This is a genomic window from Psychrobacter okhotskensis (assembly GCF_013248965.1).
Taxonomy (GTDB): Bacteria; Pseudomonadota; Gammaproteobacteria; order Pseudomonadales; family Moraxellaceae; genus Psychrobacter; species Psychrobacter okhotskensis.
Window position 1 is genome coordinate 57,672 of the sequence record NZ_JABRVQ010000003.1, and the last position, 57,671, is coordinate 115,342.

Here is a 57,671-nt window from a genome sequence, read left to right on the forward strand (position 1 = left end):
TATTAAAAGTTTGCGCTATTTATGGAGATGCCAAGATGATTTATCAAGCGCTTAGATGCTGAAATTCTGACTTATGAAGTTTTAAGCCCGCTAAAAAAGGTTTTATTAAGAATTGAGCAAAGGTTTTTATACCTTTATCAAGGCTGGCCATGCTAATATTTAGCGCCATATTAATGGGGTTTTAAATCCTATTTTTGAGATTTACCGCCATTCCGTTTGCGCTAAGGTAGCAATTTTTATGAAGAAGCTGATTGTTTTATTGATTGTCATTGCAGTCGCGGTCTATGGCGGCTCGCCTTATTACAGCGCTTATCAGCTCAAAAACGCTTATGATGCCAAAGACGGTGCTGCTATCGCTGCCGCCATTGATTACGAACAGCTGCGTCCAAGTATCCAAACGCAATTGACCGATCAATTTGCCAATACCATGACCCATTATCCATTGGTTGCTGAGTTGGGTGGTGCGCCTTTGACTGAGGCGGCAAATGGCTTCATCACACAGGCAGTCGCTGGTGCAATCACCCCACAAAATATCGAAAAACTGATTAATACTCAAGGGCAAGCCAATAGCGCGACCAAGGAGCTGGCCGCTGCATGGGCAATCGCTAGCAACCAAGTCGATCTTAAAAATCTGATTCAAAACTTAATCATCCAGCGCGGCGATGTCAATGCGGTGGTTCAAAATCAGATGCAGCAAATCATGAAAAAACAAGCGGCGGAACTTGAGCAGCAGGCCGCCCAAGGGTCAGACAGTGATAAGCCAACATTGAGCTATTGCGGTATCAATTGCTTCACTATCAGCGGTCAAGTTAAAGGCTACCCGCTCACTGTAGAGATGCAGCGCGACGGTCTGATTGATTGGAAAATCGTTGATATCGTCTTGCCATAACATAATGTGAATGGCTATTGGGGAATTTTTCTATAGAGCGTTTTGACTTATTCTACTTCTGAAACCTCTAAATATAGTCAATTTGAAATAAAATCGACACGCTAATATTGCCAGTGCTACTGGGATAAATTTTACCTGCTTGCTGTGTCTACGCTGACAGAGGCTGCGCAAAATTCATCCCAGTAGCACTGTATTGGTTTTTTATAATGATTCAACTATAATCAGCGTTCTCAAAATTGTAAATTGCACGACGCGATCCATTATTTCCCAAGCTACTGTTGCCTAAGATTTCTCTTACTGATCTGCTCATCGAATTACAGGCGGTAGGAATACCGCCCAAAGTCATACGATAAACGTGATATCTTCTTAGGCCTAATAGCAGGACGATTTATTGTGCCGCTATTGTCGCACCAGCAGCACGTTCAATCAATTGCGCTACTGGCGCATCGGGGCTCAAAGTACCAAAGGTCAATCCGTGTTCGCCTGCAATGCGCGAACGGCAGAATTCCGTCGCGATGTCTGTATGATCACCCAGCAGAAAAATCGACGCCTGCAGCATCAATGCCAAGCGCTCAATCACATAACGACTCCGAAATTCTAAGGTCTCGATATCGTCGAAGCGTTGCGCCAAGCATTTGAGTTCGGCATCGTAATGGGCATTCTTACCAGCAGCATTCTGCAATTCGGCAAATAGAGCGTCGCGCGTTTCCGGCTCTTTGCGTAAGGCGCGTAATACATCGAGGCACTGCACATTGCCACTGCCCTCCCAGATAGAATTCAATGGCGCTTGCCGATAAAGGCGCGGCAGGATGTTTTCTTCTACATAGCCGATACCGCCTAAACACTCCTGCGCCTCGTTAACCAATACGGGTGTGCGCTTGCATATCCAGTACTTGCCAATGGCTGTCGCAATGCGTGCCAGTGCAGTCTCATGCGGGTCTTTGCCACTCATTTCAACCGCACGAGCAACGCGCATGGTCAGAGCGATGGCGGCTTCTGACTCCAAAGCCAAATCAGCCAACACATTGCGCATCAGGGGCTGGTCAACCAGCAGTTTGCCAAAAGCCTCGCGCTTGCTAGTATGATGAATCGCCTGCACAACGGCTTGGCGCATTTGTGCTGAAGAGCCAATCATACAATCCAATCGGGTTAACGCCACCATCTCTAAAATGGTAACGATGCCGCGCCCTTCTATACCAACCAATTCACCAAACGCGCCTTGGAACTCGACCTCGGATGAGGCATTAGACCAGTCACCCAGCTTATCCTTTAATCGTTGTATTCGAACTGCGTTGCGCGTGCCATCGGGCAAAAAGCGCGGTACTAAGAAACAGCTAAGACCGCCTTCGGTCTGTGCCAGCACCAAATGCGCATCACACATTGGCGCTGAAAAAAACCATTTATGACCGATGATCTCATAGCTTCCATCTTCTCGGCGAAGCGCTCTGGTGGTATTGCGCCGTAGGTCTGAGCCGCCTTGTTTTTCGGTCATGCCCATACCGATAGTACAGCCTGTTTTTTGTTCCATTGGCAGGCTACGTGGATCATATTCCGCTGATAGAAGCTTGGGCAACCATTTTTTTGCCAGTGCCGGTGCATGGCGTAGCGCAGGAATCGCTGCAAAGGGCAAAAACTGGGTGCTGATGTAGCGGCATGGTCTACGGTGGATCAACGTGTGACAGAATGGGACAGCACATGGATCGCCGTTACCACGGGCGGCCTACCACGTAGCGACCGTAAAGTGCTCCGTGCCCGTGCACGCGCGCTCTCCTTGTTAGGCTTTCGAGAGCTAGATACCGGTCTTTATCTGCGCCCCAACAATCTGTCAGGCGGCGTCGATAATGCACGCGCGCGACTGTTGGATCTTGGGTTGGGAGAGGAAGCTGCCGTTTTTAAAGCCAGCGTCTTTGATAGCGTTCGACAGGAAAAAGCCTTATCACTCTGGTCTGATATGCAGCTGGAAGCAAGCTATAAAGAAACCTCACAACGATTGAATGACTGGTTGGCCACCAAAGATAAGCTACCACGTGAGGCTGCCTTGCGTGACGTCTATCTGCTCGGTGATGCCGGTATCCGCAGTGTGATTTTTGATCCATTGCTACCCGCACCGCTGGTCAATGAGCGCGCACGGCAACAGTTTTTTGATACCGTCAGGCATTTCAATAGTGAAGGTCGTCGCCTTTGGTATGCGTTTTTTAAGGAAGGTAACTTATGAAAAAGGTCATTTGAAAAGCATTATAGTCAGTGAAAAGTAATATCGAACCATCACGCACTGCTGATATCACTTTTTCTTGCTTGCTGTGTCTACGCAGACATACAGAGGCTACAAAAAGTTGATATCAGCAATATCGTCGCGTTTTTAGGATATTTTGACTATATTTCATAGTGGACAGACGATAAGTTATTTAATGCCCAAAGGTTATTTAATACCTAGAAATTCTAAAAACTCTGGACTCTCAAAGCTCGCTTGATAGAGGACACCATCTTCACGATAAATAGCAGGCGTGGCCATCACTGCCAGTCCCGCCGCTTTTTCGCGATTGGGCGTCACGTAATCAACATTACAGCTGGCAGCGGCTGGCGTCATTTTCCCAATTAACATGGCTTTATCAAGGGCTTTGCGGCGGCTGTCCTTATCAGCTTGGCACCAAATGGCACGCATTTGCGCAGGTGACTGCTCATATATCGGATAAGCGATGGTTTTTACTGTGACACCTTTGGTATTGAGCATAGGAAATTGTTGATGTAGCTTACGGCAATAAGGGCAATTGACATCGGTAGCCACATAAATAATGGCTTTTTCTGCGCTGATAGCGGGATAAGTAATCAATTGCGACTCATCTAAAGCGGCAAATACTGATTGATTTTTGCGCATTTCAAACGCTTCATCAAGTCCGATAAATTGACCGTTTTCGATGACGGATATCTCACTGTCAGTGATGTATTGCGCATCGTCCGATAGCAAGAAAGGCACCCCTTCTAACGTTGCTCCCCAGATAACGCCCGGCACTGCCGTATAAAAGAAAGGTGTTTTAGCGCTCATATTTTTCAGCGCACTCATATTGGCGAGTAGCGATGACTTGACGGTAGCACTGACCGGCTTGCCTATTTGGTCACGATTACTACGGACTGGCGTTTTTGTCACGACCCGCTTGCTGGGGTTTTTCTGTAGCTCGCCTTGGATGACATAATTGCCATCCTTAGTGATATGCAGTGGTAGCTGCCCTACTAGGTTGACTTGATACATATTAGGCAACTTAGAAGGCACAATCGAGGTTATCTGTGTCTTAATCCCTGCTTGCGTTAGTAACTGGCGTAAGCGCTTGTCCACCGACTGGCCTACCGTACCAGCGGCTGGCGTGGTTTGCACGCTTGAGCTGAGTTTGTTATTAATGGCATCAGTGGCACTCGGCTGGGCACAGGCTGTCGTCGCCAATAGTATCGCGCTCATCAAACCAGCAGACTTTAATACAAGTTGTTTCACGGAGACAGTCCTATTTGTTATAAAAGAAGTGTTTTAACAGACGTGTTCGGCAAGTTTCTCTAACAAGCATCCACTTCATTATGCAAAAACATAGATTAAAAAGATAACGGGACTTTAGCATATGCGCTAACTTTGACAGCGATTAAAAGGCCAAATTTGCAAAATTGCTACTGAGCTTTAAGAGACAGGCAATACAAATATAGATAGGTCAATATAAAAAAGATAAAGCGAGGCTTGGATAATTTTTTGCAGCCTCTGTCGGCGTAGGCACAGCAAGCAAGCAAGAAAAATTTGTACCAGCTCCGTGCGTTATATCGTGTATCTGCTTTATTCAGTATCGACTATAGCAGACAGACATAACAGGCAGCAAAAAGCAGCGCACTTTAATAGTGGCTGCTCATGTTAAATCTTATTTTCACAAATTATTTTAGGGTTCAATAAGGCGAAAATTTAGAATTTGGCGACTTCTTCTTCGGTTAAGAAGCGACTATCGCCTTTTTCCAAACCGTCTAAAGTGATATGACCAATACTGGCGCGATGCAGCTCAGTCACTCTATTACCAAAATAACCCATCATACGTTTTACTTGGTGATACTTGCCCTGCTCTAAAGTTAAACGCGCATGAGTCTCATCGATGAACTCAAGAACCGCAGGCTTGGTTTCTTCATGTTCGCCTTCTAATAAGATACCTTCAGCCACTTTTTTAACAGCATTGGCTTGAGCGTCGCTGTCCATCGCTTCAGCCAAGGTCAGCTCATAAATTTTGGCATGGGCATGTTTAGGGCTGGTGACACGGTGCAACCATTTGCCATCATCACTGATGAGCAACGCACCAGTCGTATCGACATCGAGGCGACCCGCAATACGTAAGCTACCCAGTTCTGGTACCGAAATCAGCTCGGTGACGATAGGATGTTCTTTAACTTTTAAGGTACATTCAAAACCTTCAGGCTTATGCAGGAGTATATAGCGATTGCCCGCCGCGACCGATAGTGGCTCGCCTGCCCACATGACATCATCGTTGACGATATCGACATGGACGCCAGGATCTTTGATTATCTGATCATTGACCGTGATTTCACCCGCGTGCATAATCTTTTTGGATTCTTTGCGCGACAGCTCAGTGGCTTTACTAATAAATTTATCTAAACGCATACGATTGACTACCATCAGTGTTATGTTACCACTCCCAACTCTGCCGCTAACGGAATGAACTTAACGAAATCGCTAATTCTATCCGCCGCGCCAAGGCTACTAGATTAGCACTTAGCCGCGACTCGCTCGTTATCTTTAAGCGTGAGAAATGGTACTATAATGAAAAATTAAATGAACACTGCGCCAAATATGGACAACAGTGAAAGTTAGACAAGTTTACCATATCCTACCTAGACCTGATGAAATATGAGCTATCAAACGCTAAAACGTGCCGTCACTGCCCGCCTAGAAATCAAAAAATCTGATTTTATCGCTTATGCGTATCCGGTGCACTCACGTGAGCAAGCAATGTTTCACGTGGAACAACTACGTGAGAAATATGCCGATGCCCGTCACTACTGCTGGGCCTATATCATTGGTGACCCTGATAATACTACCAGCGCTGGCTTTGACGACGATGGCGAGCCGAGTGGGACCGCAGGACGTCCGATATTAAATGTCTTACAACACAAATCTATTGGCAACGTCATCATCATTGTGGTGCGTTATTTTGGCGGGATTAAGCTGGGCGCTGGCGGTCTGACCCGTGCCTATGCAGGTTCTGCGCAAGCGGCGGTCGACCAGATGATTTTAAGCCCTTATGTAGCCATGAGCCGAGTGCAAATACTCGCAGAATTTGCGACCGAAGCGCAATGCCGCTATGTGGTTGAGAGTCTAAACGGTCGTATTGATGAGGTCGCTTACAGTAAGCAAGTCACCTTGACCGTGACGCTTGCTGAGGCAGATATTGAGACTTTAAAAGAACGCCTTGCGATGGATGGGCGGGTATTGGATGAAACATGAATTCAACCTCAAACCATCAAAAAGCCATCAAAAATTTGAGTAACCATGCGTTCACTGAAAGTCTTTGGTTTTCAATATACCTATCGGTATTATACGCTTACTCTCAACACTAACGATAAGATCACGCCATGCAAACCTACAACCTCCCCGACCATTTCAACCCCACGCCTTTTAAGCCACCATTTTGGCTCTCTAACCCGCATCTGCAAAGTATCTTGCCCAAGTTTTTTGCACCAGCAGCACCGACGTATCGTCGGATGGTGATGCAAGACTCTCTAGGTGAGACTGATATTGCTTATGACTTTTATGATGCGCACCCTGTAAAAGCAATCGAAAATGATGAGCGTGAACAAACACCTTTAATCGTCTTGTTTCATGGGATGGAAGGCAGTAGCGACAGTCATTATGCGCGGGTTTTGGCGTATCAAATGCACGCGCAAGGCTGGCACTTTGTGGTCGCGCACTTTCGCAGTTGTGGCGGCATTCCAGCCAATGGTCGAGTCTTTTATAATGCCGGTGATACCGATGAAGTGCATCACGCGCTACAAAATCTCAGCGAGCGATATGCCAATATTTATGCGGCTGGGGTGTCACTAGGTGGCAATGCCTTGGCAAAATACATGGGCGAATATGGGGATAAAGCCATCTGCAAGGGTGCTGCGGTCATCTCTGCGCCTGTCGATATGTCATCGGCGGCGCTCAATATGCACAGCTTTTTGAGCCATCGTATTTATACGCCATATCTACTCAATCCTATCATCAAAAAAGCACTGGCAAACGACATCACCAAAGAAGAAATCGATGCCATCAAAGCGGTCAATCGTATCAGCGACTTTGATGACATCTTTACCGCACCGCGTCATGGCTACCGCTCCAACAATCACTATTACCAAGCGTCCTCTGCCCTTCCATACTTGATCAATGTGACCACACCTTTATTATTAATCAGCGCCAAAGACGATCCTTTTATTGGCTTTACCGCGACGCCAAATGATGTATCTGACAGCGTCACTCTCATCGACACCGATCATGGCGGGCATATCGGTTATTTGCGATATCGTTCAGATAAAGATAAATCTACCCATCTTTATAAAAAATCAAGATTTGATATCGATTGGATACCTGAGACTGTCAGCGCTTACTTTCACTCTATTGGCGTGCCTTTTAATAATAAATGATACTCTAGTAAATGAGACTTTGGCACGCTAAATACTATTGTTCAACTTTTGAGACTGTTCTATGTATCCTTTTTTACGCTATAGCAAATCTATCGTGAGTGCGGTTATCGCGAACAAAAAAGGTCGGTCTTTAGATCTGGCGCAGACTAGTGAAGTGATGGTTCGTTGTAGCCTCACGGATCTCGATCCTATGCTAGAGATGAATAATGGTCGGGTGTTAACCGTCTATGATATAGGACGTACTGATTTTATTATCCGTACTGGTCTTGGGCGTTTATTGCTCAAACAGCGTTGGGGTATGGTAGTGGCTGGCAGCACGATTCAGTACCGTAAACGTATTCGTCTGTTGGACAAAATCACAATTAGGACGCATATCGTCGGTATAGACGAGCGCTGGATATATCTGGAGCACTCTATGTGGGTAAAGGGCAAGCCATGCTCGTCTATGCTGCTAAGAACTGGCGTCACGGAAGGTGGTAGAGTGGTAGATACTGCACGGGTGTTAGAAGGACTGGGTAAAGCAGACTTAAAATTGCCACCGACTGGTTATGTGGCAGAGTGGATTGAGAGTGATGGTGACCGTCCGTGGCCGCCAGTGGGTTAGGTATCTACGTCGAAAAAGTTAGACAGTTGAGAGCGGAGTAACTTACTTATAATTTTCTAGAAACCTTATAGCTACTGTTCCATAACAATACATTATATAAATAAGTATAATAACTGTTAGGATAGTCATGAGTGTCGTATAAAATCAAATAAAGCTTATAAGGGGAATAAAATGGCTAACAATACGGATCTTCGCACTGACTATGTCGGTACACTATTCGACAACACGGACTCAAACCCAAGCAAAATTACGTTAGCTTTTACCATGGCAGGCGTGGCACTTAAAAAAGGTCACTCTGCATCCGTGATATTGATGGTAGATGCCGTGCATTTAGGCGTGCCTCATGCTTTAGATAAGGTCAATATTGGCGCACCGTTTGAACCTGCTGGCGAGTTACTAGAAGCCTTTATCGAAAAAGGCGGTCAAGTATTGGTCTGTAGCGCGTGTATGAAACATGGTGGCGTAGAAGAATCGGCCATTGATAAACGCTTTACTGTCATCAGTGGTGATGATGTGGTTGAGCTGCTGATGAATGCGAAAGGGTCGTTGCAGTTGAGTTAAGTATCTAGTGTACAAAGGTAGGTCAGTAACTTCATAATATCAGGAAGATACTGACCCACAAATTATTAGCTTAGATGTTACTTTAAAGCCTTATTTACGTCATTTATAAGACTTTTCCAACCCTCAATTTCATCAGCAGAGAGTTTTGACGAATCGTTATCTTTACACCACCTTATAAAAGCTTTGGCTAAATCGTATTTCGAAAAGTTTGGAACTTCTTTAGTAAATATACTGATTATACTTCTACTAGGTTGTGAATCAGCTACTTCTTTACAATTTATCGAATATTTAGAATCCACAATATTAATTAGCGTTTCTCTCAACAAATCTTCTATTTCTGGTTTAGTAACGTTCTTGCAATAATCTTTAGTACGAAATATATTTTTATTTCCTAAAGTATGAATTAAATTTTCCTGTTGAGCGGCTTGATCACCTGCGCTATCAGAATCAAGTAACGCTGCAATTTTCAATTTTTGCGCATGTAATATAGTAGCGTAATAAACAACTTTACCAGCTGTGTTAGCAAATACGAGCGCTATTTTATTATCTAGATTTGCAATATCAGCTTGACGTAAAAGCTCTGATGTTGCTTCTATATACCAATAGTCTGTTAATCCTTCTAGAATTAAATTTTTCTTTTGTGTAAATAAACTTTGGGCTAAATCGTACCCTAATGCTTCTTGGAGAGGCAAAAGGCCAGCTGGGTCACTCGAAGAAATTGTATTATGGATTTTTGTTCCATCTCTACGACTTTTCATTTCCACAACTTTCACTATATCCAATTCGTCAGGTCCAACTAAAAATGGTGAGTGTGTAGTATAAATAGTTTGATTTTTTTCTGCTAATCTAGTTATAGTTTCTCTAAAGTCTCGTTGTTTTAGTCCGTGTAAGCTCATTCCAGGTTCATCTAAGAGCAGGATAGCATTTTTATGTTTATCCATTGCCTCTGCAAAAAATACTACAAAAAAAGAAACTAACCATTGAAAACCTTCAGACCTTTGGTCAAGTTCAATATCAACACCAATATCATCTTCTACTACGACTTTTAAGTACTGTCCATCAGCTGTTACTTTTAGTTTATCTGCTTCAGGTCGTTCAGGATTTGGCATCCATACCTTTCGAATTTCGTCTGTCAGCTTAACACTTGCAGCATTCAGTTGATAACTTCTGCTATCAAGCTTATCTTTATAAGCTTTCAATGCTTCTGTATCGTTCATTTTAGGACTTTGTGTACTCCCTAATTCTGAGAGCTCTCTTGCAGTAAAGCCTAACAGCTTGAGAAGACATAGATTTCCGTAATCATAATAACTATCGTCCAGTAAGTTCTTTTCAGTCCTTTCTACTAAATGTGCCAGATGTATAGAAGGTTTAACCTTAAAGTAATTGTTAAATAGAATAAATACTGGTGTTCTTTTATCTAATGTTCTTAGAACACTATCTCTCTGTTCATTCAACTGAATCAAATTTTTTAACTTTTCGAACCTTTGTTCTTCCTTATCATTACCTTCTTCGACAAGAGCAAAATTATTTTCTAGAAAGCTCTGTAAATCATCAGCTTTATCTGCTGATATGAGTGTATTATCATTCCAGTTTTTAGTAATTGTGTTTAGAATTCCACTAGGTTTTTCAGTTTCCTTGTCTGGGTATTCGATAGCATGCTGCTTATCTAAATGCGCTATAAACCTTGATAAATCATTTCTAATATCTTTATAGCAAGTTTTTGAAGGGGCATTTTCAAGAGAATGATATAACTTATTATCAAGATTTTTACTTAATTTATAGATACAATCATGAAATTCAGTAGGTATGGCTTCTTTGTCATCTTCATCTAGCTTAAACCAACCAGTTACGACAGTAATATCTTCAATCAACACTCTCCCCGTAGTAATGTCATTGTAGTTTGACCTTGGGTAGTCCCTAAGTGCTTCAAATCCAGATACATCTTTTGGCTTATTCAGCTGCTGTAAAGCTCTTAAAACTATCGTTTTTCCCGCCTCATTCGGTCCAACCATAATTGTTTTCAATTTTTCTACTTCAAATTCACCCGTGTCTATTATGCTACGATAATTTTGTATTCTTGCCTTAACTAATCTCATATTAATCTCTTTGTGTAAATTTATTATTAAAACTAATTTAGCATAAATTATTATAATCTTTGCCATATTAATATATTTAAAGTTAACTACAATTCTGTAGCCAAAACACACCCCCTTATTCAGCAACTAAATAAACACTATCCAACACGCGCACCGCCTACCTCTGCTACAGTAAGTCATGCAAATATGCTAATAAAAGGAGCCATTCATGAGCTTACTTAATACGCTTAACCTCACCTATCCGATCATCCAAGCGCCAATGGCAGGCGGTGCTACTACGCCTGAGCTGGCAGCGACGGTGAGTAACTTTGGTGGACTGGGATCATTGGGAGGCGGGACAACGGCGCCAGACGTTTTAAACAGTGAAATTAATACCATTAAATCGCTCACCAATCGTCCTTTTATGATAAACCTGATGGTGTTGTCAGAGCACGAATCTACTACGTTGGATAGCGAAATCCCTACTTGGCTAAGTAAATACTATCAAGAAAACAATATAGACATGGCGCTACCTGACCGCCCCGCGCACAGCTTTGCAGAGCAGCTACAAGTGCTCTATGACAATCCCGTCCCTATCGCTAGTTTTACCTTTGGTATTATTAGCGCCGAGCAAGTGCAAGGCTTAAAAGATTTAGGCACACGTGTCATCGGTACTGCCAATCACCCATTGGAAGCGAAAGCATGGGCAGAGATTGGCGTCGATGCGGTATGTGTGCAAGGGGTAGAAGCGGGTGGGCATCGCGGTGGGTGGTTAGCGCAAAGTGAAAATGATCCATTGGGATTATTGACGCTGATTAGTCAAACGCGTGCCTGTACCGATATTCCGTTAATCGCGGCTGGCGGGATTATGACAGGGCAAGCGATTAAAGCGATTCAAAGCGCTGGTGCTGAGCTGGCGCAAATCGGCACGGCGTTTTTGACCACTGATACCTGCGGTATTAATGACATTTATAAGCAAGCGCTACTGGATGCTAGTCAAGATAAACGCAGTAGCGAAACGCGCTTAACTCGGCTGTTTTCAGGGAAGCAAGCACGCGGTTTATTAAACGATTATCTGCGCGATTTTGGTCAATTTGAAAGCGCGCATGAACTACCGCCCTACCCTCAATTAAACGCCATGACCAAAGTTTTACGTGCACATGCGAAACAAAACCTAGATGCAGAATATCAGTCTCTATGGGCAGGGCAAGGGGTGGCTTTGGTCAGGCAAGAACGGACGATTGAATTATTAGAGCGGCTGGTAAAAGAGTGTTAGTTTTCTTGATGTAGAGACAATATTCTAACCAAAAAAAAGAAACACCAGTCTACCTGATGTTTCTTTTTTGGTTTAGAACAAGTATTTTTGACCTAAACAACTACTTCTTTAGTCCTTTTCGAAACGTTTTATAATCATCCGCTGTTTGGTCAAGCGCTTCGACCATCGGTACATGACCGACTTCTGGCATCATAATAATCTGTGATTGTGGGATGATTTCTTTTATCACCTTGACCGTTTCAGGCTTAATGACTTGATCTTTATCACCCCAAACCACTAGCGTCGGAATATTATATTGCGCGATGACTTTGGCACGTTCCTCGACACTATCGGTGACGATTTGCTCAAGGATTTTGGCATGTAGCTCTTTATTAGCGATACGTTCTTGGGCAAATACTGCTTTGACAGACTTAGGCAAGTAAGGCGGCTTATACATCACAAAATCAAACATTTTGTAGAAGTCTTCTTTGTTATTGACCAGTAGCGGATTGTTCTCTAAAGTCGCGCCTTCTAGCGATTTAGAAATACCTGCTGACCAAAACCCTGCTGTGTCCACTAACCATAGACTTTTGACGTCTTTAGGGTACTTCGCCGCATAAGCGACACTGATCGCCCCTCCCATCGAATTGCCACCGACATGAATGTTTGACGCGACACCTTTGGCTTGCAGCAACTCATGCAAACGCGTGGCCTGCGCCTCCGAGCGATAATCTGCGGTCATAGGCTTGCTAGACTCACCAAAGCCCAGCAGATCAGGAATGATCAGATGATAGCCCTCTAGCTGACTGGCGATGCGCGTAAAGTTATCTTTATTACCGCCAAAGCCATGAATCAATAGTAACGGCTCGCCCGTCACATTCGCGTTTTCGGCATAAACCATTTTGTCGCCAGAAGCTAAGGTCAACGATTTGACTTCTAAATCTGACTTATTGCGCTCATACTGGATAATTTTTTGCGTGGTATTGACCGCTAAAGAATTGGGGGCAGTCGTACAACCCACCACTGATAGACTGAATAGAGCGGCAAGGCCTAAGCGTTTTAATAGCATCGAAACATCCTTATTAAGAGGTAATATGAAAGTGTCTTGTAGACCATGATTCTAACGGCAAACTTATGCTTATATTTTTTAATTGATAACTTTGCAGTCAAAACATTATCCCTTTGCATTTGATAAACAAGACTACCGCTTCCCTGATTACCTTTCTAATCAAGATGCCACACACATTGTCATTTATAATGAGCGTTTTTATTACATTAACGTTTATTTCATTAGGGTCTGTTGAACATTCAAATATCAGGACTGCTGATTGCTAAAATCGTCCCAAACCTTTTATCAAATCAGGCGTAAACCGACGATAATGTCGTGACCTTAGCTAGGTTTACAACAACGTTTGGGGTGATTTTAGTATCAGCCTTTCAGGGCAGGGCTATTTTTTACCATCAACCGAAGCCCATTTGGATGGCGCAAAAGGATGCACATTGAGCGACACTATTACTTCCACTGACAAATCGCGTGACCTTACCGAGGGGTCGATTGCCAAAACCATGCTGCTGTTTGCCTTGCCAACCCTTGGCTCCTCGGCACTACAGTCATTAAACGGCTCGATCAATGCTGTTTGGGTCGGCCGGTTTTTGGGGGAAGAGGCGCTTGCCGCAACGGCGAACGGCAATATCTTAATGTTTATCATGATTTCATTCGTGTTTGGTTTCGGTATGGCGGCCACTATTTTTATTGGTCAAGCCATGGGTCAAAACGATGACGTTAAGGTTAAACGCACCATGGGAACAGCGCTAGGGAGCATTATTCCAATCAGTATATTGTTATCAGCAATAGGCTGGATATTTGCCCCAACGCTACTCGATCTGCTCGGTACGCCGCCAACTGCTTTTGAGCTTGCTTTGACTTATCTGCGGATGATCTTTATTGCGATGCCCGTCACCCTAACCTTTACGCTGATGATGATGGCACTGCGCGGTACGGGGGATTCCACCACGCCGCTTTGGTTTATCGCGATGTCGGTCGTGATTGATCTGATTTTGACGCCGACGCTTATTTTGGGTTTAGGCCCTTTTCCTGAATGGGGTATCTTTGGCTCAGCCGTTGCAACGGCAGTTGCTAATACGTTAGCGCTTATCGGTATGGTCGTCACTATGTACTGGCGTGGTTCGGTGCTGACACTTAGTATGCCAGAGCTGCGCTTTTTGCGGGCAGACCTTGGCATCTTAAAGTCGATGTTTTCCAAGGGCTTGCCGATGGGTTTGCAGATGATCGTCATCTCTACGGCAGCGCTAACCATGCTATCGCTCATCAACCGCGAAGGCGTACAGACGACCGCTGCTTATAGCGCCACCCAGCAACTTTGGACTTACGTGCAGATGCCCGCCATGGCGCTAAGTGCCGCCGCTAGTGCGATGGTCGCTCAGAATATCGGTGCCAATCAATGGAGCCGAGTGGCAGGGATTACCCGCTGGGGGCTTATCTTTAACGTGATATTGACAGGCACTATGATTGGGATACTGACTATTTTTGATAAAACTATTTTAAGCTTGTTTTTGGGTAGTGACAGTGCAGCGGTGCCGGTCGGTCGGCATATCCAAACCATGGCGACGTGGGGCTTTCTCTTTTTTGGGATAGCGCAAGTGTTCTTTGGCACGATGCGTGCCAACGGCTATGTGATCTGGCCACTGCTAGTCATGGTAATTTCGATGTATCCTGTGCGACTTGGTTTTGCTTTTGGCATGTATCCACTACTGGGTGCCGATGCGCTTTGGTTATCATTCCCTGCAGGTATGGTAGCCACCGCGGTCATGGGGGCAGGATTATATCTATACGGTGGCTGGCGCAAAGGCGAAAACTTGTCAAAAGAAGAAGCCGCGCAAGGGTGCGAGGGCTATCGTGCTCAGATAGGCACTTCGGCGTCGTGCCGTGATCTGGCACCGACCACTTCATGGAAGCGCTTACCTTCACTCAGTGTTGCAAGCTTGCGCCAAAAATTTCAGGGTAGCGATTAAACGAATCATAATAAACCGTAGTAGTGATGATCTGGCTTTAATATTACCCAAGTAAAAACCTGACTGCCGCTGCCGCATGAATAGCAGTGGTATCAAATACAGGGATGGGGCTGTCGGCTTGTTTAATCAGCAAGCCAATCTCGGTACAGCCCAAAATCACACCTTCGCATCCTTCATCCACTAACTGCTCAATGACCTTTATATAATAGGCTCTTGAGCTATCTTTGAATGCCCCTACGCAAAGCTCGTTCTTAATAATGCGATGCACTTCTGTACGCGCATCACTCTCTGGTATCGCTACTTGTAAGCCTGCGTCAAGTAAACGTTGCTTATAAAAATCCTCAGTCATCGTAAACTGAGTGCCCAGTAAGGCAATTTTCGTCAGACCTTGCGCCTTAATTGCTTGAATAGTGGCATCAGCGATATGAATCAAAGGTAAGTCGGTCACGTCTTGCACCGCATTAAACAGCTTGTGCATAGTATTAGAGGCGATCATTAATCCTTGGGCATCTGCGGCTTGTAAACGTTTGGCACTATTAGCCATGAGTACGCCCAACTCTTCCCACGCTCCTTGCTCTTGCAGCTCATTAATGGGGCCAAAGTCTACGCTATGTATGAGCAAATCTGCTGAATGTAATCCGCCCAGCTTATCCTTTATCCCTTCATTAATCAGACGATAATAGCTCTCGGTACTTTCCCAACTCATACCGCCGATGATGCCTAATGTTTTTTGTTGAGAGTGTCGTTGCTTTTTAGCAGTCATTTTACTGCCTTATTGGTTTGTGGTGATCGATTTTATCTTAGCAAAACTAGCAGGCTTTAGTATGCTAATTATCAAAAATATGCTTTCTCAAGAAAAAAACTAGAGTCGTTAAGATATGGCAAACTTTAAGATGAGTAATAACGATTTTACCAATGCCTCATCCCACGATATGATAGTCGCCAATAATTAATAAAGTGGCACAAAACCCTTTACTCCATCAAAAAATCATGCTGATTCAGCTATTTAAGCATGATGCTAACTGTGTAGGACTACATAATATTATGGCAGAGACCTCTACCTTTAAGATACGTACCCGTCGTAAGTACTATCGACTAATTTTTACTGGACTCATGGCATTGATGATGTCGCTCATTATCTCGACGGCATTGATATTGGTCAAAGTAGGCTTTATAGATGGTTTCTTTACGGAGCTCTTGCACTCATGGGGGCTGGCCTTTATTTTTGCTTGGCCTAGTGCCTATGTTTGCGCCTACCTAGTGCAAGAGCATGTGTTGAGTAGAATTGAGTTTTATTGAATTAAACGAGCAAGATAAATTTTAAACTTAAGTGCACCCCTACCCTATAAAAACAGCTAAGATAAGCCATACCATTTTTATATAGAGGGCGCTATGACCCAATCAAGGCGTACAATCGAGCAGTTGCTCAGCCAAGGTACACTGCCCATAGAAAAGGCAGATACCGCCGCACTATTTTTAGACGTTTATCCCAGCAAGCGCACATGGCTGCAGTTTTTTGATAAAGCGCTATTGGTTATCGGCGCGGTAGCGTTGGTATTATCCCTTGTGCTCTTTATTGCCTATAACTGGCTATATATGGGCAAATTGGCCAAGTTCGCTTTGGTCGAAGGCGCTTTGGTCATCACTATCGCGCTGTATGTGGCGCTGTCCTTTCGGCGTCGTTTTGCCTTTGTTCGGCAGTTGTTATTGCTGATCGCTAGCATCATTACTGGTAGCTTATTAGCGCTGTTTGGGCAGGTGTATCAGACTGGCGCTGATACGTGGCAGCTTTTCTTTGGTTGGGCCGTATTGATTACGCCTTGGGTCATCATCGCCCGTTTCCCTGCGCTTTGGCTGCTGTGGCTTGGGCTTATTAATGCTGTAACTTTGTTTTATATCGACACCTCATTGTTTTTTGGCATAGGTTACTACTATCAAGATTTTTGGCAATTCACCGTAATCACAGTTATTAATGTTATCGCTTTTTATTTATGGCTGATCTGCTTTGAAGACAAACGTGGTTCAGGACTTTCTAATTTAAAGACATCTAATTTAAAGACATCTAATTTAAGCCTTTCTGACTTGAGCCTGTCTAGCGTTACTACTGATATCACTACCAATAGCAAATTAGACACCTTCAATCTTGCCAGCACTGCCGCCAAATCCAGCCTACATTGGAGTACCTATGTCGTCGGTCTACTCAGTACGTATACCATCACTTATCTGACGATAAGCACTTTTTTTGATAATAAAAATATTCTGCTGTTCTTAGTCGCGGTTTCCTTGTGGCTAGGTTGGTGTGTATTTATGCATTGGCGTTTCCGCAAGCGTACGACTGATTTGCTGATGTTGACTTACTTGTCAGGCTCAGTGATTGCGGTTATTGTCTTTATTTTAGGCAAAGCACTGCTGAGTGATTTTGACGCTGGCGGTTTTTTATTATTAGGGCTGGTACTGATCGGTATGAGCTCCTATGCCGTCGTCTGGCTACGCAAAGTTGCACGTCTTAAAAAAGAAAACAATGTGCCCCATACCATCGTTAAAGGGGAGCAATTATGACTAATGATATGAACGATGAGCAACGTCGTCGCCTTTTGCTATTACAACAGCACGGATTAATTAACAAGCAAAATGGGAACGATAGCTTGTTAAACCAGACTGAATCTGGAGAGCATACCCCTTGGTTTATCAACATCCTTTTTGGTTTTAGTGGGATATTTGCCAGTTTATTATTCATTGGGTTTTTGACGTTGATATTATTTGAGACTGAGATTTTTGACAGTATCATTGGAGTATTGCTTACTGGCAGCATATTGAGCGCTATTGGCTGGTCTTTATTTTATAATGCCCATTTACGTCATAGCCCATTCTGGAACAGCTTAGCCTTTGCGATTACTGTCGCTGGTCAAGCGTATATCGCCTTTGCCTTATTGACTAATGAGCTTGAACAGCCCGTAAATGTAGTCATCTTGCTACTTATACAGCTATTTATGACCATCGTCACGCCCAATTTTATTTACCGTCTATTAAGCGCTATGGTAGCGCTGGGCTGTGTCATCTATCTACTCAACTTCTATCACCTGCCCGAGTTAAACTTAGGGCTACTGGCGCTTATGACTGCCGTTGCCAACTTACAGCGCTATTCAATATTACAGCGCATTTCTGTTAAATGGCGGTCGGCGGCCTTGGATATTAGCAAAGCGCTCTCCTATGCCAGCGCTTTGATGTTGCTCAGCGTTTCGGTATATTTTATCGCCGCTGAATATGGGGGTAGCCCTGATAGCTTTGGCAGCCTTGATAGTTATGGCGACACCTTTAGCTATAATTACTACCTCGCACAAGGGTTACTGACGCTCACCAGCCTTTATGCGGCTTTGCTTATCCTTAAGCGCTATCAAGTCAAACTGCTATCAGCAGCAGGGTTCATCATTATTTTCGCCATTGCTATATTGGGCGTTATGTCGATCTATGTCTCAGGATTGCTGACGACCAGCCTTATCATCGTCATCGCGGTTGCCAACAGTCAGCGCGTGCTATTAGGGCTAGGTATTACAGCATTAGTCGGCTATATATTTTGGTATTACTATCAGCTCGATACCTCTTTATTGATCAAATCCGCCTCCCTGCTAAGCATCGGTATCGGTTTACTATTGATGCGCTGGTTACTCATAAAACGTTATTTTGCGATTAGTAAAAGGAGTAGCGAAGCACTGACAGTGGCTAACGAGAAGGAGCGCTTGTCATGAGTAAGATAAACAATCCATTGCTGGGGCAAAAGTCTGTAGCCAAGCCGCTACCGTGGTGGCAAAAGCGTACATTTACCATCGGTGTTGCGCTACTGGGTTTGATCATAATATTAGTCATAATGACCGTTAATGTCGCAAAGTTTGAGACCCATTTAGCTACTGGCGACACCGTGCTATTAGAGCTTGCGCCCGTTGATCCGCGCAGCTTTATGCAAGGCGATTATATGACCCTGAGCTATGCGTTAGAAGGTGAGGTACTCAACGAATTAAACGAAAAATTTCCAGAAAATGAATACTACATTAACGCTAGTGAAGGCTACGTCATTGTCGCTTTGGATGAAAATAACGTCGGTACGTTTACCCGTCTAGTCAATGTCATACCGCGCGATTTAGCCGCTAATGAGATGGCGCTTTACTACCGCGTGCGCAATAACGAATTGAAGCTGGCGACCAATGCTTTCTTCTTTCAAGAAGGTCATGCTGAAGCGTTTGAGATGGCAGAGTATGGATTGTTTCGCGTGAATGATAAGGGCGAGCCGCTACTCACAGATATGGTTGATGGAGTGTTTAAAGTGATTGAGCCTGAAGTTAACGACCTTGAGACCAATAATTTCGAGACTAATCGCTTTGACAATGAAAAAGTCTTTGATGATGACAAAACCTTTGATAATTAAGCCTGGTAAATGCTCAAAAATTTAACCTCTAAAACTAGTCTCTAAAAAACCAGTGACAACATCAGGTAACCAAAGTTGCCTTGTTAGTCCTCAGGACAACTTGCTAAGGTAATTGCTACTTATTTTTATTACTTATAATGATAATAAAGGAACATCTTATGCAAGCCTACCTTCTCCATAAAGCAGGCGGTATTGAAAACCTAATTTTGAGCGATGTTGATAAGCCGAAGCCAAAAGCCAATGAGCTATTGATTGAAGTCAAAGCTATTAGTATCAATCCCGTCGACGTAAAAATACGCGAGATGCCCAAGCTCCTCGATCAAGTCTATGGCACTGACAGACCGCTGATTTTAGGTTGGGATATCGCAGGCGTAGTCACTGCTATAGGAGACGACGTTACCAATTTTAAAGTGGGTGACAAGGTCTTCGGACTCGTCAATTTCCCTGGTCACGGCAATGCTTATGCCGAATATGTTGCCGCGCCAGCTGAGCATTTAGTCAAGATACCTAATGGCACTTCCTTTGCAGAAGCGGCCGCTACCACACTCGCCGCTTTGACTGCACTACAAGTATTAAGCCCAAGGATAAAGGCGGGTGATAAAGTCCTCATTCATGCTGGTTCTGGCGGGGTTGGCCACTTTGCGATACAGATTGCCAAGGATATTGGCGCTTACGTTATCTCAACCTCTTCTGCTGATAATAAAGACTTTGTATTATCGTTAGGTGCGGATGAGCATATCGATTACGAAACTCAGGATTTTGAAGAGCTGGTCTCGGATCTAGATTTTGTATTAGATGCTATTGGCGGTGACGTGCTTGAGAAGTCATTACAAGTCACCAAGGATGGTAAATCGATCATCTCTTTACCGACGCCGCAGTTCTCCGATAAAGCAAAAAGCTATGCTAAGCAGCATGATATCGATATTGCGTTTTTTAACGTGACCTCTAACGGCGATGATATGCAGACGCTAAAAGAGATGCTGGAGAAAGGGACAATAAAACCACACGTATTCAAAACCTTTGCCTTTACCGATTTAGCACAAGCACACCTTCAAGTCGAGACCAATCGTACCGTAGGTAAGGTGGTGGTTGAGGTTTAAACCTTCAAACTGTTACTAATCTAAAAATACTTATAAACAATAAATAAAGGATTTATTATGCGTAGTGCAACTTATAACGAATTTGGCAAACCAACAGAAGTCCTCAGTTTAGGCGACAGTCCTACTCCAGAACCCAAAGCCAATGAGGTACGCGTTAAAACTACCCTCGCCTCCATTCATAACCATGACTTACTCACCATTCGTGGTCAATATGGCTTCAAACCAGAATTGCCAGCGATTGGTGGCTCTGAGGCAGTTGGTATCATCGATGCGGTTGGCAGTGAAGTCAAAGGCTTAAAAGTCGGGCAGCGTGTGGCAGCGGCGAGCGTACAAGCGACGTGGGCGGAATACTTCGTCGCCTCAGCTAATATGATATTTCCTGTACCCGACAGTCTGAACGATGAGATGGCCGCGCAACTTATCGCGATGCCGCTCAGCGCTCTAATGATGATTGAATTCCTAGAATTACAACCGGGTCAGTGGGTCATCCATAACGCTGCTAATGGCGCGGTCGGCAAGTCACTTGCGATGCTGGCAGCGGCGCGCGGTATCAAAACCATTAATGTGGTGCGCAATAGTGACGCAATAAAAGAATTGGAAGCGCTGGGGATTAAAAACAATATCGATACCTCAGATGAAGACTGGCAGGATCAAGTCCGTCATATCGTCGGTGATGAGGCCATCAGTGCGGCGGTTGATTCCGTCGGCGGTGAGAACAGTGGCGAGCTATTATCCTTGCTAGGTCACTATGGTACTTTAGCCTCTTTTGGTCTGATGTCAGGTAAGCCCATGGCCATCAATCCTACTGATATGATTTTTAAACAAGCCACCATGAAAGGCTTCTGGGGCAGCAAGCTCAGCCAAGAGATGAGCGTTGAGAATAAGCAGCGCCTAGTGAATGAACTCATCGAACGGGCGGTAGATGGCAAATTAAAGCTACCTGTCGAGGCCACTTTTGATTTGGCAGATATCACCAAAGCGGTCGATGGCGAATTGCAGTCAGGCAAAAAAGGTAAAGTACTGCTAAAACCTTAAACTGTCGTTAACTTGTCATTTAGCCAGCCTTACTTTTATTGATAATGGCAGCGTTCTTTACAGTGAGAGCGCTGCCATTTTTTATGACAGTTTTTTATAGCTTACCGCTTATAACTTACCTAGTAGTATATTGATAAACAGCGGGCAACGTTCATTTACCAAAGTCAGGTTGCGGGTATCAAGCCCTACTTGTTAAGGTTGATGAGTGATTAATCATCATTTCAAAATGAACAATCAACGATATTTATCTAACAATAAAAAAGGATATAAAGATGCGCAGCGCAACCTACAACGAATTTGGCAAACCGTCAGACGTACTCACCATCACTGACAGCCCGATGCCAGAGCCAAAAGAAAACGAAGTCCGTATCAAGACTATTTTATCCTCCATCCATAACCACGACCTCATCACTATCCAAGGCCAATATGGCACCAAGCCAAAACTGCCCGCACTTGCTGGTAGCGAAGCCGTGGGTACTGTTGATGCTATCGGCGATGGCGTCAAAGGTATGGAAGCGGGTCAACGTGTGGTGGTCACCGGTGTCGAAGGCACGTGGGCCGAGTACTTCACCGCGCCTGCCAGTAGCGTCATTCCTATACCGGACGCCATCGATGATGAAATGGCCGCGCAGCTTATTGCCATGCCGATGAGCGCCTTGATGCTCATTGAGTTTTTAGAACTAGAAAAAGGTCAATGGGTCATTCAAAATGCCGCCAATGGCGCAGTTGGTGAATCGCTTGCGATGTTGGCAGCTGAGCGCGGTATCAATACCATCAACGTCGTGCGTAGTAAAGAGTCAGCAAACGAGCTGACCGAAATTGGTATCACCGAAAACAACGTGGTGAGCGATGATGACGACTGGAAAGATCAAGTCCGTCAACTTATCGGCGATGCAAAAATCAGCGGTGCGGTCGACTCTGTCGGCGGTCAGTCTGGTGGTGACTTACTAAGCTTGCTCGGTCATGGCGGCATCATAGCAGCAGTGGGTGCGATGTCTGGTCAGCCACTCGCGCTCAATCCGACCCATCTCATCTTTAAGCAAGCGACACTCAAAGGATTTTGGGGCGGTGCGATGATGCAAAAGATGGATGCAGATAATAAAAGCCGTTTAATAAAAGAGCTTATCGAGCGCGCCGCTAGCGGTAAGTTAAAGCTACCAACAGGCGGCATCTATACGCTGGATAATATTAACGAAGCGGTATCTGGTAAGGTGCAATCTGGCAAAAAGGGCAAAGTATTGTTAAAACCTTAATATAGTTCGTTATAAATCCACTCAAATAAAAGAGCAATACAAGAGGATCCAGACAATGTCTAATAACAAAACCTTTAAAGCCTTAGTCGTCGAAGAAACCAGCGACGGTACGTTCGATAAAAGCATTCAAACACGTAACGTCAGTGATTTACCTGAAAATGATTTATTAATCGAAGTGCATTACTCATCGTTAAATTTCAAAGATGCGATGTCAGCCTCGGGAAATAAAAGAATCACCAAAAACTACCCGCACACCCCTGGTATTGATGCGGCAGGCGTCGTGGTCAGTGACAAATCAGGTACGTTTACCGCGGGGCAAGAAGTATTGGTCTTCGGCTATGATCTCGGTATGGATACCGATGGCGGTCTTGGTCAAATTATTTCTATCCCTGCCGATTGGGCGGTAGCCCGTCCAGAAGCGTTGAGCCTAAAAGAGGCGATGATCTATGGTACGGGCGGTCTCACCGCAGCTTTAAGTGTGCAAAAGTTAGAAAAAATGGGCGCAAAACCAAGCGATGGCCCAGTCGCTGTCACAGGCGCAACGGGCGGCGTGGGCAGCATCAGTATCGCGATATTGAAGCAGCTCGGCTACGAGGTGATTGCGTTCTCTGGCAAGCCGGAGCAAAGCGACTATCTAAAAGAGCTTGGCGCAAGCGAAGTACGTCATCGCGATACCATCAATGAAATCGGTAACAAGCCTATTGGTCGTGAACTGTGGGCAAATGCTATCGATACAATTGGTGGTGATTATCTATCCAACTTGCTCAAGCAAACCAAAGCGGGCGGCGCGGTGACTAGCTGTGGTTTGGCGGGTGGCGCTGAGTTTTCGATGTCGGTCATGCCGTTTATCACTCGTGCAGTATCCCTACTCGGTATCGATTCGGTTTATATTCCATTAGACGATAAAAAGGCTATTTGGCAGCGTGTTTCATCCGATATGAAACTGCCTGATCTCGAAAAGTATGCTGAAGAGATTACCTTAGAGCAAACGCCAGAATACTTAGATCGCTTTATGGCGAGCAAGACAGTTGGGCGTTATGTGGTGAATGTTCGGGGTTAGGTTTAAAGCAATCAGTATTGATAAAAAAAGCAGCACTCCTTTTGGGGTGCTGCTTTTTTAGTAAATTAAATTTGCGTTCATTTGCGTTCATTTGCGTTCATTTGCGTTCATTTGCGTTCATTTGCGTTCATTTGCGTTCATTTGCGTTCATTTGCGTTCATTTGCGTTCGCAAAATAAACGATAGCACGGCTCTGTCCACGTTTACTAATAAGATTTAATTCTATTAATTTTGTTAATCTTTGATGAACTTTTGTTTTACTTTCTTGTAAGTAATCCTGAATTTCTTGACGTGATTTATCACCATTTAACGTCAAAATTTTAATAATTTTTTCGTCATTAGCATCAATGTATTGTTTAACACCAACTACCATTGTGTCGTTCTCTAGTAGACTATCCTGAAGAGTAAAACCTAATTCAAGCTGTTCAGCTTCGCTTAGATTTTTCTTCAAGTTGTTATTCACCCAGCCCTGCTTTTCATCATCAACTACAGCATAGTGTCTATTATACAAAATAACCTTAAACTGGTTGGGCGTGACAATAAACATTGGTTCTTTATCAAAATCCTTGTAGCTTGCTAAAATTCGCCTAATACCTGTTGCAAAATTTTCGATATAGTTAATTTTATCTAAGACATGGACAATGTTAGGGTTGCGCTGAGCACTAATACCTTCTTTGATGTCTGCAACACTTAAACCATCAGGTAAACCACCTGCAGAAAATATCTCTATTCTGTCGTCATAGACTTCAACCTTTATATCAGCTGATAATGAATAATCGCGATGAGCATAAGCATTTATGACTGCTTCTCTAATAGCTTTAGATGGATAGCTCTCATGCTCTAAACGCGCAGCTGCACCAGTAAAAGATACTTTTCTATCATTTAATAGAGAAATATACTCAAGTGTCATATCGATTTGTTTAATTAATGACCCGTTAAACTCTTTTTTTGCTAAAAAGTCTGCCGACATATCTAATCCATCAATGACCGCAATCTTAGTAACCCGAGAATTTTGTTCACTTAATAGTAATGCCCCGTTATTGTATTGATTGTCGATATTTTGAAGTCTTAATCCTTTAGAATCAAATACTATATTGTTGTCCAATAACTTGTCTTGAAGATAATGGAAGGTTAAGCTTTTCTGAACGCTAGATGGCTCACTTTCGAACTCATTAGCAACTTGAGCTTTTAACATTCGCCTAACCTCATCATCAGTCGCACGTCGCTTACTGCTGCCATTACGGATGTAAATACCTTTACTATTAAAACCCTCGCCATCCTTATAATAGTAAGGCGGTTTATCACCTTGTTTAATATGAATAGCAAAGTTTTGAGCTGACACTTCAATGGTCACAAATTTTTGCACTGGTACATTAAAGGCGCTATGAATCCAATCACTAATCCACGACTCCCATTGCTTATACTGATCAATTTTTTCGGGAATAAGAGTACCATCATCGTCAAAACCAAGAAAAATCGTCCCATCATTTGTATTAAGGAAAGCGACAATTTCCGCTTTAAAAGGATTACTTTTAATTGGAATATCAGACTTATATTCAACTGTTTGACTTTCCATAGTTGACCTTTTCAATAAGGAAAATGACGGTACAATATTATTAGCCTATCAGCTAGGTAACCTATTCCCACTCAATCGTTGCAGGTGGCTTGCTCGACACATCATAAGCCACTTCTACATTATCAACAACTAGCCACACGCCCAATCAAACTCATTATTCAGCAAATCAATTTGCCCGTTACCACCGCCCATATTGGCATCGCCAAGCGTTTCTTCAAACTCAATATAAAAAGGGCTAAATTCTGGCATCGCTTGAATGGGATTGGCCGTACCACCAAAGTGATTTTTTGCATGAAACCTATCAAGATTTAATGAATCGCCTTTAGTAGAAAACATCGGAATATAAGCATTTTCATCGTCTTCATCTGGCCACTCATCAAGCATTTTTCCGACATTAGGATCATCTATTCGGACAACGTGCTGAATAAACTGAGCAGGTGCATCTTTGACAAAGCAAGTACTACTCCACTCTTCAATTTCATAGTCTGGATATATACCATTTTCTTTGTTAGGCAGTGTTGTCGTTTCACCTTCAAACTCCTCCTTGGTTAGCCAAATCAATGCCCAGCCACCACCAATCATATCTTCAAGATAGATTTCTTGAGGGTGACGATGGTTAGCATAGCGACTCAGTGATGTCCAAAAATTCTCAGCGTCTGTATGATTCACCTCAGTGAGGTTAGCAATCATATCTTCAACACCGTCTACCCTATCTTCAACATGATCATCCGCTTGAAAAAGCGATATTGCCACGAGATCTTTCCCTTTTACGCGATACGCTTCAGGCACTAATATCGTCCATAAGTGCGCCATCGGTAGACCGTTAATCCTGCTTCGCGGCCATTGATCCGTGGTGATGCCGACTGGGCGACCAAAAGCCCAACCTTGCCCATGATCTTTATCCGTTAGCTCCAAATCATATGCTTGTTTTAATGAGTTCATCATTGATTATCCACCTTTTCAATTTGACACTATCTTTATTTATCAGTCAAGCTAGCTACACCAACCAAAACCAATCAGGGGCAAACAAATAGGACATACCCATAGATAGCAATACTGATAATATGCTACCCACGATGGCGCCAACCCATGATGTACCACCTTTTTCCGCTAATGCTTGTTTAAGCGTAGCTGGATCTGCTGTGCTACTCATGGCTGTTTTAATATTTTTAACGCTATGACTGAAGTAAAAATAATTACCTAACATACCCGTCAATACTGCCCATGCGACAAAAAAGCTGGTTTGACCTATAGAGCTATACGCCTCCATACCGAGCAGATGCATTAAGACTAAATCAACTGCATTAATGCCAAGTACAATAAAAAAAGCGACTAGATACATTTTACGATAGCACAACCAAGACGTTCCCAGGAGAAGTCCGGCAATATTAAAACTGTGAATGCTCGAACCATCGTTATTAACTTCTAGGCGTGGCTCACTATCTTTAAACCATTTATTACGGTAGAAATCATCATACTTTTCACCAACAAAAGCTGCCAGTAAAGTATCAGCTGTCTGAGAGTCAGATGATGGTGTGTTTTGCATGCTTTGCGCATCTTTAGAAATATTGACCGCTGTTAACGGTGGTGGTGTTTGTCCTTGAATGTCAGACAGATTGTGTCCACAGTTTGAACACAAAACCGCTTCATTTGAGTTTTCTTGACCACAGTTATTACAAAGCATCTTATCCCTTAGTTTTACTGAACGGTTTGTAGTTTTATCTCAACTTCAATGATAAATAAAACCGATTAAAGTCGACCATATTATAGACAATAAAGACAAATGTTCAATAAAAAAATATGGTATTCATAATCACCTGCGTATTTTAAGCAATAAAAAACACCCAACCAAGTTGAGTGTTTTTTTATTGACGATAAGCTGTATATCAATTCAAAAAATTTGAGTAGCGAGGAAAACGAGTGATAGCACTACATCAAGTAGGCTGAACGAGTTTGACGACGCTAATCAGATTTTTAGTTTGCTTTTATTAAGTGTTATTCCCACTCAATCGTAGCAGGCGGCTTGCTCGACACATCATAAGTCACACGTGACACATCAGCGATTTCGTTCATGATGCGGTTCGATACCGTCTCGATCAAATCATACGGCAGATGTGCAAAGCGCGCGGTCATAAAGTCTACCGTCTCAACTGCACGTAGCGCGATTACCCATGCATAGCGGCGGCCATCACCGACCACACCGACCGATTTGATGGGTTGGAATACCGCAAATGCTTGTGCTGTCTTATCGTACCAGCCTGATTTTTCTAGCTCTGCCATAAATATCGCATCGGCTTGACGCAAAATATCTGCATACTCTTTTTTCACTTCGCCAAGGATACGCACGCCCAAACCTGGACCAGGGAACGGATGACGATAGACCATTTTGGCTGGCAGACCCAAAGTAACACCCAGTTTGCGGACTTCATCTTTAAACAAATCACGTAACGGCTCAATCAGCTTAAATGCCAAATCATCTGGCAAACCGCCAACGTTATGATGGCTCTTAATCACGTGTGCTTTGCCTTGATGTGATTTAGCTGATTCGATGACGTCAGGATAAATCGTTCCCTGCGCCAAGAACTCAACGACTTTACCATCGCTCTGCTCGCTCACTTGACGGGCGCTCTCAGCAAATACGTCAATAAAGGTTTTGCCAATGATTTTGCGTTTCTTCTCTGGATCAGACTCGCCTGCTAGGGCGTTTAAGAATAAATCTTCTGCATCAACACGGATGACTTTAACGCCCATGTTTTCTGCAAAGATTTGCATCACTTGGTCGCCTTCGTTCAGACGCAGCAAGCCGTTGTCTACAAATACACAGGTAAGCTGATCGCCGATCGCTTTATGCAATAACGCTGCTACCACTGAGCTGTCCACGCCGCCCGATAGTCCGAGCAATACTTGCTTGTCACCGATTTGCTCTTTGAGCTGCGCAATACGCATATCAGCGATATTGTCTGGCGTCCACTCACCAGCACAATCGCAAATCTGATGGACAAAACGACCTAGCAGCGCTTGACCTTGTAGGGTGTGCGTCACCTCTGGGTGAAACTGTAGACCGTAGTATTGCTTGTCATCATTAGCCATAATCGCAATCGGGCAGCTTGGCGTATTGGCGATGATATCGAAACCTTGTGGCGCTTCAATCACTTTATCGCCATGACTCATCCAGACATTGAGCTGAGTAGTCGCCTCTTCCGTCGTCTTGTCCTCTATGCCATCGGTCAGCTGCGAATGACCATTGACGTTAATCGTCGCTGCGCCAAATTCATGGATATCACTGGCATGAACTTGCCCGCCAAAACGATCTGCCATCGCCTGCATACCGTAGCAAATGCCCAATACTGGCACGCCCAAGTCAAACACGGCATCGTTGATACGTGGGCTATTCTCTGCGTGTACGCTCTCAGGGCCGCCTGACAAGATAACGCCTTTGGCACCAAAATCAGTAATGCGCTGAGTGTCGATATCAAAGGGTAGCATCTCACAAAACACCCCAGAATCGCGCACACGGCGGGCGATAAGCTGGCTATATTGCGAGCCAAAATCGAGGATAAGAATGCGGTCTTGCTTGATAGTTGGTATTGTAGAAGTGGCAGCGGCAGTGGTCATAAATCGATGTCCATCAATAAATAAATTGGTGGCCTATTTTAACAAGTTTACGCCCTCTATTGGCTATTAGATGGTTAATTATTGACGATTTTTGCTAGTTATCAATAGCGATGACCCGTTATTAGCGAATATTGACGATTATTTGAATGTCAGAAGGCAAGCGTGGGAAAAAAAGAGACAGCAAGCTCAATAAATAGCTCTTAATAAATAGCTAGGTGGAGATGACATTTATATTCGAGTAAGTCCTAATAATAGGACTGTTTAACAAAAATGATAATTTTTTATTATACAAATGACGAGTACGTATAAACGTTTTGTTTATATTGTGATATGCTCAAATGATAAGCAGTTTAACGTTAGCACGGTAGATATATAGTCATTCGCAAATGATATCAATATATATTAATACAAAGCAATCGAGTACAAGCTATACATTAGTATGGTCAGCGAGGTTGACGTTGTAATGATTTGATAGTAGGTAGGTTATAGCATCGCTAGCTGTCGCTCACTATCTGCCGTTAAGCGATCATTATATTGGCTCTAATGATTAACACCAGATCTCAATCCAAACCTAAATAAAAGTGATAGTCGGTTCAGGATAATTTGGATACAGGGAAGACGAGTGAAGTGTCTACAGGATAGTAGACTGAGCGCGCCTGACCTCGCATCCGATTTATATAAAATGTGACTATATAATAAATCGAAAGGCTAAACTTCTATGAGCAAAATCAAATCCCTTATCCGCAAAAATGATAAAAGTATTCCTATTGCAATCACCTCTGATAGCAAAAATACCGACAATACCAGTCTCGATATGACTTCCAAATCAAATACACCCATCGAGCAAACGCGCTGGAATGGTTGGGGCAATGTCAGTATCAACAAAAAAGTCTCACCACACGGTGCGAAATTAATCAAATCACACATCGGTACAACCAATAAGCTAAAGTCTGTCAGCTTGCAGCAAGTGCTCAAAACCGTACCCAAATCACGACTCCCTGCTGAGCTTACCGATCTCAATATGGTATCGACCGATCAAGAGGTCAGACTCAGACATGCGCGTGGGCAAAGCTTTCCCGATTGGATCGCTATGCACGGTGGCGACTTTGAAGTCTTCCCTGACGGCGTGGCTTTCCCTGAATCGACTGATGATGTTGAGCAATTACTTAAATTAGCCCAAGAGCATGATCTTATCGTCATTCCTTTTGGTGGTGGTACTTCCGTCGTTGGTCATATCAATCCACAAAAGGGCTCACGTCCCGTACTGACCATCGCCATGAGCAAGATGGATCAGCTGATTGACTTGGATACCGAGAGCCAAATCGCGACTTTTGGTGCAGGCACACAAGGGCCAGCTGTTGAAGCGCAATTGGATGAGCACGGTTACCGTCTAGGACACTATCCGCAGTCATGGGAGCTATCAACCCTTGGCGGCTGGATTGCCGCGCGCTCTAGTGGTCAGCAGTCGTTGGGCTACGGGCGTATCGAGCAGATGTTTGCGGGTGGTACCTTAGTCACGCCACAAGGCGTACTAAATATCGCTGATATTCCCGCTTCATCCGCAGGGCCTGATTTGCGTGAGATGATGATGGGCACCGAAGGTCGCGCCGGCATCTTTACGACAGTAAAAATGCGCGTACAGTCACAACCGGAACAAGAGCTATTTAAAGTTGCCTTTTTACCCAATTGGGCAGCAGGTAAAGCCGTACTAAAACAAGCGGTGCAGAGCAATGTTCGTCTGTCTATGCTACGTCTCAGTAATGCAGTCGAGACCGATGCACACTTACATCTGGGCACTACGCCGAGTCAATTCTTGGCTATTAGCACTTATCTAAAAGCGCGCGGGCTTAGCTCAGATAAAGTCATGCTGACTTACGGCGTCTCAGGCGATAAAGCGCAGAATAAACTCGCGCTGACCCAGTTCAATAAATTATTAAAGCAGCACGGCAGTGTCACGGGTAAGCTGACCGATATCATGGGCAATATCTGGGCACACGGGCGTTTTAAGTTTCCTTATCTTCGTGGCACTCTGTGGGAAAAAGGCATCATGGTCGATACCTTTGAGACCGCGACCAACTGGATTAATATCGATGAGCAAATGGCACAGATGCAGGATGCGGTGAAAACTTCGCTAGCAGATGAAGGCGAAGACGTCATGGCGTTTACTCATATCTCGCACGTTTATAAACAAGGTGCCAGTCTTTATACGACTTACTTTTTTAGAGCGGCAAAAGATCATGCTGCTACCTTAAAACGCTGGCAAAAAATTAAAAAGGCGGCCAGTTTAAGTTTGGCCAATGGTACAGCGACAATATCGCATCAGCATGGTGTTGGCCGTGATCACGCGCCTTATCTCGTTGCCGAAAAAGGCGAGCTTGGTCTGCAAGTCACCAGCGATATGATCAAAAGCTTAGATCCTGAGCAGCGTATGAATCCGGGTGTGTTGCTCGAAGAGTGATTGCTTAAAAAGAGGAATGATAAGTGCTATAGCAATATTTTTTACGCAGCCTCTGTCTGGCGCAGCGCGCAAGAAAAAATATTGCTGTCGCACACCGTAATCATGACGCTTTTTTGTTTAAAACTGCCTATGTCATATCAATGGATAACTAAGATGAATCACCTATGAACCAAACTAAACAACGTGAGCAAGCCCTAGCGCCCTTATCTCAAACGCAGCCTTGGGATATGCTCATTATTGGCGGCGGTATTACTGGTGCTGGGATTGCCCGCGAAGCAGCGCGGCGCGGCTTAGCGGTGTTGTTAATTGAGCAAAAAGACTTTGCTTGGGGCACGTCCAGCCGCTCTAGTAAAATGGTACATGGTGGGCTGCGCTATATTGCCTCAGGCGATTATAAAACGACTTTGCTTAGCGTGCGTGAACGTGAGCGCATGCTGAGTGAGGCTGGCGGTTTGGTCAACGAGATGCATTTCGTCATGCCGCATTATAAAGGCAAGTTCCCACCGCCATGGATATTTAATACTTTGCTTCGTGTCTACGATAGGCTCGCAGGCAAGCGCTATTTTACCTACTTTAAAAAGGACGCTTTTTTGCGTCTGAATCCTCATATCAAGCAAAATAATTTTTTGGGGGCTAGCCAGTTTAGCGATGCGGTCACCGATGATTCGCGCTTAGTTATGCGCGTTTTAGACGAAGCAATCAATGACGGTGCGCAGGCGATTAATTATCTCAAAGCTGAATCGTTAATCACCAATGAGCAGGGCTTGGTGGTGGGTGCAACTTTAAAAGACACTGCTTCTAAAGATAGCGATCAGACTTACGATGTTCATGCCAAAGTGGTGGTCAGTGCGACGGGCGCTTGGGCAGACAGCTTACGGATGCAAGCCAGTAAGCAAACGGAGCAAACCTTTAATAAGCAGATCCGTCCCTCACGCGGCAGTCATTTGGTAGTCAGTCAAGAGCGCTTGCCTATTCATCAGGCCTATACTTTTTTACACCCTGTCGATAAAAGAGCGGTGTTCGTCTTTCCGTGGGAAAACCGCACCGTCCTTGGCACCACCGATTTGGATCATCCACCATTAGGCGATGAAGAGGTCGGTATTACTAGCGAAGAGGTCGATTACCTACTAGCGGCGACCAATGCGCTGTTTGATGATGCCGATCTCAATCGAGAGGATGTCATCAGCACGTGGGCGGGCGTGCGTCCACTGATTTCAGAAGGTGGCGACGGTAAGCGCGTCAGTCCGAGCAAAGAAAAGCGCGATCATAGCGTGTGGCTAGATAATAATTTAGTGACCGTCAGCGGTGGTAAGCTCACGACCTTTCGCCTCATTGCGCTTGATGTCCTTAAAAAGTGTCAAGAAGTGCTCGCCCTTGATGAATCAGTTGTTCAAAACAACAACCTAGACAGCGACCAAGTCTTTAGCAATCAAATCCCAACCAACCCCAAATTCGCCACTTTACCAAAATCTCTACAACAGCGCTTACAAGGGTTTTACGGTCTACAGCTCGATAGGTTGCTTGAACTTGCCCATGACGACGATTTGGCTTATGTCACCGACAGCAATACCATTTGGGCGGAGATTCGTTTTGCTGCACGCTATGAGCAAGTCATTCATTTGGATGACCTACTACTGCGTCGTACGCGCTTAGGGTTGATACTGCCGCATGGTGCGATGACGCCATTAATCAGTGCCAGACTGAAGCAAATTTGTCAGCAAGAGCTTGGCTGGGATGAGCAAAAGTGGCAGCAAGAAGTCGCTCGCTATCAAGACTTATGGCAGCATTATTATCATCTGCCTGCGGCTTAATGTTTTTTATCACCACATAGTTAAGGACGACTATGACCACCCTTGATGACCCTATTTATTTCTTAGCCATTGATAATGGTACCCAAAGCGTCAGAGCGCTTATCTTTGATCAATTTGGCACTGAGATTGCTAAAGCGCGCGTGCCTATCGAGCCGTATTTCTCCGAGCAGCCCAATTATGCCGAGCAGCACGCCGACTACTATTGGCAAAAGCTGTCTGAGGCCTGCCAGCAACTCTGGCAAACGTCTGACATTACTCCTGAGCAAATCGCCGGTGTCAGTCTCGCCACTCAGCGTTATACGATGATTTGTTTGGATAAAGACAAACAGCCGCTACGCCCTGCTATTGTATGGATGGATTTGCGCCGCGCTGAAACCAATGATATTGGTTACTTAAATCCGCTAACCAAAATCATCGGCATGGGCGAGCTGGTGCAAGAAGCGCAGCAAAAAGCGCGCTGTAATTGGCTCGCGCAAAACGAGCCTGAAATCTGGAAAAAGACTGCGCACTATGTCAATCTCTCCGCCTACCTCACCTATCAACTCACAGGCGAACTCGCTGATTCGACAGGCCATTCGGTTGGCTACTTGCCTTATGACTTCAAAGCGCAAGCATGGCTAAAACCTAAAGATTTAAAGTGGCGCTTATTCAGCTGTCGACCAGAGCAAATGCCCAAAATTATTCCGCCGGGGCGAAAGCTCGGTCAAATTAGCGCGGCAGCAGCCAAAGCTACGGGTATCTTAAAAGGCACACCGATGATTGCCGCCGCCAGTGACAAAGCTTGCGAAGCCCTAGGCGCAGCGGGACTTGCCGCCGACACCGCGTGTCTTAGCTTTGGCACTACCGCCACTATCAATACCATCTCCCCCGATTACGTCGAAATCCTCAAACACATGCCCGCCTACACCGCCGCCGCCCCGCACTACTACAACCACGAGTACATGATTTATCGCGGCTTTTGGATGGTCAGCTGGTTTAAAGAACAATTCGCTCACTACGAGCAGCAACTTGCCAAAACCCAAGGTATCGACACCGAAAAACTCCTCGATGCCGCCGTCAAAGACATTCCAGCCGGCTGTATGGGACTCATGATGCAGCCGTATTGGTCACCCGGTGTCCGTCATCCGGGGCTTGAAGGCAAAGGCGCACTTATCGGTTTTGGTGATGTGCATACACGCGCGCATATTTATCGCGCCATCTTAGAAGGGCTGGCTTACGAGCTTAAACTTGGCTTTGATACCATCGAAAAACGTACCGGCAAACCCATCAAACACCTGCGCGTCTCAGGCGGCGGCTCCCAAAGTGACGCCGCCATGCAGCTCACCGCCGACATCTTTGCCATGCCCGCCTACCGCCCGCACACTTTTGAAGCTACTGGCCTCGGCGCTGCCATCAACTGCGCGGTGGGTCTCGGCGTCTATCCTGACCACGCTACAGCCAGCGAAGCCATGACCCATTTAGGCGACGAATTCGTCCCGATTGAAGCCAACGTACAACTCTATAAGCGTCTGTATAACGAGGTCTATCTGAAGATGTACGAGCGCCTAAAACCCTTATACCAAAGCATTCAAGACATCACAGGATATCCTGCCAAGTGAAGCAAGCTTCTAGTCAATCACCATAAAAATGACGGTGTTAACCTCGCTTGAACTAGCATCTATACATCGTCACTCTGTGGCTACAGATATCTTCTCTAAATTGAATCCACTGTAGCTATTATAGACTTAGGCGCAACATAAGAATAATGGAGATAGACGATGACTAAGCCACTGCAAGAGCCACTACAAGAAACAGCTAAAAGTATCCGAGATTACATCCTAACCAAGTCTGCTATTGACCATACTTCTGAAACCAAACATGTCCATCAATTCAATAAGGATGCTATTCGGTATACAGTCTCATTGAGTGACATCGTTGGTTTGACTAAATTTGGCTTACATCTCGTACGTGTTGAGCCGGGTGATGAGACCACGCAGCATCACTATCATGAAGAGTCTGATGAGTTTATTTATGTGCTATCGGGCACACTTTCGCTACGTTATGGTGATGAGCATTATCAATTAAATACTGGTGATTTTGTGGGTTTTCCAGCGCATGGCGCAGCACATTCTATGCGTAATGATAGCGATACAGACGCCGTTTACCTCATGGGCGGCAGCAGACCGGCAATTGATATTTGCAATTATCCAGACATCAAGCGCAGAATGTATACTATTCATGGCAAAAAGGAATTTGTAGACTTAGCAGATCTAGGAGAGGTATAAAATATAACGCCACATATAAAGAGAAAAGATAATGGGTAACCCCAACAATATGCCAAATAGCCAAAAACCTGATAAAAGCATGAGCAAATCTTCAAAAGAATATCTACCAGATTATGTCAAAGCACGCTCAAAGCATCATAAGCCGCCACATTTAGGCACCTTTGATGTGGGGATGTCCATTCCGCAATGGCGACCGGATCACGTACCCGATACCCGTATCGACAAATTCACTTTTGGTATGGTGCTCGCCATCCTTTTTAGTATTGCTATACCTTTGATACTTTTCCCCGAGCAAGGTAAAGCTTGGGTTGGCATAGCGCGTAGCTTTGTCGGGGACAACTTTGGCTTTGCTTACTTAGCCTTTGGCGTGCTTGCCATGTTATTCGTTATTTACATCGTATTTTCTGATATTGGTAAGATCAAGCTGGGCCGTCCAGAAGAAACCGCTGAGTTCTCCGATGCTTCTTGGGCATCGATGTTGTTTTGCGGCGGCATTGGTGCCAGTATTCTCTACTGGGGTTTGATTGAATGGGCCTACTATTATCAAAGCCCTCCTTTCAATATAGCAGGCGGCTCACCCGATGCTATCCGCTGGGCGACCACTTACGGCATCTTTCACTGGGGGCCTGTCGCTTGGGCTATCTACTTAGTACCTGCGGTGCCTATTGCTTACTTTTATTATGTGCGCCAGACACCGGTACTCAAGGTCAGTCAAACCCTCATGCCATTATTAGGTGAAAAACTGGCTAGCAGCAATTGGGCCAAAATGCTCGATGTGTTGTTTGTCTTTGGCATGGTTGGCGGTGGCGCGACGACGTTAGGTCTTGCCTCTCCGCTTATCAACGAGGGTTTATACAATCTCTTTGGTTTACCGCGTAACATCACCATGCAGATTGTAGTGCTGTTAATTACCACCATGATTTTCGCTTATAGTGCCTATCAGGGGCTAAAAGGTGGGATTCAAAAACTCTCCAATATCAATTTTTATTTGGCCGTCGTTTTCTTATTATTTATTCTGATTGTCGGGCCGACTGTCTTTATTTTAAATACGGGCTTAGAAGCTATCGGGCGCTCTATCACCGAAATGCCGCGCATGATGACCTATATAGAACCCTTTAAAGATTTCCAAGAGTTCGGTTTTAAACACACGACCTTCCCGCAAGATTGGACGATTTTCTATTGGGCGTGGTGGTTGGTGTTTGCGCCGACGATTGGCCTGTTTATTGCCAAAATCTCTAGAGGACGTACGATTCGTAATATGGTCATAGGTTCGATGTTCTATGGCTCGCTTGGCTGTGCGATGTTTATGATTATCTTAGGTAATTACGGTTTATATCTGCAATTGACGGGCGCCGTCGATGTGGTTGCCGTCCTAAATAATGAGTCGCCCACTGCCGCCATCTTTGCAATCTTAAATAGCCTACCGATGTCTTATTTAGTCATCGCGGTCTTCACCTTTTTAGCCACTATCTTTACCGCCACGACCTTTGACTCTATCTCTTATATCTTAGCGTCTGTCGTGCAAGTAGAAGTGGACGATGAGCCGCATCGTTGGAACCGCCTATTTTGGGCATTCACGTTGTGTTTATTACCCGCTATTTTGATGTTCTTAGGAGATCTGCAAACCTTGCAGACCGCCTCTATTATCGCTGGCGCGCCGCTCATTATCATTCTATCGATGATGATGGTTTCGGTCATTAAAGCCGCGCGTTATGATCTCGCTTATCAGCCTGATTATGGTCTAAAAACCATTCATATCGAAGAGCTGCCTGATAATGCACCGTGGGAAGAAGGCGAAACGTCAGAAGCGCTTGAAGGCTCTATATTGGCACAGCAAGATGAATGGGAGCAAATGCGCGAGGATACTGAAAATGCTGAAAACAATGGAAATGATAAGTAGCTAATCTAAAGTGACTGTATTTAAGCTTTTTCTAAAATATCAAATTAAAAAGTATCAAATTAAAAGGCTGGGCTACGTTGGTAGCCCAGCCTTTTTTATTATTCATCCGTTATAGCCCAAATCTTGCAACAGCTTTATGAGTCCTTAACGACATCACCAAAAGCCGCATAAACCCGATTCAATCCCTCACGAAGTAGCGCCTCAGGACAAGCCACATTAAGACGCATTTTTAGATGTCCCTCGCGACCGTATTTAATACCCGAGTTTAGCTCAACTTTCGCTTCTCGCAATTTGTCATAAAGCGTCTGATTGTCCTCACCGTATGCCGAGCAATCGAGCCAAATCAAGTACGACGCTTCTGGGCGCATCACCTTGATATCAGGCAGATGCCCTGCTAAGAAGTCTAGCGTGATCTCGATATTTTTCTCAATATAAGTCAGTACCTGCTCTAGCCACTCTCCGCCCTCTTCATAAGCACTTTGCATCACCGTATAAGCAAATAAATTCAGCTCGTATTCATCATTTAAATTCTGCTGCTGACTGATTTTTTTCAGTAACGCTTCATCTTTAGCAAAGATCATCGAGCCTTTGATACCCGCTACATTAAAGGTTTTAGTCATGGAGGTTAAGCTGACCACTTTATGCGCGTATCCTTCGGCTTCTGCTAGCTTTAACAAAGGCGTAAACGTATAACCACTTAAGGTTAAATCTTGATGAATTTCATCACTGACAATCGCTACATTGTGCTTTTTACATAGCGTAAGCAGCGCTTTAAGCTCCTCTCTCGTCCACACCCGCCCGCCCGGATTGTGCGGATTACAGAGTAGATAAAGCTTGACGTCATGCTCAATTATCTTAGCTTCGATATCGTCCAAATCCAGTTGATATTTACCGTCAATTTCCTTTAATGCCGACATCACTAGCGTGCGATTATTTTGCTTCACCTTAGTCATAAATGGGGTATAAATGGGATCATTGACCAGTACCGCATCGCCTACTTCGGTAAAGATGTGCATCATCAGCGCGAGGCTTGGCACGACACCCGGCGAGAACAAGATGTTTTCTTTATCTAGCTGTAAATTATAACGACTGCCATGCCAGTTAATAATCGCATCAAACAAGGTCGCAGTGGGTTTGGTATAGCCCAATATGCCATGCTGTGCGACTTGCTCAACCGCGTTTAAGATTGGCGCGGCAGCCTTAAAATCCATATCCGCGACCCATAGCGGAATCGTGTCATCAAAGTAATGCCATTTGACCGATCCCGTATCTCGTCTGTCGATTATTTCATCAAAGTTGTATAGCACTGACATTTTCCTAAAAGATAGTGGTCACTTATTATAAGTCTAGATAATAGCGTTGTCTTTACTGTTTAAATGATTAGGGCCTATCTTCAATCTGGACGAAAGCGCCTAAATGAGCTAAAAATGAGGACACGCCTTAGAAATCTAAGCTTTACTCAACCGTCATTATCTATCCATCGGCTTAAACGACCTTTGGAGGAGTAATACTAACAATAGTTGAATTGCCCTCCACCATTAGTGCTACATTTAAACTGCGAACTCTGAATGGTTTTCAGTTGTTTACGTCAGAATACGTTGATAGTGCGAGCGTTAAAATATACATCAACTCCAGCAAAACCAAACCAATTAGCCTTTTGGGCTTTTAAAAAGGATTTATCAATGAAAATGGACTTTTCACTACATTCAGCACTCAAAATGAGCGTGCTTACTCTCGCCGTTGCCGCGACCTCTGCATGTACAGCTATGACCACAGGCGCTGAGGCTCAACCTGTTACTGCAAACGCTCAAATGATGGCAAACGCTAACTCTACTGCCATTACTTTAGGCAATAGTGCTATGTCTAGCGGCACTAACGACACGGTTGCTATCGGTAATATGGCCAATGCAGGTCTGAACTCAGCAACCGCTGTCGGTGGTCAAGCCAATGCCGCAGGCCTAGGCTCAACCTCTATCGGTTGGCAATCCAAAGCCACTGCCGAACGCGCGCAAGCCTTTGGTCACTTAGCCAATGCTAGCGGTGTTCGCTCTACCGCAGTCGGTGAAGCCGCCATGGCTGGTGGCACTAACGACACCGTCGCCGTCGGTAACAAAGCCAATGCAGGTCTAAACTCCGCAACCGCCGTTGGTGGTGAAGCCAACGCCGCAGGTCTTGGCTCAACCTCTATCGGTTGGCAATCCAAAGCCACCGCCGAACGCGCGCAAGCGTTTGGTCATATCGCCAATGCTAGTGGCGTACGCTCTACCGCAGTTGGTGAAGCGGCAGCCGCACAAGGTGCAAACTCGGTCGCGCTAGGCAATAAATCTATGGCAGGCGGCATGAACAGCATCGCTATCGGTAACGGAGCAATGGCAGCCAAAACCAACCAAGTGGTCTTAGGTAATGCCGGACAAGTGCAGTCCAGTACCGCAGCACAGTCAGGTACGGTCAGAATCGTCACTATCGATGACAATGGTACGTTAGGTACTATGATGGTTGATTACTACCAAAAAGCTCGCTAATCGGTTAGTTGCTGATATGAGCTAAGCGATAAACTAACAATCCTAGACAAAACTATAAGACCTCGCCACGGCGGGGTTTTTATTGTTTAGGTTAAAAGTGTTAGAAAGCTCTTAGAATATGGTTAGCGCGGCTTAACACGCCGAATAGATTGGGAATTATCTAGAAATTGAAGGTAGTCTTAATCAGGATAATGGGTTGGAGCTAATCCTGCCATCCGCTATTATCTGCTTAGCCAATGGCGTGCGGACTAAAGTCGCTGGTAGCGTTGCTGTTGCCTCGACATCACTCCCAGCCACAATCCGCATCGCCATTGTTTTCAGCAGGATAGCCGCTACTGTCAGGGCTAAAACGCGTCTTAAGTCAGCTATTTTTTGTTTGCAAAGTTTAACTTATAGCAAGTGAATCATCATCACTTTGTTCAAATGACAACGCTTCAATAGCCCTAATCAACTTCGCTTCATTCTCAGTAATAGCTGTTTTAAACGCCTGATAACTGGCGACCTGTTGCGGAATCGCCAGCTTAAACTTATGAATACTACCACCGAAGCCATTTAAGACACCCATATTCAAAGCTAAATTATCATCTACCGTAGGCGCAATATAGCCTCCTATATTAGCTCGATATAAAAACAGATAAGATAGGATTTGATTGAGGTCATCACGACTAATGTGATTGTCTTTCATGCGCTTATATTTCGCGTCCAAAATAATGCGGTTATCTTTCACAAAATCAGGATAACGGCGCACGTTATTACCCGAAAATTTCTGTGCATAAACCTTGATACCGCCTTTTCGATTATTATTAGTAGGATGTTTAAAGCCGATATCACGCAGAAGGGTATTTAAATATTCCTCCCATAGCCAAGCCCCATCAAACAAGATACCGTAGGCTTTATCATCATTTCTGGCGTATTTCAGACCATCATGACGGAGGATTTGTAGGCAGATTTTTTGCAGACCACTATATTCGGTGAAATAAGGATGGACGAAAGGTTTGCGGTTGGCATTAATGACAGTTTGCTGACCTCGCGCATGATAGGACGGCGTATGCTGGACAATCAGATTAACAAAATCTAGGGTCTCGCTATCGCTATGCAACACGTCTCGCAAGTTTGGTTTTTGCTTGATAAGCTCAATGGTATGACGAATCAGCTGAGTAAGCGGATTATCAAAGCTGTGCTCGCGTACACGGTAGGCAACGCTACCTCGAAAAGGCAGGTTTCGTTGCAAATGAGCTTTGATATCGATAGCACCTTTAAGATTGCTATCGTTATAAGTTTTCTTTTGATACTCTTTATACAAGCCTTGCGAGAGCGCTTTTTTTAGTAGATAAGGAAATAAATAGACCAAAAAATCAAAGACATTGGTTTGATTGCGACTATGCTTTAAATCAAATAAATTAAAGCACAGTACCTTTTGTAGCATATAGTGTAAAAAATAGTCCTCAATACTGGCTTCTTGATTATTCGTTACAGTACCAACGTCACTAACCTCATCGATAACACTCTGAGCAAAACGCGATTGGATTTTTAGTTGCGTATTCTGTACGCCAATAAAACCCATGACATTACCCGTTGTTAAAATTATCTTAGAATCACTAAGAGTTAGCTCAAAGATTGGCTCGCTAGCAATATCGTCTTCGTTGTCCTTAAGATAATCAGGAAATATTAGTAAATCAGGATTTGCTTTTACCAACTCGCTAATATTTTTATTAGCAATCAGACTTATATTATCCTTATAAACCTGATCCATTGCCGTCAGCTCTAAAGCTGTATTGTCAGTCGTGACTATCATCATAACCAACCGAGTCATAGGTATTATCATAGGCACTTTTTAAACTAGCAAGCTGCTCATCGGCATCAGGATAGCCACGCAGATATTCAAACAGGAGCGACTGTAGATGGTACGTCCAGAGTTTATCGAAATCCCCATTATAATTAGCCAGTTTTAGGAAGTAAGCTGGACCGACATGGTAGGTATCGCTCAAGCCTTGAACAGATTCGATAGCACTATTTAAATTAATAAGCCGTTGCTTAGCTTCTTCTGCCCATTCATCTATTTGCCCTTCCCACATTGAAAGCCTATCTTCGGCTTTGATTTCTTTCCAAGCAAATCGGCGGCGCATTGCAAAATCAAATGATTCGACACTACGATCGATATCGTTCATGGTACCGATGATATAGACGTTGTCTGGAATATAAAAACCGTTCTTAAAAACATCTTCTTCGGTTTGCAGATTGGCGTATTGGGTAGTGACTCTGCCACTCTCGCCCCGATAGCCGGGGTCAATTGAGAAGAAAAGCTCGCCTAAGACTTTGGAGATTTCGGCACGGTTTATTTCATCTAAAATAAGAATGAATTTCTTGTTTCGATCATCAACTGAAGTAACCTTCAAATCGTATTTATTTTTTATATACTCTCCAATTGCGACAGTGTACGGTTTCCAGTCGAGTACTTCGTCAGTTTCAATATAGACCTTAAAGAACTCTTTTCTAACGGTCATTTGTGTTTGTCTATCTGTTTCAGGAGTAACCACACAGCTTTTTCTAGAGTTAATATCTACTTTGAAACGTTTTTTATGAAAAGGTGTTTCGAGCGTTAAACCATTCTCGACTACATCATCAATAAAAATTTCATAAACTTCCTCAAAATTACTAATATTTTGATTTCTTTCAGTTTTGAGTGCTTCTTTACAAAACTTCTTGAAGCTTCCATCTCTTAGCTCAAAGCTAACCTCACCTTCTTCATTTTGAATAGGTCTTAGACCTTCGACAAAATCAGTATAGTCATAGGACGGATGAAATTGAATGAGCTTGTGCTCTGCATCCCAAGCTTTAGCCAGCGCTTTTGCTAAGTAGGTTTTACCCGTTCCTGGTGCTCCTGTAAGTATAAGATTCTTATTGGCTAACAGTAGCTCGCTGATTTCTTGTAGCAAAGGATTGGTGATAGGTGGTTGAGCGTTTGAAGTACTTACTTGTTCATTCATAATTGACTTATTAGCAAGCTTAAAAACATTTTTATAAGCTTCAAACAAATCGCCTTTTAGATCATTGATGATACTGTAGTAATCAAGCAAAGACAGTTTCTGTTCATAATCTAACTCCATTATTCGACCGAATAAGTAATGCTCGTCTTTGACAGGGTTTTGAAAGCCGTATTCATCCGTGTTTAATGTAAAGCCTCTCTTAGCAAGCTTAGTAATCTCTTCACTGTCTCTCAAAGCTATAAAAGCATCCATAAACGGCTTGATATATTCTATTGGTGTTTTTTCTTCTTTAAATCTGACGTAAAGCGTATTAAATCCTAAACCGTAACCAATTTTATTGTCTGATAAGTAGATGTGGTATTGGACTTCGGTGCCCGCACCTTCGTTGATCGCCCACTCTCTGTCTTCGCTATCGTATTTGAACAATAACTTTGAGTTAGTAATTCTTTGATTACCTGTCAGCTCTTTTCTAGCGAAAAGAAAGTCCTTTTTCAGACCACTGACGTCTTGGTTTATAAGACCAACCAAGTGACCGATGCTGTCGATTTTTATAGCGCTAGCATTGATGTAATCTAGCTCTTGCATTGCTCCAACTAGCTCGTCGCGCAACTGCCATTCACCATTTTCACTACCTTTCATAGCAATTAGCCACAAACTTGATGTATCGACATTTTGCAACTTCGAAAATCTTTTCTTCACCTTCATATTAAATTGACTTATATAGCCACTTAGAGATTGCTTCGAGAGATTATATCGCTTTGCCAGATACTCAAAGTCAGCCTTGTATTCAGGCTCTGAGAAAAAAGTGATCAAGAAGAATTTATAGTTAAGAGACATAAAGTCTTCATCTAACAATACATGTAGCCACTCCTCCCTAGTAACTTGGGATGGACCCTTATAGTCATCATTCTTTATGATAATTTGTTGCACCGCGGTATCCTTCAAATGAAATTTTAATGATGGTTTCTTATGATCATACGAGAGGTAGACTAAAAACCCTAACGCCCCTTAAACTCCGCCTCACGTCTCTCAACCATCGCCATTGCGCCCTCTTTTGCGTCTTCTGAATGAAATAAATGCGGCAGATAGCTATGAATATTGGCGAGTGCTGCTTTTGCGCCATTGTGACTGGCATCTTGCGCAGAAGACAGCAACCCTTGTACCCCAAGCGGGGCAGCCTTGCAAATCTCTTTAGCGATAGTGCGTGCGCGCTCATACTCTTCACCATTGGCGACGACTTCGCTGACCAAATTCAGCCTATCAGCCGTTTGCGCATCGAATGCTTTACCAGTGAGTAGATACGGCATGGCTTTTTGCCAGCCTGCTGCCGCGACAAATCTTACCGTCGCCCCGCCAAACGGCATGATGCCGCGTTGCACTTCCATTTGTGCAAAGTTGCAGTTATCACTAGCGATGACCACATCACTATTTAGCATCAGCTCAATGCCTGCGGTAAAGCAAGTGCCTTGTATTGCCACGACCACAGGTTTGGTCCGCAGTTTGCCACCGATACCCCACGGATCGATTTTATTATCATTGAATTCAAACGCGCCTTTATCCCATTTATCTTGTAGCTCCATCAAATCAAGACCAGCGGTAAAGTGCTCGCCATGGGCGAAGATAAGCGCACAACGCAGATTAGCGTCATTTTCATACTTGGTAAGCGCCTCAGAGAGTTGCTTGATCATATGGCTATCAAAGGCGTTGCGCTTGTCCGCACGATTGAGTCCGATTAGGCAGATATGGCCGTCAGTTTCATAGGTAATGCGCTTGCCAATAGCGTCAGTATCGTTTTGCATGCTCATGGTTTTATCCTTTTTATATTTGTAGTTGTGGTAGGGTGCGGTTAGTTTTATCAAGTTTTCGTAGAGAATGAAGATAAAATGTAACCCACCATTTAAACCTTATAAAAGTATAAGACGGTGGGTTACACTGCGTTAACCACACCCTACGCCAAAATCGTCTTATTTCAGTGAATACTACTGACTTTCAATATAGACATACGCTCTTTGCAACGCAAGCATCGTTTTAGCGTTTCCATCAACAGCTGACCTCAATATCAGTTGACCTGATTTGCGATAAGTGCAACTATTATTCAACCTAAGACATGACTCAGAGCTTTTTATGGAATTTTGGCACGGTTTTTTGCTGATCACCAGCGTTCATCTACTCGCTGCTGCCTCTCCAGGGCCTGATTTTGTCTTGGTATCACAGCAGACATTGGCAAAAGGTCGGCGCACAGGTTTGATTTGTAGCCTTGGTATCACTTTTGGTTTAGCAATACATATTATCTATTCAGTGCTAGGACTGGCGACGGTCATCGCTCATTCGCAGCCATTATTGACCGCTATTAAATGGTTGGGCGGTAGTTACCTTATTTATCTAGGGTGGCAAGGCATTCAAGCCAAACCTAAAAAGCCGTCAGAGTTAGCAAATTCAGAAGAGCCAACAGATTCAGTCATTGATGTTTCACAAGCTGCGCCTACCGAGCAAGCAGCGCTGCCTTCTACCAAAAAACCTTCTATGAATAGCGACTCAACTTTCGCCATTCTACGTCGCGGCTTTTTTTGCAATGTATTTAACCCAAAAGCGCCCGTCTATTTTGTCGCCATATTTACCTTAGTATTGTCACCTAATATACCACTTTGGCAGCTTTCCATTTATGGCGTATGGATGATGGTCTTACAGATGGCATGGTTTAGCACCGTAGTGATGTTACTCTCCATTCCTGCGATACATCGTCGCTTTCAACGCTTTGAGCATTGGATTGACCGCATCTTAGGTACCGCGATGATCGTATTGGGATTAAACCTGATTTTACGTAGCCGATAAGACATTCGTTAGCCGCGAAATCTGCTAAAATGGTTGATTATATTCAAACATCAAAGCCCGATACTATGACCAGTAAGCCTATGAACCGTCGCCCGACCGCTAACAATCACAGAAACAGATCACCTGAGACTGCCAAAAAATTAGGCCAGCTGCATCCACGCAATCCGCACCAAGGCCGCTATGACTTTACGGTATTGACCCGCGCTTTGCCTGAGCTTGCCAAGCATACGATTACCAATCCTAATGGCGAGCCAACGATTAACTTCTCTGATCATCAAGCGGTAAGAGTGCTTAATCAGGCGCTATTGGCCCATTATTATGGCGTTAAATTTTGGGACATTCCTGAAGGTTATTTGTGTCCACCGATTCCGGGGCGTGCCGATTATATTCATTACATCGCTGACTTATTGGCGCAAACCACGCACATGAATGACGATAATACACCGCCGATGGGTAAAGAAATCCATGCCTTAGATATTGGTACTGGTGCCAGTGCTATTTACCCTATTATCGGCAGCCAAAGCTACGGTTGGCGCTTTACCGCGAGCGATATCGACCCTATTTCGGTCAATACCGCGGCATTGATTTGTGAAGCCAATCCAAAGCTAAAAGGCGCGGTGAAAGTAAAACTACAACCCAATCCGAAGAAGTTTTTTGCAGGTATCATCGGTCGTCAAGATTACTTTGATGTGGTCGTGTGCAACCCGCCATTCCATGCGTCACTAGAAGAAGCGATGGAATCCAATACCCGCAAGCAGCATAATTTGCAACGCCATCGTGGCAAGAATGAAAACGAGCAAGTAAGCCGACATTCAACGAAATCTGGCAATGCGGCACAAAACCTAAACTTCGGCGGTCAGCATAAAGAGCTATGGAGTGAAGGTGGCGAGATTACCTTTTTGACTAAGATGATAAAAGAGAGCCAAGATTTCGCTGAGCATGTTGGCTGGTTTACTAGCTTAGTCTCGAAGTCCGAAAACGTAAAACCTTTACAGCTATTGCTAAAGCAGCTTGATGTCACACAGATGCGCATTATTGAGATGAGCCAAGGACAGAAAAACACCCGTATATTGGCATGGCGTTTTAACACTGATGAAGAATAGTAGTTACTGTTTTTAATTCTTAAAGTTTCACGTGAAACAAAAAAGCACCGCTCTGGAACCCAGAGCGGTGCTTTTTATTGAGAAAATAAGTCAAAATGGAATATAGTTAAATACCTTAAAACGCGACGGTATTGCTGATTTATCGATATTACTTTTCACTCATTATAGGGCGTGTTGAACATTCGATCGTGGCACTGACAGAGACTATTTTTTAGGCGATTCAAAGATAAAAATAGTAAGTTTAGTCATTCTAAGCGTCTCTTGTTATCAAAAAATCAGCAAAAAATAGTCCTGTCCTTTTAGGCTGATGCTAAAATTGCCCCATACCGTGTTGCAATTCGAGCTAAGGTATCAACATAATCTTCGACTTGCGCCGTGTCTGGAACAATTTTAGCGATCAGCAGTGTTCATTTATGAATGTTCAACACGCCCTAGTTATTTAGCCAAAAAACATGATTTTTATACCAATTAAAATAAGCACCAAACCACCTAATGCTTCGGCTTTATCCTCTAACCATGTACCAGAGCGCCAGCCTAGATAAACACCGAATAGCCCAAATATAGCCGTTACTACAGCGATAATTAAACATGCTAACCATGCATTCAATGCCAATAAATTAAGGGTAAACCCTGCCGCCATCGCATCAATACTGGTGGCAATTGCGAGCGTAAACATAGTGCGATGATTGATACTGCCGTTTCCACTGCCTATGGCGGCAACGGTATCACCAGTCGTATCAATAGCACCAGCCTTTAGGTGAAGCGCACTGTCTACCGCATCCTCCCCATCACCAGTAAACACCTCATAAAGCATCTTGCCACCGAGACCGATCAGTATAATCCCACCGATCCAAGGTGCAGCAGCAGCCAACCAGCCTAAAAGTGCTGCGCCTAACAAATATCCAATCAATGGCATCACGCCCTGCGCAATACCAAAATATAACGCCGCATAAACAGCTAAACGTAACAAATACTGCTTGCTTTGTTTTTGCGACTTAGCACCCAGCCCAATCGCGACAGCAAATGCATCCATGGCTAAAGCGATAGCCAGCAACACAACTTCAATCATTTTGGTGTCCACTTATTATAATGATTTATCTAGTGAAGTTTCACGTGAAACATCACATCGATTTAATCGTTTACCTTTTCCCAAAAACTACGCTTTTTGCCATGCTTATCTTTAAGCGTAATAACATATTCTTTATGGGTTGCAAGTTCGCTGTAAGGCTTAGACGATTGACTAATAATCGTATCAAGCTTTGTTAGACGGTTGAAGTAGCGAGCCGCGTGACCATAGGCTTTGCTGCGAGAGCTGTCTAGAATATCATTAAGTAAAGTGCGATAAATAATAACTTGAAGTAAATCAGTCTCAGCTGGCAACTCCTTTAACATGCCGGTTAGCGCTGTATAATGTACATCAGCAAACTGGCAATAACGGGCAACTGCGACCTGATTGGCAAGCTCAACCTCTCCTATTTCTAGCAGTAGTGATGTTGCCATAAATACATTTTCTTGTTGCTCTGCCAGCTCATAAGCTCTTTTTCGCCACTGAGCTTGCTGAGCAGGACTGGCCTCAGCCATGATAGCTTTTAGCCTTAAAGGGCTTGGTTGCAGCTCAAATACCTCGCCTAGCACTTCCATGAGCGCATTGGTGTTTTTTTGCATGTGATATATGTGACTTAGCCAATCCAAGCGTCTGGTCTTATCTAACAGACCATCGCTTTGCCACTCTTCATTTAAGTAGTGTAGTGCCTTATCAAAAGCTCTTTGATTTAGCAAAAATGTTAGCAACTCTTCTAATCTTCGAGGATGAACTGGTCTAGTCTCTTGCATCTCAAAAAAGATGGTTTCAAAAAATCCCACATCACCTAGCGCCCTTGATAGATTTTTTATGGCGATCTCAATTACCATTTTTTCATAGTTAATCGAAAAAGCATCATCGCTTAAAGGGCTGTTTTGCCTTTCATTGAGCGTATCTTCGTTTGCCTTTTTTGTTTGGATATTCTCACGCTCTTGTTGATAATCAGCGATCAATCCACGTATCTCAGGCTCAGATAACAGCTCATTAATATCTTCTAATAAACTATCTTTAGTACCATAATCATTATCGTCAGCCAGCACTTTTACTTTATTTACCCAAGCATGGCTGAGTATATCGCGCTCATCAACAGGTATGTCTCGCTTTTCTTGCTCATAGCATGTGCTAGCCACTGTCAGCCAAGATGCAGTCAAACTCCTATAAATATCACCAATATAACCGTTGGAATCATCAGCACGCCCTAAGCTAGCATTAGTAGATTCTATAAATAACTCAAGTAACGTCAGGCATTCTTGTGGTTGCTCAGGATAAAGGCTCATTATGTCACTGGCTAAGTGCTGAAGCTCAGTAGCAAATTCGCTAGACTCCCAGTAATCTACAAACTTCCTTCGTCTTCTAAGTCCTTTTAGTGTAGTGGTTAACTTTTTTATAAGTTTAGGCTTATCTGATTGTAATAGCAGACGCTCAATTTTTTTATCGAGCATTTTATCTACACCATACACATCAGAGACAAAATCAATTAAAGACGTTTTTGATAGTTGTGACAAATACTTCTTTTGTTCTGCGTTTAGCATAGTGTTACCCTCACTATTTTACTGGTAATGTTTCATATGAAAAAAGCCACCTTGCGAGCAAGATGACTTTATACCAATAAATACTTATATTCAAACTTCAAGGTCTATAATCTCAAAACTTAAAAGCTAAATATCCAAATTAGACACTGTTAACGCATTTTCTTCGATAAAGATACGACGTGGCTCAACGTGATCACCCATTAGGCAGGTAAACATATGATCCGCCGCGATAGCATCTTCGATCGTGACGCGTAGCATGCGACGGTTTTCAGGATCCATAGTGGTATCCCAAAGCTGATCAGCATTCATCTCCCCTAGCCCTTTATAGCGCTGGATTGCCAAACCACGACGCGCATCCAGCATCATCTGTTGCCAGAGATAATCAAAGTCACGCACTGGGATATCTTTGGTCGTACCTGCTGTTGCCTCACGACGGATAAAGGCATCTTCCTCAAGTAAGGTGTTCCATTCAGCCGATAATCGTAGCAACTTGGTATATTCACCTGAGTTGATAAAGCTTGCATCTAGCAGATAATGGTGGGCTAATTGATGCACATAAACAGTGATACGTGGCAACCATTGTGCCTTGGCTGATAACGCCTCACTATCAGACACTGTGCCATCTGCAATTTCTACCGCAGGCCTCATACCCAATAAGTCTGCAGCGGCAGCATCCATATTCTTTGGTTGCGGCGCATGAATATTGACCAATTCAATCTCAGGGCTCAGATCACTACCAAAGTGCTCAAGTTGAGTTTGCATGGCTTCTTGCCACGCTTGCATAGCAGACTTATCGTAAGTCATATCAGTGCTAAGCTTTGGCGTATGCGTTAAAGCATCCAAAATTACCGCTGGAAAACGAATTTGCAAACGGGCTTTGATCAGCTGCGTTTGGTTATAATCATTCAATAGCGTCTCTAATGCTTGCCCAGTAATGGCAGGCGCATCAGCACTAATATGCAGCTTGGTATTGTCAATCGTTGATGACAATAGATAAGCTTTTAAGGCTTCATCGTCCTTTAGATACAGCTCTTGACGACCTTTTTTCACTTTGTATAGCGGTGGCTGAGCGATATAAATATAGCCACGCTCGATCAGCTCTGGCGTTTGACGGAAGAAGAAGGTCAACAGCAAGGTACGAATGTGTGACCCATCAACGTCGGCATCGGTCATGATGATGATTTTGTGATAGCGTACTTTATCAGGATTATATTCATCAGGACCGATACCACAGCCAAGCGCAGTAATTAAGTTACCTACTTCCGCAGACGACAACATTTTGTCAAAACGCGCACGCTCAACGTTTAGGATTTTACCTTTTAGTGGCAAAATCGCTTGGGTCTTACGGCTACGACCCTGCTTAGCTGAACCACCCGCAGAGTCACCCTCCACGATATACAGCTCTGAAAGCGCTGGATCTTTTTCTTGGCAATCCGCCAACTTACCAGGCAAACCGGCGATATCCAAAGTAGTCTTACGACGTGTCATTTCACGTGCTTTGCGAGCGGCATCACGTGCTCGTGCTGCATCGATGATTTTATTCGCAATGGCTTTACTAGCCGTTGGATTCTCTAACAAAAAGTCGTTGAACTTATCATGCATGGCTGATTCAACAGCAGACTTTACTTCGCTTGAGACCAGCTTGTCTTTGGTTTGACTAGAAAATTTTGGATCAGGCACTTTAACCGAGACAATCGCCGTCAAGCCTTCACGCGCATCATCGCCCGTCGCCGTCACTTTCTCTTTTTTGAATAAGTTTTCACGATCCATATAACTGTTTAGACAGCGGGTCAATGCCGAACGAAAGCCTGATAAATGCGTACCACCATCGCGCTGCGGGATGTTGTTGGTAAAGCACAATACTTTTTCGTTATAAGTGTCCGTCCATTGTAGGGCCACTTCGACACTGATGCCATCGTCTTGCTCACTATCAAAATGGAAGACTTCGTTGACGCCATCTTTGCCCGCATTAATATAGCTGACAAACTCTGACAATCCGCCTTTATGTTCAAACTCATGACGCTTATCGATACGCTCATCGGTCAAGACGATGCGTACACCTGAGTTCAAAAACGACAGCTCACGTAAACGCTTGGCTAAAATATCATATTCGAAGATAGTGCCAGTAAAGACATCGTTACTAGGATAAAAGCGGATTTGGGTGCCCGTTTTATCCGTTGCTTCCATTTGCTGAATGTCAGCATCAGGCACACCATCGGTATACGTCTGATGGTAGTGATAGCCTTCACGCCAGATATTCATTTCAAGCTTTTTGGACAAGGCGTTAACGACCGAGACGCCGACACCATGTAGACCGCCTGAGACTTTATAGCTGTTATCATCGAACTTACCACCTGCGTGCAGCACGGTCATGATAACCTGTGCCGCTGACACCCCCTCTTCTGGATGGATATCAACAGGGACGCCGCGACCATTGTCCATGACACTGACCGATTCGTCTTCGTGAATGACGATATCGATCTGATCACAATGACCGGCCAATGCTTCATCGATAGAGTTGTCCACCACCTCAAAGACCATATGATGCAAGCCGGTGCCGTCATCGGTATCACCGATATACATCCCAGGACGCACGCGCACGGCTTCTAAACCGCGTAAAACACGGATATCTTTGGAGCTGTAATCAGAGGGTAATCCTTGAGCGGCGGCAGGGACAATCGTGTCAACGACAGTATCCGACACCATAGCATCTGAAACTGTCGTATCGGCCGTCAATTGCTCGTAATCGGTAGGTAATGAATCACTCATGTGCATTCCTTAATCTAGCCATTATCAGCCCATCACGGGCGCACCACTACGGTGACGCCTCACGATGTTATCTTAGACTTAACGTTTTATGGTCAAAGCCTGTCATGCGTATCATTAGCTAAACAGTGTTAGCTACAACTTTGTGGCATGTCATTACAGACATAAAATTAGCGCTCGGTATTTTTAATACTAGCTTCTGTTCTTTTAAACATTATTAAAGCCAAGTAAAATAAATAAAACACATATTTATCAGCCACTTAGAATTTTATAGATAATAAAAAAACTCTATATCACGCCATAAGATAACTTACTGAGAATAGGACAAAAATAAAGCCCTATTTTAGCATTTTTTTGCTTCTAAGTCACTGTTTACTGGCAGTTTTATCGTTATCTATCAGGTATTTTAAGTCGGTAAGAATTACCGAAAAATAAGAGGGTAAATTATGGATGAAATGCAAAGTTGACGAGGAGGAATTAAAACAAAAATATCAATATTTATGCTTAGTTGTCAGGAGAAATTTGACCTTGTTTCACATGAAACATATTAGGTTTTGACCATAATGTATTGACTAGCGGTACGATATCATCGGTCAAACTGGTCATAAATACTTGACAAGGCAGCTGTGCTAGCGTTGACAATAAAATCTCAATCGCCCTATCATCAAGCTCTGCAGTGATATCGTCTAACAATACCACGGGCGTCACTCGCGATTTAAAATCATTGTTAGAGATATCCGCATCTTTTTCAGTATTAAGTAGCAGCGGCAACTGTGATAAGCGCAATGCGGTAATCAATAGCTTCTTTTCACCGCGCGATAATACATTAGCGGCCTGCTCTTTTAAAACGGGCAATTTCGTGTGTATATCGCCTTCTACTGTCGTGTTTTTAGTTTCCTGCCCTTCATGTATGGCTAGCGGCTCGCTAGAGCGCCAATGGACATGAATATCGGCACGGTGGTTACCGATGCGGGTATAGCCCAGCTGCAAATCCTGTTCTAAGCGCTCATTAAGCTGTACATCGAGCGCAACACTGGTGTCGTAACCAGCACTATAGCTCAAGCTCAATTGCTCGGCATAAGCAGGCAATAACTGAGCAATGCTTTGAGCAAAATAAGGCTGCCATTCGCTAAATATTCGTTCGCGATAGTGATGGATAAGTGCCGCATGACTACTCAGACCTCTGTCCCATGCTCTAAGCTCAGCAAGTTGAACTTGGGTCAAGTGGCGTGATTTTTTTAGCAAACTATTGCGCTGTTTTAATAGCCGTTGATAAGCTACCCATTGTGGATGAAAGCCTTGTTTCATGTGAAACACCAACCAATCCAACAGCTGCCGACGACTGGCACTGCCCTGCTCTAACATATCCATAGTAGAGGGATCTATTAATAGTGTGGGGAGCTGTTCGGTTAAGATGCTTTGATTGTAAACGGTGCTTTGATTAAGACGTAGTATCGTCGTCGCATCAGCTTGCTTTTGAATCGCTAAAGTGCTGCTATCATTGAGTCTAGCATGTACGGTTGCGCTATTTTGATGGTGCTGAATATAGCGTTTAGGCTGGTGATGACGAAAACTCTTACCTCGTGATAGCAAGAATATCGCTTCCAATAGCGAGGTCTTACCACTACCATTCGCGCCGATAATGACGTTGCAAGCAGTGGCAGGTAGATTGACTTGACTGAGGTTACGTAGGTGTGAAATTTGTAGACGTTCAATCATAATATCGACAGCCGCCTATTTTTACCATCCGATTATTAGCAGGCAAAAGTTTAATTAATTATAGATTTTGCGAGGTTGCAGAGGTTAGTTTTAAATATGAAAACGGGCTTAAAAACAATACTACAAAGACAGCGACCTCGTCTCACTGGACAAGTGCTACCGTCTAACTGCACCGTTTTCTACAAAAAAAAGCACTATATACGCATTGGCATGATGACATATTGATGGAATTCATCATTTAGCTGATTTACTAGTACTGAGGCGTTAGATTGGCTCATATGCATTTGCAGATCCCCTTGGATGACACTTAGCACATCTTGCAAATAGGCAGCATTAAAGGACAGCTCCATCGGCTCACCCTGATACTTAGCTTGTATCATCTCAACCGCTTCGTCTTGCTCAGCGTTATTAGCGCGTACTTCCACCATACCATCGCTGGCGAAATTAAAGACGACGCCACGTGATTTTTCGTTACTTAAAATCGCGACACGGCGTAGCACATCTGTCATTTTTTCTTGATTAAATAAGGCCAATTTATCGGTATTGCTTGGCATGACGCGACGATAGTCAGGAAACTTACCGTCGATTAAACGTGCGGTAAAGGTCACCATTAGATTATCACTCACCTGCCCTGCACTATCCACTTCACCGAACGGCAAGCTTACTTGCAAAAACTCGCGACCAAAGCTTAGCGTCACTGCGTTATCTTGATCACCCAACATCTTACCAAGCTCAGAAGCCAAACGCTCAAGCTCAATCACTGCTTTGCGCGGCAAGATGGCTTGCATATTCAAATCTGCACTCACATCAATGACACTACGCGCCAATGCCAGTCTGTGGCCGTCAGTTGCAACGGTGGTTAGCTGCTGTTGTGAAACATCAAACAGCATACCAGTTAAATAATAGCGCACATCTTGAATGGCCATGGCGAACTGGGTTTTATGAATCAAATCCGTCAAACGGCTACGGCTAATGGTCAACGGCGTGATATTTTCGGGATTGCCCAAGCTTGGATAATCTTCACTAGGCAATGTACCCAAGGTAAAGCGGCTCTTACCACTCGTCAGCAAACAACGCTCGTTTTCTTGGGTGGCAAGCGTAACTTGTGCTTGTGCGGGTAAGGATTTGCAGATATCTCTAAGTTTTGTCGCAGGTAAAGTGGTTGTTCCTGCTTCAACACAAGCACCAGCAGGCAATTTCAACGTCGATGTCAGCTCTACCTCTAAGTCAGAGGCTGTCAAAATAAGCACTGACTCAGACAACTGTAGCTTGATATTACCCAAGATAACCATATTGTGGCGTTTGTCAGCGGCCTTGGCGATCAAGTTAATAGCTTTTAGTAACGACTCTCGATTAATCGATAATTGCATGCTTGGTTACTCTTATTTGAATGATTCTTTTTATATAGATGTAAAATAATGGCTTAATAATACCCTGTCTACTGACGATAATCCACAAGGTATCTGCCGGTTGGTACTCGCAATATTATAAACCATATCAACCGACTAAAATACAGTGTAACCACGGCCTAAAAATAGCGTAGCTACAGCCTAAAATTAATCGTAACATATAGCTTTAACCTGCTTGTAACATCAGAGCAAGTGTCTTGTAATCTTTATCAAACGCTGGGTCGGCGGCGCGTAGCTCATTAACTTTATCACAAGCATGCATCACCGTCGTATGATCCCGTCCGCCAAAAGACTGTCCAATCTCCGGAAAGCTATCGCTGGTCAATTCACGTGATAATGCCATGGCTATTTGCCGTGGTCTAGCAATACTACGCGTACGCTTGCGTCCCATCATGTCTTTGATAGTCACATCGTAGTATTCAGCGACCACTTTGCGGATATTATCCATATTGACGGCTTGCACCCGCATCGCGACGATGTCTTTTAGCGCGTATTGCACCATTTCAAGAGTAATCTGTGCACCCGTCAAGTTAGCATTGGCAAATACTTGATTTAGAGCACCTTCTAAACGACGGACATTTGACACCACGTTTTGAGCGATAAATAAAGCGCATTCCTTAGGGAGCGTCATGCCGTGTGATGCTGCTTTTTTCTGTAAGATTTGTACTCGTGTATCAATCTCAGGCGGATCAACAGCCACCGTCAAACCCCAAGAAAAACGCGATCTAAAACGTTCATCAAATTCCGTCATCTGCGATGGATGACGATCTGATGCCAAAATCAGTTGCTTGTCACCACTGGTAAAATCCGCAAATAACGTTAAAAACTCATTACTACTCTTGGTCTTTCCTGCTAGTACATGAATATCATCTACAATTAACAAATCTACTTTTTTTATTTTCTTTTTAAAATCTTCTATTTTATTATTTCTTAATGAATAAACCAATTGATTAATAAATTTTTCAGAAGTGAAATAATAAAAACTTTGATTGTTTTTTAAATAGCGGTGCGCTACCGAATGCATTAAATGAGTTTTTCCCAATCCTGAAGGACCATATATAAATAAAGGATTGTGACGATTCTTTGATTGACGCTTACCAAGCTCATAACAAGCCTTGTACGCAAGGTTGTTAGACTTACCAGTGACAAAGGTCTCAAAGGTAAAATCAGGATTTAGATAGCTTAATGATTTGGCATCAGCAGATTCTGCTAGGGTAGCATGACGCATGTTGGCATCGATATCTGCGCGCGCATTATTCTGATGTATGGATTCAAATTTGTGCTCGTCAGGGGGAGGGGAGGGGTTATCTTCTACAAATAGCGAACCTGACTGCGACTGATTATTGTCGTTCGACTCACGACCTGCATTATCGACCCGCACGATCACTTCCTCGATACTACCTTGACTGTGCTTGGCCACCAGCTGCTGAATATCTTTCAAATGGTTTTTTTTGATATACGTTACAAAGTAATCGTTCGGTGCAAGAATAATGAGCGTCTGCGCTTCCTGATGGGCTGATAAGGGTCTTAACCACATCGTAAATACGTTATCTTTGACGTTATAACGCAAATCGTTTAGGCACTTATCCCAAATAGTTGCTGTGTCTATCATGAAAAATAATAACCCCATAATCTGAAATAATAAAATGCCCTAAACGGCATAACTGCTCAACCAACATCCATATTGCCTATGAATATCACCTCAAAAACGCTCTTAGAGAATATGCAAAATCACATATCAAGTAGGGTGTTAATCTAACACAATACCCTGTGGATAACATCCTGTTTTTTGTGGATAAGGCTGTGGATAGTTTTGTGGATAAGTTAACAACACGAGTTATCCATATTCCACCCACAGGTTATCCACAGGGTTACCCATAGTCTAGTATTTTGATAATAAAGGGTAATTTTGACTTAACCACAGATAATAGGCCTCCCAATAACAACAATACTTATATATATTAATAGTTAATTATTATAGAGTTCAAAGTTTTCTGTGGATAACTTTCAAAAGTTTAAATTAACAAAGAAGGACTTCTAGGGAATTAAACTGGATTCACTAGCCACAGATTGATGATGCAAGAGTAATCAGAAAAACGGCTTTAGAGACAATGTACTCTACTCATCTAAACATCGATTAAATTAGTTCATT

The 57,671-nt window shown here is 43.8% G+C and carries 44 protein-coding genes; 24 read left to right on the forward strand and 20 right to left on the reverse strand.

Annotated elements, in window-relative coordinates; translation table 11 throughout:
* The first annotated feature begins 238 nt into the window (after window positions 1-238).
* Complete coding sequence (locus HQR03_RS02570; protein WP_173239018.1) at window positions 239-889, forward strand: DUF2939 domain-containing protein; 651 nt, start codon at window positions 239-241, stop codon at window positions 887-889.
* Window positions 890-1,277: 388 nt separating this feature from the next.
* On the opposite strand, the gene HQR03_RS02575 is transcribed toward HQR03_RS02570, so the two are convergent.
* On the reverse strand, window positions 1,278-2,561 hold the full coding sequence (locus HQR03_RS02575; RefSeq protein ID WP_227523246.1) for an acyl-CoA dehydrogenase family protein: 1,284 nt from the start codon (window positions 2,559-2,561) through the stop codon (window positions 1,278-1,280).
* Here HQR03_RS02575 and HQR03_RS14325 point away from each other — a divergent pair.
* On the forward strand, window positions 2,553-3,104 hold the full coding sequence (locus tag HQR03_RS14325) for a hypothetical protein (RefSeq protein WP_336217761.1): 552 nt from the start codon (window positions 2,553-2,555) through the stop codon (window positions 3,102-3,104). The two genes, HQR03_RS02575 and HQR03_RS14325, sit on opposite strands and share 9 nt — an antisense overlap.
* A 204-nt stretch (window positions 3,105-3,308) precedes the next feature.
* On the opposite strand, the gene HQR03_RS02585 is transcribed toward HQR03_RS14325, so the two are convergent.
* Together HQR03_RS02585 and HQR03_RS02590 are read right to left on the reverse strand one after the other, a co-directional pair.
* Window positions 3,309-4,373 carry a thioredoxin fold domain-containing protein gene (locus HQR03_RS02585; protein ID WP_173239019.1) on the reverse strand — a complete coding sequence of 355 codons (1,065 nt, stop codon included), beginning with the start codon at window positions 4,371-4,373 and terminating at the stop codon, window positions 3,309-3,311.
* Window positions 4,374-4,823: 450 nt separating this feature from the next.
* The gene (locus tag HQR03_RS02590; protein ID WP_101211929.1) at window positions 4,824-5,528 is read right to left on the reverse strand and encodes a pseudouridine synthase; all 705 of its coding nucleotides are present in this window, start codon (window positions 5,526-5,528) and stop codon (window positions 4,824-4,826) included.
* 246 nt (window positions 5,529-5,774) lie between these two features.
* On the opposite strand from HQR03_RS02590, the gene HQR03_RS02595 reads away from it, so the two are divergent.
* From HQR03_RS02595 to HQR03_RS02610, 4 genes are all read left to right on the forward strand, one after another.
* A complete protein-coding gene (locus HQR03_RS02595) occupies window positions 5,775-6,371 on the forward strand; it encodes a YigZ family protein (RefSeq protein ID WP_173239020.1) in 597 nt (198 codons plus the stop codon).
* 128 nt (window positions 6,372-6,499) lie between these two features.
* Window positions 6,500-7,549 carry a YheT family hydrolase gene (locus HQR03_RS02600; protein ID WP_173239021.1) on the forward strand — a complete coding sequence of 350 codons (1,050 nt, stop codon included), beginning with the start codon at window positions 6,500-6,502 and terminating at the stop codon, window positions 7,547-7,549.
* A 61-nt stretch (window positions 7,550-7,610) separates the two neighbouring features.
* Window positions 7,611-8,153, forward strand: a complete 543-nt coding sequence (locus HQR03_RS02605) for an acyl-CoA thioesterase (protein ID WP_173239022.1) — start codon at window positions 7,611-7,613, stop codon at window positions 8,151-8,153.
* 171 nt (window positions 8,154-8,324) lie between these two features.
* Window positions 8,325-8,714 carry a DsrE family protein gene (locus HQR03_RS02610; protein WP_173239023.1) on the forward strand — a complete coding sequence of 130 codons (390 nt, stop codon included), beginning with the start codon at window positions 8,325-8,327 and terminating at the stop codon, window positions 8,712-8,714.
* 77 nt (window positions 8,715-8,791) lie between these two features.
* Here the strand turns inward: HQR03_RS02610 and HQR03_RS02615 are convergent, their stop codons facing one another.
* Window positions 8,792-10,810, reverse strand: coding sequence for an AAA family ATPase (locus HQR03_RS02615; RefSeq protein WP_173239099.1), 2,019 nt, complete (start codon window positions 10,808-10,810; stop codon window positions 8,792-8,794).
* Between the two features lie 208 nt (window positions 10,811-11,018).
* Between HQR03_RS02615 and HQR03_RS02620 the strand changes: the two genes are divergently transcribed.
* On the forward strand, window positions 11,019-12,065 hold the full coding sequence (locus HQR03_RS02620) for an NAD(P)H-dependent flavin oxidoreductase (RefSeq protein WP_173239024.1): 1,047 nt from the start codon (window positions 11,019-11,021) through the stop codon (window positions 12,063-12,065).
* Between the two features lie 100 nt (window positions 12,066-12,165).
* On the opposite strand, the gene HQR03_RS02625 is transcribed toward HQR03_RS02620, so the two are convergent.
* The gene (locus HQR03_RS02625; RefSeq protein ID WP_173239025.1) at window positions 12,166-13,113 is read right to left on the reverse strand and encodes an alpha/beta hydrolase; all 948 of its coding nucleotides are present in this window, start codon (window positions 13,111-13,113) and stop codon (window positions 12,166-12,168) included.
* Window positions 13,114-13,544: 431 nt separating this feature from the next.
* On the opposite strand from HQR03_RS02625, the gene HQR03_RS02630 reads away from it, so the two are divergent.
* Complete coding sequence (locus HQR03_RS02630; protein WP_173239026.1) at window positions 13,545-15,077, forward strand: MATE family efflux transporter; 1,533 nt, start codon at window positions 13,545-13,547, stop codon at window positions 15,075-15,077.
* A gap of 43 nt (window positions 15,078-15,120) precedes the next feature.
* Here the strand turns inward: HQR03_RS02630 and HQR03_RS02635 are convergent, their stop codons facing one another.
* The gene (locus HQR03_RS02635; RefSeq protein WP_173239027.1) at window positions 15,121-15,840 is read right to left on the reverse strand and encodes an aspartate/glutamate racemase family protein; all 720 of its coding nucleotides are present in this window, start codon (window positions 15,838-15,840) and stop codon (window positions 15,121-15,123) included.
* A 281-nt stretch (window positions 15,841-16,121) separates the two neighbouring features.
* Here HQR03_RS02635 and HQR03_RS02640 point away from each other — a divergent pair, with 281 nt between their 5' ends.
* The 8 genes from HQR03_RS02640 to HQR03_RS02675 all read left to right on the forward strand — a co-directional run bounded on the left by HQR03_RS02640 (window position 16,122) and on the right by HQR03_RS02675 (window position 23,945).
* Window positions 16,122-16,376, forward strand: a complete 255-nt coding sequence (locus HQR03_RS02640) for a DUF2798 domain-containing protein (RefSeq protein ID WP_101211927.1) — start codon at window positions 16,122-16,124, stop codon at window positions 16,374-16,376.
* Window positions 16,377-16,469: 93 nt separating this feature from the next.
* Window positions 16,470-17,636: a DUF2157 domain-containing protein gene (locus tag HQR03_RS02645; protein ID WP_173239028.1), complete on the forward strand. Its 1,167-nt coding sequence runs from the start codon at window positions 16,470-16,472 to the stop codon at window positions 17,634-17,636.
* Complete coding sequence (locus tag HQR03_RS02650) at window positions 17,633-18,823, forward strand: DUF4401 domain-containing protein (protein WP_173239029.1); 1,191 nt, start codon at window positions 17,633-17,635, stop codon at window positions 18,821-18,823. Before HQR03_RS02645 ends, HQR03_RS02650 begins: the two co-directional genes overlap by 4 nt.
* Entirely contained in the window at window positions 18,820-19,497 is a 678-nt protein-coding gene (locus tag HQR03_RS02655) for a GDYXXLXY domain-containing protein (RefSeq protein WP_173239030.1), read from the forward strand. Before HQR03_RS02650 ends, HQR03_RS02655 begins: the two co-directional genes overlap by 4 nt.
* 158 nt (window positions 19,498-19,655) lie before the next feature.
* A complete protein-coding gene (locus HQR03_RS02660; RefSeq protein WP_173239031.1) occupies window positions 19,656-20,597 on the forward strand; it encodes an NADP-dependent oxidoreductase in 942 nt (313 codons plus the stop codon).
* Between the two features lie 57 nt (window positions 20,598-20,654).
* Entirely contained in the window at window positions 20,655-21,632 is a 978-nt protein-coding gene (locus tag HQR03_RS02665) for a zinc-binding dehydrogenase (protein WP_173239032.1), read from the forward strand.
* A gap of 272 nt (window positions 21,633-21,904) precedes the next feature.
* Entirely contained in the window at window positions 21,905-22,885 is a 981-nt protein-coding gene (locus HQR03_RS02670) for a zinc-binding dehydrogenase (protein WP_173239033.1), read from the forward strand.
* A 55-nt stretch (window positions 22,886-22,940) separates the two neighbouring features.
* Window positions 22,941-23,945, forward strand: coding sequence for a YhdH/YhfP family quinone oxidoreductase (locus HQR03_RS02675; RefSeq protein WP_173239034.1), 1,005 nt, complete (start codon window positions 22,941-22,943; stop codon window positions 23,943-23,945).
* A gap of 147 nt (window positions 23,946-24,092) precedes the next feature.
* On the opposite strand, the gene HQR03_RS02680 is transcribed toward HQR03_RS02675, so the two are convergent.
* From HQR03_RS02680 to guaA, 4 genes are all read right to left on the reverse strand, one after another.
* The gene (locus HQR03_RS02680; RefSeq protein WP_173239035.1) at window positions 24,093-25,520 is read right to left on the reverse strand and encodes an ATP-binding protein; all 1,428 of its coding nucleotides are present in this window, start codon (window positions 25,518-25,520) and stop codon (window positions 24,093-24,095) included.
* A 129-nt stretch (window positions 25,521-25,649) separates the two neighbouring features.
* Entirely contained in the window at window positions 25,650-26,465 is an 816-nt protein-coding gene (locus tag HQR03_RS02690) for a hypothetical protein (protein WP_173239036.1), read from the reverse strand.
* Window positions 26,466-26,517: 52 nt separating this feature from the next.
* Window positions 26,518-27,204 carry a zinc ribbon domain-containing protein gene (locus HQR03_RS02695; RefSeq protein ID WP_173239101.1) on the reverse strand — a complete coding sequence of 229 codons (687 nt, stop codon included), beginning with the start codon at window positions 27,202-27,204 and terminating at the stop codon, window positions 26,518-26,520.
* 311 nt (window positions 27,205-27,515) lie between these two features.
* Window positions 27,516-29,135, reverse strand: coding sequence for a glutamine-hydrolyzing GMP synthase (gene guaA, locus HQR03_RS02700; protein WP_173239037.1), 1,620 nt, complete (start codon window positions 29,133-29,135; stop codon window positions 27,516-27,518).
* A gap of 718 nt (window positions 29,136-29,853) precedes the next feature.
* Here guaA and HQR03_RS02705 point away from each other — a divergent pair.
* From HQR03_RS02705 to HQR03_RS02725, 5 genes are all read left to right on the forward strand, one after another.
* Window positions 29,854-31,593, forward strand: coding sequence for an FAD-binding oxidoreductase (locus tag HQR03_RS02705; RefSeq protein ID WP_173239038.1), 1,740 nt, complete (start codon window positions 29,854-29,856; stop codon window positions 31,591-31,593).
* Between the two features lie 164 nt (window positions 31,594-31,757).
* Entirely contained in the window at window positions 31,758-33,404 is a 1,647-nt protein-coding gene (locus HQR03_RS02710) for a glycerol-3-phosphate dehydrogenase/oxidase (RefSeq protein ID WP_173239039.1), read from the forward strand.
* Window positions 33,405-33,436: 32 nt separating this feature from the next.
* Entirely contained in the window at window positions 33,437-35,002 is a 1,566-nt protein-coding gene (locus HQR03_RS02715; RefSeq protein ID WP_173239040.1) for an FGGY-family carbohydrate kinase, read from the forward strand.
* A 159-nt stretch (window positions 35,003-35,161) separates the two neighbouring features.
* Window positions 35,162-35,668, forward strand: a complete 507-nt coding sequence (locus tag HQR03_RS02720) for a cupin domain-containing protein (RefSeq protein ID WP_173239041.1) — start codon at window positions 35,162-35,164, stop codon at window positions 35,666-35,668.
* Between the two features lie 31 nt (window positions 35,669-35,699).
* A complete protein-coding gene (locus HQR03_RS02725; RefSeq protein WP_244951958.1) occupies window positions 35,700-37,568 on the forward strand; it encodes a BCCT family transporter in 1,869 nt (622 codons plus the stop codon).
* Window positions 37,569-37,702: 134 nt separating this feature from the next.
* On the opposite strand, the gene HQR03_RS02730 is transcribed toward HQR03_RS02725, so the two are convergent.
* Window positions 37,703-38,881, reverse strand: a complete 1,179-nt coding sequence (locus tag HQR03_RS02730) for a MalY/PatB family protein (RefSeq protein WP_173239042.1) — start codon at window positions 38,879-38,881, stop codon at window positions 37,703-37,705.
* Between the two features lie 369 nt (window positions 38,882-39,250).
* Between HQR03_RS02730 and HQR03_RS02735 the strand changes: the two genes are divergently transcribed.
* Window positions 39,251-40,090 (forward strand): hypothetical protein, encoded by an 840-nt coding sequence (locus HQR03_RS02735; protein WP_173239043.1) that lies wholly within the window; start codon window positions 39,251-39,253, stop codon window positions 40,088-40,090.
* A 385-nt stretch (window positions 40,091-40,475) separates the two neighbouring features.
* Here HQR03_RS02735 and HQR03_RS02740 read toward each other — a convergent pair whose 3' ends face one another.
* From HQR03_RS02740 to HQR03_RS02750, 3 genes are all read right to left on the reverse strand, one after another.
* Complete coding sequence (locus HQR03_RS02740; RefSeq protein WP_173239044.1) at window positions 40,476-41,903, reverse strand: McrC family protein; 1,428 nt, start codon at window positions 41,901-41,903, stop codon at window positions 40,476-40,478.
* On the reverse strand, window positions 41,869-44,007 hold the full coding sequence (locus HQR03_RS14330) for an McrB family protein (RefSeq protein WP_217271526.1): 2,139 nt from the start codon (window positions 44,005-44,007) through the stop codon (window positions 41,869-41,871). Before HQR03_RS14330 ends, HQR03_RS02740 begins: the two co-directional genes overlap by 35 nt.
* Before the next feature lie 68 nt (window positions 44,008-44,075).
* Window positions 44,076-44,882, reverse strand: coding sequence for a crotonase/enoyl-CoA hydratase family protein (locus HQR03_RS02750; RefSeq protein WP_244951959.1), 807 nt, complete (start codon window positions 44,880-44,882; stop codon window positions 44,076-44,078).
* A 319-nt stretch (window positions 44,883-45,201) separates the two neighbouring features.
* On the opposite strand from HQR03_RS02750, the gene HQR03_RS02755 reads away from it, so the two are divergent.
* Together HQR03_RS02755 and rlmF are read left to right on the forward strand one after the other, a co-directional pair.
* Complete coding sequence (locus tag HQR03_RS02755) at window positions 45,202-45,909, forward strand: LysE family translocator (RefSeq protein WP_173239045.1); 708 nt, start codon at window positions 45,202-45,204, stop codon at window positions 45,907-45,909.
* A 65-nt stretch (window positions 45,910-45,974) separates the two neighbouring features.
* Window positions 45,975-47,012: a 23S rRNA (adenine(1618)-N(6))-methyltransferase RlmF gene (rlmF, locus tag HQR03_RS02760; RefSeq protein ID WP_173239046.1), complete on the forward strand. Its 1,038-nt coding sequence runs from the start codon at window positions 45,975-45,977 to the stop codon at window positions 47,010-47,012.
* A gap of 439 nt (window positions 47,013-47,451) precedes the next feature.
* Here the strand turns inward: rlmF and HQR03_RS02765 are convergent, their stop codons facing one another.
* The 6 genes from HQR03_RS02765 to dnaA all read right to left on the reverse strand — a co-directional run bounded on the left by HQR03_RS02765 (window position 47,452) and on the right by dnaA (window position 57,131).
* On the reverse strand, window positions 47,452-48,081 hold the full coding sequence (locus tag HQR03_RS02765; protein ID WP_025651999.1) for a manganese efflux pump MntP: 630 nt from the start codon (window positions 48,079-48,081) through the stop codon (window positions 47,452-47,454).
* A gap of 62 nt (window positions 48,082-48,143) precedes the next feature.
* Window positions 48,144-49,625 (reverse strand): DUF6880 family protein, encoded by a 1,482-nt coding sequence (locus HQR03_RS02770; protein WP_173239047.1) that lies wholly within the window; start codon window positions 49,623-49,625, stop codon window positions 48,144-48,146.
* Between the two features lie 126 nt (window positions 49,626-49,751).
* Window positions 49,752-52,331 (reverse strand): DNA topoisomerase (ATP-hydrolyzing) subunit B, encoded by a 2,580-nt coding sequence (gene gyrB, locus HQR03_RS02775; protein ID WP_244951964.1) that lies wholly within the window; start codon window positions 52,329-52,331, stop codon window positions 49,752-49,754.
* 564 nt (window positions 52,332-52,895) lie between these two features.
* Complete coding sequence (gene recF, locus HQR03_RS02780; protein ID WP_173239049.1) at window positions 52,896-54,110, reverse strand: DNA replication/repair protein RecF; 1,215 nt, start codon at window positions 54,108-54,110, stop codon at window positions 52,896-52,898.
* A gap of 194 nt (window positions 54,111-54,304) precedes the next feature.
* Entirely contained in the window at window positions 54,305-55,480 is a 1,176-nt protein-coding gene (gene dnaN / locus HQR03_RS02785; RefSeq protein WP_173239050.1) for a DNA polymerase III subunit beta, read from the reverse strand.
* Between the two features lie 205 nt (window positions 55,481-55,685).
* Window positions 55,686-57,131: a chromosomal replication initiator protein DnaA gene (gene dnaA / locus HQR03_RS02790; RefSeq protein ID WP_173239051.1), complete on the reverse strand. Its 1,446-nt coding sequence runs from the start codon at window positions 57,129-57,131 to the stop codon at window positions 55,686-55,688.
* Window positions 57,132-57,671 lie beyond the last annotated feature (540 nt).

Bases quoted from the DNA above. Each gene is read 5' to 3' on its own strand.
- HQR03_RS02740 (WP_173239044.1), bottom strand. From the start codon at position 41,903: ATGACTCGGTTGGTTATGATGATAGTCACGACTGACAATACAGCTTTA.
- HQR03_RS02605 (WP_173239022.1), top strand. From the start codon at position 7,611: ATGTATCCTTTTTTACGCTATAGCAAATCTATCGTGAGTGCGGTTATC.
- HQR03_RS02610 (WP_173239023.1), top strand. From the start codon at position 8,325: ATGGCTAACAATACGGATCTTCGCACTGACTATGTCGGTACACTATTC.
- HQR03_RS02690 (WP_173239036.1), bottom strand. From the start codon at position 26,465: ATGATGAACTCATTAAAACAAGCATATGATTTGGAGCTAACGGATAAA.
- HQR03_RS02590 (WP_101211929.1), bottom strand. From the start codon at position 5,528: ATGCGTTTAGATAAATTTATTAGTAAAGCCACTGAGCTGTCGCGCAAA.
- HQR03_RS02755 (WP_173239045.1), top strand. From the start codon at position 45,202: ATGGAATTTTGGCACGGTTTTTTGCTGATCACCAGCGTTCATCTACTC.
- HQR03_RS02725 (WP_244951958.1), top strand. From the start codon at position 35,700: ATGGGTAACCCCAACAATATGCCAAATAGCCAAAAACCTGATAAAAGC.
- HQR03_RS02600 (WP_173239021.1), top strand. From the start codon at position 6,500: ATGCAAACCTACAACCTCCCCGACCATTTCAACCCCACGCCTTTTAAG.
- HQR03_RS02720 (WP_173239041.1), top strand. From the start codon at position 35,162: ATGACTAAGCCACTGCAAGAGCCACTACAAGAAACAGCTAAAAGTATC.
- HQR03_RS02770 (WP_173239047.1), bottom strand. From the start codon at position 49,625: ATGCTAAACGCAGAACAAAAGAAGTATTTGTCACAACTATCAAAAACG.
- HQR03_RS02715 (WP_173239040.1), top strand. From the start codon at position 33,437: ATGACCACCCTTGATGACCCTATTTATTTCTTAGCCATTGATAATGGT.
- HQR03_RS02730 (WP_173239042.1), bottom strand. From the start codon at position 38,881: ATGTCAGTGCTATACAACTTTGATGAAATAATCGACAGACGAGATACG.
- HQR03_RS02735 (WP_173239043.1), top strand. From the start codon at position 39,251: ATGAAAATGGACTTTTCACTACATTCAGCACTCAAAATGAGCGTGCTT.
- HQR03_RS02705 (WP_173239038.1), top strand. From the start codon at position 29,854: ATGAGCAAAATCAAATCCCTTATCCGCAAAAATGATAAAAGTATTCCT.
- HQR03_RS02660 (WP_173239031.1), top strand. From the start codon at position 19,656: ATGCAAGCCTACCTTCTCCATAAAGCAGGCGGTATTGAAAACCTAATT.
- HQR03_RS02695 (WP_173239101.1), bottom strand. From the start codon at position 27,204: ATGCTTTGTAATAACTGTGGTCAAGAAAACTCAAATGAAGCGGTTTTG.
- HQR03_RS02765 (WP_025651999.1), bottom strand. From the start codon at position 48,081: ATGATTGAAGTTGTGTTGCTGGCTATCGCTTTAGCCATGGATGCATTT.
- HQR03_RS02665 (WP_173239032.1), top strand. From the start codon at position 20,655: ATGCGTAGTGCAACTTATAACGAATTTGGCAAACCAACAGAAGTCCTC.
- rlmF (WP_173239046.1), top strand. From the start codon at position 45,975: ATGACCAGTAAGCCTATGAACCGTCGCCCGACCGCTAACAATCACAGA.
- HQR03_RS02680 (WP_173239035.1), bottom strand. From the start codon at position 25,520: ATGGAAAGTCAAACAGTTGAATATAAGTCTGATATTCCAATTAAAAGT.
- dnaA (WP_173239051.1), bottom strand. From the start codon at position 57,131: ATGATAGACACAGCAACTATTTGGGATAAGTGCCTAAACGATTTGCGT.
- guaA (WP_173239037.1), bottom strand. From the start codon at position 29,135: ATGACCACTGCCGCTGCCACTTCTACAATACCAACTATCAAGCAAGAC.
- HQR03_RS02670 (WP_173239033.1), top strand. From the start codon at position 21,905: ATGCGCAGCGCAACCTACAACGAATTTGGCAAACCGTCAGACGTACTC.
- HQR03_RS02750 (WP_244951959.1), bottom strand. From the start codon at position 44,882: ATGAGCATGCAAAACGATACTGACGCTATTGGCAAGCGCATTACCTAT.
- HQR03_RS02650 (WP_173239029.1), top strand. From the start codon at position 17,633: ATGACTAATGATATGAACGATGAGCAACGTCGTCGCCTTTTGCTATTA.
- HQR03_RS02625 (WP_173239025.1), bottom strand. From the start codon at position 13,113: ATGCTATTAAAACGCTTAGGCCTTGCCGCTCTATTCAGTCTATCAGTG.
- HQR03_RS02640 (WP_101211927.1), top strand. From the start codon at position 16,122: ATGGCAGAGACCTCTACCTTTAAGATACGTACCCGTCGTAAGTACTAT.
- recF (WP_173239049.1), bottom strand. From the start codon at position 54,110: ATGATTGAACGTCTACAAATTTCACACCTACGTAACCTCAGTCAAGTC.
- HQR03_RS02655 (WP_173239030.1), top strand. From the start codon at position 18,820: ATGAGTAAGATAAACAATCCATTGCTGGGGCAAAAGTCTGTAGCCAAG.
- HQR03_RS02635 (WP_173239027.1), bottom strand. From the start codon at position 15,840: ATGACTGCTAAAAAGCAACGACACTCTCAACAAAAAACATTAGGCATC.
- dnaN (WP_173239050.1), bottom strand. From the start codon at position 55,480: ATGCAATTATCGATTAATCGAGAGTCGTTACTAAAAGCTATTAACTTG.
- HQR03_RS02675 (WP_173239034.1), top strand. From the start codon at position 22,941: ATGTCTAATAACAAAACCTTTAAAGCCTTAGTCGTCGAAGAAACCAGC.
- HQR03_RS02620 (WP_173239024.1), top strand. From the start codon at position 11,019: ATGAGCTTACTTAATACGCTTAACCTCACCTATCCGATCATCCAAGCG.
- HQR03_RS02595 (WP_173239020.1), top strand. From the start codon at position 5,775: ATGAGCTATCAAACGCTAAAACGTGCCGTCACTGCCCGCCTAGAAATC.
- gyrB (WP_244951964.1), bottom strand. From the start codon at position 52,331: ATGGTGTCGGATACTGTCGTTGACACGATTGTCCCTGCCGCCGCTCAA.
- HQR03_RS02710 (WP_173239039.1), top strand. From the start codon at position 31,758: ATGAACCAAACTAAACAACGTGAGCAAGCCCTAGCGCCCTTATCTCAA.
- HQR03_RS02570 (WP_173239018.1), top strand. From the start codon at position 239: ATGAAGAAGCTGATTGTTTTATTGATTGTCATTGCAGTCGCGGTCTAT.
- HQR03_RS02615 (WP_173239099.1), bottom strand. From the start codon at position 10,810: ATGAGATTAGTTAAGGCAAGAATACAAAATTATCGTAGCATAATAGAC.
- HQR03_RS02645 (WP_173239028.1), top strand. From the start codon at position 16,470: ATGACCCAATCAAGGCGTACAATCGAGCAGTTGCTCAGCCAAGGTACA.